This is a genomic window from Streptomyces sp. GLSS-08 (genome assembly GCF_056387915.1).
The window spans coordinates 300,806-358,476 of record NZ_JBWJAQ010000005.1 but is presented as its reverse complement, the minus strand read 5'-3'; the positions used below and the strand labels follow the sequence as shown (position 1 = coordinate 358,476).

General features: G+C 71.0%; 40 protein-coding genes and 2 pseudogenes (2 of these 42 running past the window's edge). 18 read left to right on the top strand and 24 right to left on the bottom strand.

What is annotated here, in order from left to right:
- On the top strand, positions 1–331 hold the 3' end of the coding sequence (locus AC0ZLC_RS11850) for a DUF1996 domain-containing protein (protein ID WP_476751871.1). 1,247 nt of this gene lie to the left of the window's left edge; the window shows 331 of its 1,578 coding nt (coding positions 1,248–1,578); its start codon lies beyond the left edge, outside the window; its stop codon occupies positions 329–331.
- A 113-nt stretch (positions 332–444) separates the two neighbouring features.
- Here the strand turns inward: AC0ZLC_RS11850 and AC0ZLC_RS11845 are convergent, their stop codons facing one another.
- Complete coding sequence (locus tag AC0ZLC_RS11845) at positions 445–912, bottom strand: hypothetical protein (protein ID WP_476751870.1); 468 nt, start codon at positions 910–912, stop codon at positions 445–447.
- A 112-nt stretch (positions 913–1,024) separates the two neighbouring features.
- On the opposite strand from AC0ZLC_RS11845, the gene AC0ZLC_RS11840 reads away from it, so the two are divergent.
- The 4 genes from AC0ZLC_RS11840 (at position 1,025) to AC0ZLC_RS11825 (ending at position 7,624) form a co-directional block, all read left to right on the top strand.
- Positions 1,025–4,141: an alpha-N-acetylglucosaminidase gene (locus tag AC0ZLC_RS11840; RefSeq protein WP_476751869.1), complete on the top strand. Its 3,117-nt coding sequence runs from the start codon at positions 1,025–1,027 to the stop codon at positions 4,139–4,141.
- 23 nt (positions 4,142–4,164) lie between these two features.
- Positions 4,165–4,683, top strand: coding sequence for a tetratricopeptide repeat protein (locus AC0ZLC_RS11835; protein ID WP_476751932.1), 519 nt, complete (start codon positions 4,165–4,167; stop codon positions 4,681–4,683).
- A 62-nt stretch (positions 4,684–4,745) separates the two neighbouring features.
- Positions 4,746–6,662 (top strand): hypothetical protein, encoded by a 1,917-nt coding sequence (locus tag AC0ZLC_RS11830; protein WP_476751868.1) that lies wholly within the window; start codon positions 4,746–4,748, stop codon positions 6,660–6,662.
- 260 nt (positions 6,663–6,922) lie between these two features.
- A complete protein-coding gene (locus AC0ZLC_RS11825) occupies positions 6,923–7,624 on the top strand; it encodes a TetR/AcrR family transcriptional regulator (RefSeq protein WP_476751867.1) in 702 nt (233 codons plus the stop codon).
- Between the two features lie 10 nt (positions 7,625–7,634).
- Here AC0ZLC_RS11825 and AC0ZLC_RS11820 read toward each other — a convergent pair whose 3' ends face one another.
- The 7 genes from AC0ZLC_RS11820 to AC0ZLC_RS11790 form a co-directional block, all read right to left on the bottom strand.
- Positions 7,635–7,991, bottom strand: a complete 357-nt coding sequence (locus AC0ZLC_RS11820; protein ID WP_476751866.1) for a 5-carboxymethyl-2-hydroxymuconate Delta-isomerase — start codon at positions 7,989–7,991, stop codon at positions 7,635–7,637.
- 146 nt (positions 7,992–8,137) lie between these two features.
- Positions 8,138–13,573, bottom strand: a complete 5,436-nt coding sequence (pulA, locus tag AC0ZLC_RS11815) for a pullulanase-type alpha-1,6-glucosidase (protein ID WP_476751931.1) — start codon at positions 13,571–13,573, stop codon at positions 8,138–8,140.
- A gap of 236 nt (positions 13,574–13,809) precedes the next feature.
- Positions 13,810–15,192 carry an alpha-amylase gene (locus AC0ZLC_RS11810; protein ID WP_476751865.1) on the bottom strand — a complete coding sequence of 461 codons (1,383 nt, stop codon included), beginning with the start codon at positions 15,190–15,192 and terminating at the stop codon, positions 13,810–13,812.
- 205 nt (positions 15,193–15,397) lie between these two features.
- Complete coding sequence (locus AC0ZLC_RS11805; RefSeq protein ID WP_476751864.1) at positions 15,398–17,128, bottom strand: glycoside hydrolase family 13 protein; 1,731 nt, start codon at positions 17,126–17,128, stop codon at positions 15,398–15,400.
- 170 nt (positions 17,129–17,298) lie between these two features.
- Positions 17,299–18,207, bottom strand: a complete 909-nt coding sequence (locus tag AC0ZLC_RS11800; RefSeq protein ID WP_476751863.1) for a sugar ABC transporter permease — start codon at positions 18,205–18,207, stop codon at positions 17,299–17,301.
- A 13-nt stretch (positions 18,208–18,220) separates the two neighbouring features.
- Positions 18,221–19,225 carry a carbohydrate ABC transporter permease gene (locus AC0ZLC_RS11795; RefSeq protein WP_476751862.1) on the bottom strand — a complete coding sequence of 335 codons (1,005 nt, stop codon included), beginning with the start codon at positions 19,223–19,225 and terminating at the stop codon, positions 18,221–18,223.
- Positions 19,226–19,356: 131 nt separating this feature from the next.
- Positions 19,357–20,628 (bottom strand): extracellular solute-binding protein, encoded by a 1,272-nt coding sequence (locus AC0ZLC_RS11790; protein ID WP_476751861.1) that lies wholly within the window; start codon positions 20,626–20,628, stop codon positions 19,357–19,359.
- A gap of 465 nt (positions 20,629–21,093) precedes the next feature.
- On the opposite strand from AC0ZLC_RS11790, the gene AC0ZLC_RS11785 reads away from it, so the two are divergent.
- Positions 21,094–22,128: a LacI family DNA-binding transcriptional regulator gene (locus AC0ZLC_RS11785; protein WP_476751860.1), complete on the top strand. Its 1,035-nt coding sequence runs from the start codon at positions 21,094–21,096 to the stop codon at positions 22,126–22,128.
- Positions 22,129–22,235: 107 nt separating this feature from the next.
- The gene (locus AC0ZLC_RS11780) at positions 22,236–23,102 is read left to right on the top strand and encodes a phosphatase PAP2 family protein (RefSeq protein ID WP_476751859.1); all 867 of its coding nucleotides are present in this window, start codon (positions 22,236–22,238) and stop codon (positions 23,100–23,102) included.
- 140 nt (positions 23,103–23,242) lie between these two features.
- On the opposite strand, the gene AC0ZLC_RS11775 is transcribed toward AC0ZLC_RS11780, so the two are convergent.
- Positions 23,243–26,239 carry a bifunctional [glutamine synthetase] adenylyltransferase/[glutamine synthetase]-adenylyl-L-tyrosine phosphorylase gene (locus AC0ZLC_RS11775; RefSeq protein ID WP_476751858.1) on the bottom strand — a complete coding sequence of 999 codons (2,997 nt, stop codon included), beginning with the start codon at positions 26,237–26,239 and terminating at the stop codon, positions 23,243–23,245.
- A gap of 205 nt (positions 26,240–26,444) precedes the next feature.
- Between AC0ZLC_RS11775 and AC0ZLC_RS11770 the strand changes: the two genes are divergently transcribed.
- From AC0ZLC_RS11770 to AC0ZLC_RS11755, 4 genes are all read left to right on the top strand, one after another.
- Positions 26,445–26,885 (top strand): VOC family protein, encoded by a 441-nt coding sequence (locus tag AC0ZLC_RS11770; RefSeq protein ID WP_476751857.1) that lies wholly within the window; start codon positions 26,445–26,447, stop codon positions 26,883–26,885.
- A gap of 111 nt (positions 26,886–26,996) precedes the next feature.
- On the top strand, positions 26,997–27,884 hold the full coding sequence (locus tag AC0ZLC_RS11765) for an alkaline phosphatase family protein (RefSeq protein ID WP_476751856.1): 888 nt from the start codon (positions 26,997–26,999) through the stop codon (positions 27,882–27,884).
- 1 nt (position 27,885) lies between these two features.
- Positions 27,886–29,286, top strand: a complete 1,401-nt coding sequence (locus AC0ZLC_RS11760; RefSeq protein ID WP_476751855.1) for an MFS transporter — start codon at positions 27,886–27,888, stop codon at positions 29,284–29,286.
- Positions 29,283–30,305 carry a TolB family protein gene (locus AC0ZLC_RS11755; protein ID WP_476751854.1) on the top strand — a complete coding sequence of 341 codons (1,023 nt, stop codon included), beginning with the start codon at positions 29,283–29,285 and terminating at the stop codon, positions 30,303–30,305. Before AC0ZLC_RS11760 ends, AC0ZLC_RS11755 begins: the two co-directional genes overlap by 4 nt.
- A gap of 14 nt (positions 30,306–30,319) precedes the next feature.
- Here AC0ZLC_RS11755 and AC0ZLC_RS11750 read toward each other — a convergent pair whose 3' ends face one another.
- The 6 genes and pseudogenes from AC0ZLC_RS11750 to glnA form a co-directional block, all read right to left on the bottom strand.
- Positions 30,320–31,210 carry an aminoglycoside phosphotransferase family protein gene (locus AC0ZLC_RS11750; RefSeq protein ID WP_476751853.1) on the bottom strand — a complete coding sequence of 297 codons (891 nt, stop codon included), beginning with the start codon at positions 31,208–31,210 and terminating at the stop codon, positions 30,320–30,322.
- 122 nt (positions 31,211–31,332) lie between these two features.
- A pseudogene (locus tag AC0ZLC_RS11745) lies at positions 31,333–31,419 on the bottom strand (glutamine synthetase); the annotation flags it as partial.
- Between the two features lie 230 nt (positions 31,420–31,649).
- Entirely contained in the window at positions 31,650–34,730 is a 3,081-nt protein-coding gene (locus AC0ZLC_RS11740) for an HD domain-containing protein (RefSeq protein ID WP_476751852.1), read from the bottom strand.
- Positions 34,731–34,896: 166 nt separating this feature from the next.
- Positions 34,897–35,448 carry a hypothetical protein gene (locus tag AC0ZLC_RS11735; protein ID WP_476751851.1) on the bottom strand — a complete coding sequence of 184 codons (552 nt, stop codon included), beginning with the start codon at positions 35,446–35,448 and terminating at the stop codon, positions 34,897–34,899.
- Positions 35,449–36,349: 901 nt separating this feature from the next.
- A pseudogene (locus tag AC0ZLC_RS11730) lies at positions 36,350–36,442 on the bottom strand (tyrosine-type recombinase/integrase); the annotation flags it as partial.
- A gap of 134 nt (positions 36,443–36,576) precedes the next feature.
- Positions 36,577–37,938 (bottom strand): type I glutamate--ammonia ligase, encoded by a 1,362-nt coding sequence (glnA, locus tag AC0ZLC_RS11725; protein ID WP_358851623.1) that lies wholly within the window; start codon positions 37,936–37,938, stop codon positions 36,577–36,579.
- Positions 37,939–38,292: 354 nt separating this feature from the next.
- On the opposite strand from glnA, the gene AC0ZLC_RS11720 reads away from it, so the two are divergent.
- From AC0ZLC_RS11720 to AC0ZLC_RS11710, 3 genes are all read left to right on the top strand, one after another.
- Entirely contained in the window at positions 38,293–38,955 is a 663-nt protein-coding gene (locus tag AC0ZLC_RS11720) for a DUF3105 domain-containing protein (protein ID WP_476751850.1), read from the top strand.
- On the top strand, positions 38,952–39,584 hold the full coding sequence (locus AC0ZLC_RS11715; RefSeq protein ID WP_476751849.1) for a DUF305 domain-containing protein: 633 nt from the start codon (positions 38,952–38,954) through the stop codon (positions 39,582–39,584). Before AC0ZLC_RS11720 ends, AC0ZLC_RS11715 begins: the two co-directional genes overlap by 4 nt.
- A gap of 342 nt (positions 39,585–39,926) precedes the next feature.
- A complete protein-coding gene (locus AC0ZLC_RS11710; RefSeq protein WP_476751848.1) occupies positions 39,927–41,867 on the top strand; it encodes a S53 family peptidase in 1,941 nt (646 codons plus the stop codon).
- An 82-nt stretch (positions 41,868–41,949) separates the two neighbouring features.
- Here AC0ZLC_RS11710 and AC0ZLC_RS11705 read toward each other — a convergent pair whose 3' ends face one another.
- From AC0ZLC_RS11705 to AC0ZLC_RS11680, 6 genes are all read right to left on the bottom strand, one after another.
- Positions 41,950–42,813 (bottom strand): alpha/beta fold hydrolase, encoded by an 864-nt coding sequence (locus AC0ZLC_RS11705; protein ID WP_476751847.1) that lies wholly within the window; start codon positions 42,811–42,813, stop codon positions 41,950–41,952.
- Complete coding sequence (locus AC0ZLC_RS11700) at positions 42,810–43,625, bottom strand: DUF998 domain-containing protein (RefSeq protein WP_476751846.1); 816 nt, start codon at positions 43,623–43,625, stop codon at positions 42,810–42,812. The genes AC0ZLC_RS11705 and AC0ZLC_RS11700 overlap by 4 nt, the downstream gene beginning before the upstream one ends.
- Before the next feature lie 685 nt (positions 43,626–44,310).
- A complete protein-coding gene (locus AC0ZLC_RS11695) occupies positions 44,311–45,540 on the bottom strand; it encodes an MFS transporter (RefSeq protein WP_476751845.1) in 1,230 nt (409 codons plus the stop codon).
- 148 nt (positions 45,541–45,688) lie between these two features.
- Complete coding sequence (locus AC0ZLC_RS11690; RefSeq protein ID WP_476751844.1) at positions 45,689–46,726, bottom strand: endonuclease/exonuclease/phosphatase family protein; 1,038 nt, start codon at positions 46,724–46,726, stop codon at positions 45,689–45,691.
- Positions 46,727–46,947: 221 nt separating this feature from the next.
- Positions 46,948–47,571, bottom strand: coding sequence for a TetR/AcrR family transcriptional regulator (locus tag AC0ZLC_RS11685; RefSeq protein WP_476751843.1), 624 nt, complete (start codon positions 47,569–47,571; stop codon positions 46,948–46,950).
- Between the two features lie 54 nt (positions 47,572–47,625).
- Positions 47,626–49,215 carry an MFS transporter gene (locus AC0ZLC_RS11680; RefSeq protein ID WP_476751842.1) on the bottom strand — a complete coding sequence of 530 codons (1,590 nt, stop codon included), beginning with the start codon at positions 49,213–49,215 and terminating at the stop codon, positions 47,626–47,628.
- 213 nt (positions 49,216–49,428) lie between these two features.
- On the opposite strand from AC0ZLC_RS11680, the gene panB reads away from it, so the two are divergent.
- From panB to AC0ZLC_RS11665, 3 genes are all read left to right on the top strand, one after another.
- Positions 49,429–50,310, top strand: coding sequence for a 3-methyl-2-oxobutanoate hydroxymethyltransferase (gene panB / locus AC0ZLC_RS11675; protein WP_476751841.1), 882 nt, complete (start codon positions 49,429–49,431; stop codon positions 50,308–50,310).
- A gap of 138 nt (positions 50,311–50,448) precedes the next feature.
- On the top strand, positions 50,449–51,477 hold the full coding sequence (locus AC0ZLC_RS11670; RefSeq protein WP_476751840.1) for an ATP-binding cassette domain-containing protein: 1,029 nt from the start codon (positions 50,449–50,451) through the stop codon (positions 51,475–51,477).
- Positions 51,474–52,352 carry an ABC transporter permease gene (locus tag AC0ZLC_RS11665; protein WP_476751839.1) on the top strand — a complete coding sequence of 293 codons (879 nt, stop codon included), beginning with the start codon at positions 51,474–51,476 and terminating at the stop codon, positions 52,350–52,352. The genes AC0ZLC_RS11670 and AC0ZLC_RS11665 overlap by 4 nt, the downstream gene beginning before the upstream one ends.
- A 30-nt stretch (positions 52,353–52,382) precedes the next feature.
- Here the strand turns inward: AC0ZLC_RS11665 and AC0ZLC_RS11660 are convergent, their stop codons facing one another.
- Complete coding sequence (locus tag AC0ZLC_RS11660) at positions 52,383–55,736, bottom strand: AfsR/SARP family transcriptional regulator (protein WP_476751838.1); 3,354 nt, start codon at positions 55,734–55,736, stop codon at positions 52,383–52,385.
- Positions 55,737–56,035: 299 nt separating this feature from the next.
- Here AC0ZLC_RS11660 and AC0ZLC_RS11655 point away from each other — a divergent pair, with 299 nt between their 5' ends.
- Positions 56,036–56,830 carry a site-2 protease family protein gene (locus AC0ZLC_RS11655; protein ID WP_476751837.1) on the top strand — a complete coding sequence of 265 codons (795 nt, stop codon included), beginning with the start codon at positions 56,036–56,038 and terminating at the stop codon, positions 56,828–56,830.
- Here AC0ZLC_RS11655 and AC0ZLC_RS11650 read toward each other — a convergent pair.
- Both AC0ZLC_RS11650 and npdG read right to left on the bottom strand, forming a co-directional pair.
- Positions 56,827–57,009, bottom strand: a complete 183-nt coding sequence (locus tag AC0ZLC_RS11650) for a hypothetical protein (RefSeq protein ID WP_476751836.1) — start codon at positions 57,007–57,009, stop codon at positions 56,827–56,829. The genes AC0ZLC_RS11655 and AC0ZLC_RS11650 overlap by 4 nt on opposite strands.
- Before the next feature lie 68 nt (positions 57,010–57,077).
- Positions 57,078–57,671, bottom strand: the 3' portion of a protein-coding gene (gene npdG / locus AC0ZLC_RS11645) for an NADPH-dependent F420 reductase (RefSeq protein WP_476751835.1). 123 nt of this gene lie beyond the right edge of the window; 594 of the gene's 717 nt are visible here — the last part of the coding sequence; its start codon lies off the right edge, out of view — the gene reads right to left on this strand; the stop codon is at positions 57,078–57,080.

Sequence of the window (57,671 nt, the reverse complement as noted above, 5' to 3'; positions counted from 1 at the left end):
CAGCGTGGTGCGCTCGTTCGCCTTCCAGAGCTGCTGGGACGGCCAGAACGCCGACAGCGCGAACCACCGTACGCACGTGGCCTTCGCCGACGCCCAGGGCAACTGCGCAAACGGCTTCAAGGCGATCCCGCAGCTGACGATGCGCCTCGTGTACGACGTGCCGCCGCCGACCATCGCGAACGGTCAGGTCAAGAACGCCTACGCGGTGGACGGTTTCCCGGAGCAGCTGCACAAGCCGAGCACCGACCACGACGACTTCATCAACGTCTTCGACGAGAACCTGATGAACAAGATGGTCAACTGCATCAACACCGGCAAGAAGTGCAAGTGACCGGCTGAGCCGACTCACCGAGGAGGCCGGCGGCGGGATCTCCCGCCGCCGGCCTCCGGCGTTTCCCCGCAGCGCCCCTGGAGTGTCCCCGGGGCACCCGCGAATCCGTGTGGTCAGCCGCTGTGGTGACCGGAGTGCGCGGTCCCGGTCTCCGCGCCGCCACCGCTCCCCGAGTGGTGCGAGGTCCCCTCCTCCATGGTTCCGCCGAGCCGGCCGCGCAGCGCCGTGACCGTCTTCGGTTCGCCGACGGCGACCCACTTGCTGCCGACGAGGTACGAACCGCCGTAGTCCTTCGCCTCGTTGAGCCACTCACGCTGACCGCGGTCGGTGGCGAAGGTGGCGAGGATGAACTTGCCGTCGGTGTTCTTGCAGACGGCCTGGCGGATCTCGTCGGCGTCCGTCTGGATGTCCGGCTCGCACTTCGCCTCGGAGGCCAGGTCCTCCAGGCTGCCGGTGGCCGTGGCCGGGACCTTGTCGTCCCCCGCTCCGGCGTCGCCCGACCCGCCGCAGCCGGTGAGCAGCAGCAGCGCCGCGGCGGCCCCCGTCGCGGCGGCCGCAAGCCCTTCGCGCGTCAACCTCATTCGTTCCTCCGGTCCCTCACGGCGACATGAACTCGCCAGCTCCGTTCGCACCGTTGAGCACGGACGCCCGTCCGGTTAGCGTGCCGCACCTGTCGAGACAGGGGGCGCGCAGATGAACAGTCCGTCGCGACGCACGGTGCTGGGCACGGCCGGTGCCATCGGCCTCGGGACCGCCCTCGGGGTGACGGTCCCGGCCCACGCCGCAGGGAGCCCCGGCGAGGGCCCCGCCTTCGATACGGCTCCAGCACGCTCCGCGCTCAATCGGCTGCTGCCCGGACACGCCGAGCAGTACCACCTCCGTCCGGTCGCGTCCGCGGACGGGCGGGACCGTTTCCGGGTGACGGGCTCCACGGGACGCATCGAGGTGACGGGGACGAGTCCGGCCGTGCTGCTCACCGGCGTCCACTTCCATCTGAAGTACGTGTGCGGTGCCCACCTGGCCTGGAACGGCTCCCAGCTCCGCCTGCCGCGCCGGCTGCCCGCGCCCGCGCGCCCGCTGGGCCGGGACACCGCGCTCCCCCACCGGTTCGCGCTCAACGACACCAATGACGGCTACACGGCCCCGTACGCGGACTGGTCGTACTGGGAGCACCAGATCGACCTCCTCGCCGCGCACGGCTGCAACGAGGTGATGGTCGTCGCCGGCATGGAAGCCGTCTACCACCGCGTCCTGCGGGACTTCGGGTACACCGACGCCGAGGCCCGCGGCTGGCTGCCCGCCCCCTCCCACCAGCCGTGGTGGCTGCTGCAGAACCTCGCCGGGTACGGCGGTCCGCTCTCCCCCGCGCTGATCGTCCGGCGCGCGGAACTGGGCCGCCGCATCGCCGGCCGGCTGCGGGAGCTGGGCATGGCCCCGGTGCTGCCCGGTTACTACGGGCACGTCCCCCAGGGCTTCGTGGCGCGCAACGGCGGGGACGCGCACGTCGTGCCGCAGGGCGTCTGGCACGGCTTCCCGCGCCCGGACTGGCTGGATCCGCGCACCGGCGCCTTCGCGGAGGTCGCCGCCTCGTTCTACCGCCATCAGCAGGACGTGTTCGGCGGGGCCGCCCACTTCAAGATGGACCTGCTGCACGAGGGCGGCACCGCCGGGGACGTGCCGGTGCCGGACGCGGCCCGCGGGGTGGAGCGGGCCCTGCGGCGGGCCCACCCGGGCGCGACCTGGGTGATCCTCGGCTGGGAGGCCAACCCGCTGCCCGCGCTCCTCGACGCCGTCGACAGGGAGAGGATGCTGATCGTCGACGGTGTCTCGGACCGCTTCAGCGGCGTCACCGACCGCGAGCGGGACTGGGGCGGCACCCCGTACGCGTTCGGTTCGATCCCCAACTTCGGCGGCCGTACGACGATCGGCGCCCGGACGCATCTGTGGAACGAGAAGTTCTTCGCCTGGCGGGACAAGGCGGGCAGCGCGCTGGCGGGCACGGCGTTCCTGCCGGAAGCAGCCGACCGGGACCCGGCCGCGTTCGAGCTCTTCTCCGAACTGGCCTGGAGCCCCGGCCGGATCGACCGGGCCGCCTGGTTCTCGTCGTACGCCGACTTCCGGTACGGGCGGCGGGACCCCCGTGCCCGCGGCGCCTGGCGGGCCCTGCACGACACCGCCTACCAGCAGCGGGCCGTGGAGCGCAGCGACCCCCACGACTCGCTGTTCTGCGCCCGTCCCGACCTGGCGGCCGTCCGTGCCGCCGCGTACGCGCCGCGCGCCCTCACCTACGACCCCGGCCGCTTCGACGCCGCGCTGGCCGGGCTGCTCGCGGTGGCCGGGGACCTGCGCGGCAGCGCCGCGTACCGGTACGACGTGGTGGACGTGGCCCGGCAGGCGCTCGCGCACCGCAGCCGCCAGTACCTGCCGCAGCTGCGGGCCGCCCACCAGAGGCGGGACCTGCCCGCCTTCCGGGCGCTGGCCGCGCTGTGGCTGCGGCTGATGCGGCTGTCGGACGACGTCACCGGGACGCACCCGGCGTTCCTCCTCGGGCCCTGGGTCGAGGACGCGCGCCGGCTCGCCACGGACGACCGGGAGCGCGCCGAGTTCGAGCGGACCGCCAAAACGCTGATCACCGTGTGGGGCGGCCGGGCCACCTCCGACGCCGGGGACCTGCACGAGTACGGCAACCGGGAGTGGAACGGCCTGCTGGCCGACTTCTACCTGCCGCGCTGGCAGAAGTGGTTCGACGCGCTGGAGGCCGCCCTCGTCACCGGGACGCCGCCCGCCGCCGTCGACTGGTTCGCGTTCGAGGAGCCGTGGACCCGGGAGCGCACGGACTATCCGCTGCGGCCCTCCGGCGACCCGTACCGGACGGCCTCGCGCGTCAGGGACGTCCTGGCCCGCGCGCCCTACCAGGGCTCCCTCGCGGTCACCGCCGACCCGCCCGCCTTCCCGCCCGGCGGGCACGCGCGCGTGGAGGCCGTCTTCACCAACGTCAACGGCCTGCGCGCCACCGGCCGCGTCGACTTCGCGCTCACCGGTATTGCGGCGGATCCCGACGGTCCGACGTCCCTCGCCTCGGTGCCCGCCGCCGGGACCGCCGCCGTCCGCTGGCGGGCGAACGCCCCCGGCACTCCGTTGGACGGCCCGCTGCGCCCCCTGCCCTACACGATCCAGGTCCGTTACGGCCCGCGGGGCGAGGACCGGGTGCGAGCCGACTTCGACGGCACCCTCTTCGAGGCGGGGCCGCTCGCCGACGGCTGGACGACGTACACGAACAACGCGGCCGTCTTCGGACAGCTCGGCGACCGGTTCGCGATCGACGGCGCGGGTGCGGACCTGTGGAAGGGCACCGCGGAGTTCGGCACCCTCTACCGGGCGGGAGCCCTGACGGACGGAGCCGTCGTGACGCTCCGCGTCGACGCCCAGGCCGTCACAGGTCCCTGGGCCCGGGCGGGCATCGTCGCCCGCGACAGCCTGGCGACCCCCGGGTCCAGGGGCTTCCTCGACCTGGCGGTCACCCCGGCCAACGGGGTCGTGCTGTCGTACGACTCGAACGGCGACGGCACCCTCGACACGTACCGGCGCCTCACCGGGATCGCGGCGCCGGTGCTGCTGCGGCTGACGCGGGCCGGGGCCTCGTACACCGGCACGTGCTCGACTGACGACGGGGCGACCTGGCGGGCGGTGGCGAGCGTGCCGGTGCCGGGCGGGGCCGACGCCCAGGACGTGGGGATGTTCACGAGCGCGGCGAACGGGGGCGGGGGTGCGCGCGGGACCGCGGAGTTCAGCGGCTGGAGGATCGCGTGACTCCGTGGTCCGCACCGGCACGCCTGTGCGAGGGTGGGTCTGTGAACGACGACTGGGAAAAGCGCGTGGCGGCCGCCTGGGCCACCTTCGACGACTACGACGAGGCACGGGCGGCGGACTTCCGTGCGGTCATCGACGAACTCGTCGCCGAGCTGCCGGACGACAGCCCCGTCCGCCCCTTCGAGCAGGCCTGCGCCTGGGACTCGACGGGCCACTCGGACCGGGCGGTGCCGCTCTACCGGGAGGCGCTGGCGGGCGGACTCGACAGCTACCGCGCCCGGCGCACCAGGATCCAACTCGCCAGCTCGCTGCGGAACATCGGGCAGGCGGAGGACGGCGTCCATCTGCTCACCCCGGAACTGGTCGCCCCCTCCGACGAGCTGGACGACGCCGTACGCGCCTGCCTCGCGCTCTGCCTGGCCGACCTCGGCCGGGAACGCGAGGGCCTGGCCCTGGTGCTGGGCGCCCTGGCTCCCCACCTGCCGCGCTACCAGCGGTCGATGGCGAACTACGCCCGGCTGCTGGTGGAGCCCGACGCGTGAAGCCCCGGTCCGCTTCCCGCGGGCCGAGGTGACCAACCGACGATCCGCTCGTTCTGCTGAACGTGCAGTCACAGGATGTAGCCCTAGCCCCGCGCCCCGCACCCGGAACGGCCGTCGACGTCGAGCAGGCCGAGGCCGCGCTCGTCGAGCACTATCCGCGGCTCGTCCGGCTCGCCTATCTGGTGCTGCCGCCCAGCCTCGGCCGTAAGCGCCGGGTGCTGACGGCGCACGCCCTGACCCAGCGGGCGCTGCCACGCGGACGGACCGCCGCGTGCGTGATCCCCGCCCAGGCGAACGGCGACGACGGCGACCCGGGCTATGCCGTCGTGCGCCTCCAGGTGGTGCGCGGCGCGCTGGACGCCGCCCTGCCCCTGAAGCGGCCGGCCTGGCCCAAGCGGTCCCAGCTGCCCCCGCTGCTGCCGCAGGTGTGGGGCCTGAGGCTCTTCCCGCGTTCCGGCGGCGCCGACGAACTAGCCCTGGACCAGCGGCTGTCCGGCCTCACCGGACCGGCCCGCGCGGCCTTCGTCCTGCGCGCCCTCGAGCAGCTGTCCGACGCCGGCGTACGCGAGGTGCTCGACGCGGCGGGCGTCGGCAAGCCGGGTGCGGCGCTCGCGGAGGCCCACGCCCTGACCGGCCAGGACGAGCTGCTGCTCTCCCCCGCGTTCGACCCCTGCTCGCTGCACGCCCGCCCCACGGACCTGATGCGGCGCAGGCAGCACACGAAGGCCGCGCTCGCCGCCGCGGCGGCCGTCGCGGTGTGCGGGGCCCTGCTCGGGCTGCCCGGCGGCGGCTGGGGCCCGGACGGGGCCGCCGCACCCACGTACGCGCAGAACCCGGCCGCGGAGGCCGCGCTGGACCCGGCGCGGGTGGTGAAGGTGCCCGCGACGGCATGGCGGTCGTCGGCGCGCACCGACTTCTCCGTGTGGCCCGCGCGCGGAGACCTGACCGGGGACAGGGCCCTGCTGCGCCGGGCCCTCGCCGTGTGGGCCCGCCCGGGCGAGACCGTGCAGGTCTCGGCGACCCCGGGCACGCCGTCCGGCGCTGCCCCCGGCCCGCCCCAGCTCCTGTACGCGGGTGACGTCGACTCCGCGCGCGTGGTGCTCCTGTACGACGGTCTGCGCATCGTCCGGTACGCCGAGCCGAAGGGTTCTACGAACGGCGCCGCCCTCGACTTCGCGCGGGTGGACGGCGCGAGCGACGCCGAGTCGGGCGCGGTGGTCCTCGACCGCGCCGACGGCAACGTCCGCTATCTGACGGCGCCCTGGGTACGCAGGGCGGCCGAGCTGGATCTGCTGAAGCCCGCGGCCGCCCCCGTCGACCTGGGTCTTTCGCGGGACGGGGTGACGGGGCCGCTGGCGAGCCCGGCCCAGCAGGGCGGCACCTGCCGGTCCTGGCGGGCGCTGCGGCTGACGGGCGGCACCGTCGGCGCGGGCCCGCGCCTGCTGAGCGACCTCGGCGAACTGACCCCGGCCCACCTCACCGAGGGCCGGCCCGGCGCGCCCCGTGAGGCCACGCCGCAGAGCTGGTCGCCCTACGCCTGCTCCCTCGCCTCGGCGCGCTCGCAGGGCGTGCGGTCGGTGAACGCCTGGCAGTTCGCGCGGCAGTCGCTGCCCGACGCGAGCGGGGCCGGCGCGTGGGTGTGCACCCGGGCGGAGACCTGGCGGGGTGCCGACGCGCGCGTGCTGGCGCAGTTCCACACGCCGGGCGGGCGCTTCGGGGCGGTGGCGGCGAAGTCCGAGAACGCTCCCGCGTGCGGGTCGCGTGACCCGCACGTGCTGGCGGGCGTGCTGTGGAAGTCGGCCGCGGGGTCCTGGTACCTGCTCGCCGCCGGCAGCAGGGACACGGTCTCGGTCAGTGCGACGGGCGGAGTCCGCGGGACGGCACAGGGCAACCTGCTGACCCTGCGGACGGAGCAGGGGGCACGGGCGGAGCTGACGGGGACGCTGACGAACGGCGCATCGGTCACCGGACTGCGCTGAGCCGCGGGGACGGCCGGCGGCCTCCCGGCGGAGGGCTGCGGGTCCCCGCTGCCGGGCAGAGGGCTCTCGCCGGGCCCACAGGCAGCGCGTCTGCGAAGGGGAGGCCTGTCACCGGGACGCCCTGCCGGCGGACGCGGAGCGTGACGACCCGACGCTGGTCCGTGTCCCGCGGGCGAAGGCGAGCGCAGCGTGCCCGTCAGGTGAACACCCCTGGCCGGACCGGCCCGTTCCGGTACGGCTCCGATCGGTAAGGTGTTCGTATGACAACCGGGGTTCGCCGCAGGATGGGTGTCGAGGAGCGACGGGAACAGTTGATCGGCGTCGCCCTCGACCTGTTCAGCCGGCGTTCGCCCGACGAGGTCTCCATCGACGAGATAGCCTCCGCCGCGGGCATCTCGCGACCGCTGGTCTACCACTACTTCCCCGGCAAACTCAGCCTGTACGAAGCGGCGTTGCAGCGGGCCTCCGACGATCTCGCTGGGCGTTTCGTGGAGCCGCGGGAGGGGCCGCTCGGGGCGCGGCTGCTGCGGGTCATGCACCGCTTCTTCGACTTCGTGGACGACCACGGGCCCGGCTTCTCGGCGTTGATGCGCGGGGGCCCCGCCGTCGGCTCGTCGACCACCAACGCGCTGGTCGACTCGGTGCGCCAGGCCGCGTACGTCCAGATCCTCGCCCACCTCGGGGTGGAGAACCCGCCCGCCCGGCTGGAGCTGGTGATCCGCTCGTGGATCTCGCTGGCCGAGTCGACGGCGCTGATCTGGCTGGACGGGCGGCGGATTCCGCGCGGCGAGCTGGAGACGCAGCTCGTGCACGACTTCGGCGCGCTGGCCGCGGTGAGCGCCGCCTACGACGCCGAGATGGCCGCGCTGCTGCGGCGGGCCTTCGAGAACGAGCAGGCAGAGGGGCCCTTCACGGACCTCGCGGTCCGGCTGATCTCGCTGGCAACGCCCCCGGCGCCGTAGCCGCGGACCGTCACGCCTCGAACTTGCGGTACGACGGGTCGAGGTCGCGCACCTCGGCGGACACATGCAGGGCGAGGCCCCCGGCGGGCTTCACATACGTCTTGAGCAGCTCCACGACGGCCTCGGTCAGCTCGGCCTTGGTCTCCTCGCTCCGCCCGGCCAGGAGCCCGAGGGTGACGTGGACGACGGCGTGCCCGCCGGTGTCGGCGCCCACCACGGTGTCCTCGGCCGGACGGAACTGCGTCTTGCAGGCGCCGATCTTCGCGGCTGCCGTGTCGACGACCTGCGCGTGCAGCGCCTGCGCGAACCCGCTGCGGTCGAAGGCGTCGGCGAGCGTCGCGGAGTAGTCGACGGTGATCTGCGGCATGGGCACTCCTGTTCCAGGGGACGTTCCCGTCACCCTAGCCGCAGCGCGTGCGGTGCGAGGCCGTCCCTGGACGGGGGCCCGCGCGCAGCCGTGCGCCGGGGGCCGGTGGGGGCGGGCGCGCAGGCCCGCCCCCACCGCCCGCACCGCTAGCGCGAGGTGCGGGCGAACACCGCGACGGTGCGGGCCGGGACGGTGAACGTGCCGGATCCGGCCGTGTAGGCGGCGCGCTTCACGGTGGAGTCCGCGCCCGCCGCCTGCACCGGATGCAGCGCGTACGCGGTTCCGGCCAGGGCGTGGACCGTCTGTTCCCGCTTCTCGGGCGTCGCGTTGAAGACGACGACGAGGTCACCGAGCTCCATCGTGATCACGCCGGGTGTCTCGTCCTTGCCGGACAGCGGGAAGGAGAGCTCCGACTGGACCCGGCCGGGGGTGCCGAGCCGGAACGCGTCCTCGGTGGTACGGATCCTCAGCAGGTCCCGGTACGCGGCCGAGGTGCCCTCGATCTGCTCGCAGCCCACCTCGACCGATGTCAGCAGCGGTTTGGCGTAGGGCCACTTGGACTTGTTGTCGGCGGCCGGGGGCAGCCCGCGCCCGAAGCCGTTGCCGTCCTCGCAGTTCCAGTGGACGGCGTTGAACCAGTCGCCGCTGTCGTAGGAGTTGCGGTCCAGCGACTTGGAGCGCAGCAGGTCCGAGCCGGCCTGGGAGAGCGAAGGCCCCTGGGAGAGGGCCGCCGTCGCCATGGCGAGGACCTGCATGCGGGCCCGGCTGTCCGCCGAGGTGCCCTGGGGCAGCTTGTACGTCAGCGCGTCGAACAGCGATTCGTTGTCGTGCGCGTCGGTGTAGGCGAGGGCGTCGCCCGGCGCGTCGGCGTATCCGGCGGGCGCGCCGTTGTAGTCGACCTCGGAGCCCTTGACGTCCCTGCCGCCGGAGTCGGTGAAGCGGTATGCGGCGAGGTTGCCGCTCAGACCGACCTTGATGAGGTCCTGGTAGTGCAGCAGGCGTGCCTTCTGCTCGGCCGGGGTGCCGTTGGCGGCCGAGGAGTTGGGGTCGGTGTACAGGCCGGAGGCGAAGCCCTGGACGCCGGGGTCCTCGTCGAAGGGACCGCCGCCGCGCACGGCGTCCCGGGCCCGGTCGGAGAAGGTCGCGATGCCCGTGCCCGCCATGTTCTTCTGGGTGGCCTGCACGAAGCGGGCGTCGTCGGCGACCTCGCCGAAGTTCCAGCCCTCGCCGTACAGGACGATTTTTCTGCCGTCGACGCCGTCCTTCCGGAGGGTGAGCGCGTCGAGGGCCTTCCTGACCGCGAGGATGTTGGCCTTCGGGTGGTGCCCCATGAGGTCGAAGCGGAAGCCGTCGACCTTGTACTCCCGGGCCCAGGTGACGATGGAGTCGACCACCAGCTTGCCCATCATGGCGTTCTCGGTCGCCGTACCCGCGCAGCAGGTGGAGGTGGCCACCGAGCCGTCGGCCAGGAGCCGCTGGTAGTAGCCCGGCACGACCCGGTCGAGCACGGAGGTGCCGGCCTGGCCGCTCGCCGCGGTGTGGTTGTAGACGACGTCCATGACGACCCGCAAGCCGTCCTCGTTCAGCGACTTGACCATGTCACGGAACTCGACCGTGCGCCGGGTGCCGTCGGGGTCGCTCGCGTAGGAGCCTTCGGGGACCGTGTAGTGGTACGGGTCGTAGCCCCAGTTGTAGGCGTCCTCGGCGGCGGTCCTCGCCACGCACTCCTGCTGCTTCTCGGAGTCGGCCGCGTACGAGGCGAGGTCGCAGCCGGTGCTCGTGCGGCCGGTCTTCTTCTCGGGGACGGTGGCGATGTCGAAGGCGGGCAGCAGGTGCACGTACGACGTGCCGGCCGCGGCCAGTTCCCTGAGGTGCTTCGAGCCGTCGCCGTCCCTGTCGGTGAAGGCGCGGTAGGTGCCCCGGTCGGCGGCCTTCACCGTGCCGTCCTCGACGGAGAAGTCCCGGATGTGCAGCTCCTGGATCTGGGCGTCCTTGAGCGGCACCGCCTTCGGCTTCGTCAGGGACGACCAGCCGGCGGGTGCGAGGGACCGGTCGGCGAGGTCGACGACGAGGCTGCGTGCGGAGCCGGCGGTCAGGGCGACGGAGTACGGGTCGGTGACCTTGTTGGTGACCACCTTGCGGACGGTCGGCGCCCACACCTTGACGACGTACCGGTAGGGCTTGTTCTTCCAGGACTTCTTCCCGGTGACGGACCAGACGCCGGTGGCGGCGTCCCGCTTCATCGCGACGGTTGCGCCGCCTAGTTCGAGGCGCACCGACTGCGCGGTGGGCGCCCAGACGGCGAGCGTCGGCCGGCCCCGGTGGAAGGTGGGTCCGAGGTACGCCTTCGTCGCGTCGTACAGGTCGTCCAGTACGCCGGCGAGCTGCACGCCCGTCGCCGCGAGTACCGCGCCGTTCGCGGCGCGCTGGGAAGCGACGACCTGGCCGCGCAGGGCCGCGCGCACGCGGTCGCGGTCGCGCGGGTCGACGGACCAGGCCGTGTATCCCTCGAGGTGCGGGAACCGGGCCTTCTGCGCGTCGGTGAGGTGGGTCTTCGACAGCCGCAGCCAGCGCTCGTCGTCGCTGGTCAGCGTCCCGTTCGCGACGGCGATCGAGCCGTGGCGGGAGGCGAGGAGCTGGGTCGAGGCAGCCCCGTCGGCGCCGTTCCAGGCGACCGTGTCGCGGTCGATCCACACCGCCTTGGAGGTGGTCGGGTCGAGTGCGGCGGCACTGCCCGCGGGCTGCGGGAGCAGGTATTTCTCCTGGCCGCCCAGCATCCACACCTCGTGGCCGTCCGCCGTGAGGTCGAGGGACTGGTCGGTGGGGAGGTCCTTCGTGTCGCCCTTGTGCAGGATGTAGCTGAGGCTGGTGGCGTCCTCGGCGAGCGGCACCTCGAAGACGGCGCCGTACGCGTCCTTCCTCGCCGGTTCCAGGGGCTTGGACCAGTCCGTGCCGTTCGCGGCGCCGGTCCACACGTGCAGGCCCCAGCCGTCGTAGTCGCCGTCGGCGCGGTGGTAGTGCAGGACCGCCTTGGACCTGTCCGGCGCCGGGCCGTCGGGCCGCTCCGTGCGGAGGGCCTCCTTGCCCTGTTCGACCCAGACCTCGCCGGTCTTCGTGACGTCGATGGTGCGGTCGGCGGAGACGTCCTTGTTGCCGTCCTTGTCGATGACGAGGAAGCCCACGGTGGAGGCTCCCGGCTTCAGCTTGACGTAGGCGAAGGCACCGTAGGCGTCCCGGCCGACGAAGTCGTGGCCCGCGGGCCAGCTCGTGGACTCGCCGTCCGCGAGGTCGCCCCAGGCGTACAGCCGCCAGTCGGTGTAGTCGCCGTCGGGGCGCTTGTAGTGGACGACCGCGTAGTCCCGTGAGGAGGCGGTGGGCACCTCGGCGGCGGGCGGGGTCCCGGTGGTGCTCGTAACCGTCGCGCTCGCGGTGCGTCCGGCGGAGTCGACGACGACCGCCTTGTAGCGCAGGGCGGTGCCGGCGGGCACGTCCTCGCCGATGGTCTGGGTGACCTTGTACGGGGCGTGGTCGGCGGAGCCGAGGGTGCGCCACTTTCCGTTGCCGACCTGGGCGGCGAAGACGACCCGGTTCATCCGGCCGCCCTCGACGTCGGCGGAGACTTCGACGGTGCCGGTCGCGCCCGCGGCGGGGGACTTGAGGGTCAGGGCAGGCTTGGTCGCGGGGGCGGCGAGCCTGCCCGCCGCCTTCAGGACGACGGCGGAGCCGGCCGGGACGGCGACCGTCACCTTCCGGTCGGCGTCACTGGTCACGTCGGAGGAGGTCCCGTATATCCCGCGGAACCGCATGTCCGCCGAGCCCGTCGCGAAGGTCGCCTCGCGCTTCTCGCCGGCGTTGTTCACGGCGACGACGTACTCGACGCCGGTCCTTGCGTCCGTGCGGGAGAAGGCGTACACCCCGGGCCCGTCGGCCGCGTACCGCTCCGTCTGGACGCCGTCGGCGAGCGCCGGGTTGTCCTTGCGGAGCTCGGCGAGTGCGGCGATCCGCCGGTAGAGCGCGGCGCTCGTGTCGTAGGCGTCGCTCGCGTGCGTGCGGTCGGTGCCCAGTTCGTCGTCGTCGAGGTAGTCGGCGGCCTTTGCGGCGAACATCGGCTGGCGGGCGTCCTTGTCGCCGCCCGCGCCGGTGAAGCCCTGCTCGTCGCCGTAGTAGACGACGGGGTTCCCGCGGCCGAGGAACATCAGCTCGTTGGCGAGGCGGTCCTTCTTCAGCAGTTCGGCGTCGCTCGCCCTCGGGTTGTCCTGCTTGAGGAAGGAGCCGATGCGGCCCATGTCGTGGTTGCCGAGGAAGGTGACCTGCTCGTACGCGTTGGCCTTGTCCGTCGTGTACTTGTAGTCGTCACCGAAGACGGCGGCCAGCTTCCTGGCGCTGCCGCCCTGGGAGGCGTACGAGCGGGCCGCGTCCTGGAAGGGGAAGTCCAGCGTGGAGTCCAGGCGCCCCTTCGTCACGTACGGCGCGGTGACGGACGTGTCGGCGGAGTACACCTCGCCGAACATGAAGAAGTCGTCCCGGCCGCGCTTCTTCGCGTAGGCGTCGAGCGCCGTCGCCCACTGCGTCCAGAACTGCATGTTCACGTGCTTCACGGTGTCGATCCGGAAGCCGTCGATGCCGTAGTCGCCGACCCACTTCTCGTAGATCCGCTCCATGCCCCGCACGACCTCGGGACGCTCGGTCCACAGGTCGTCGAGGCCGGAGAAGTCGCCGTGCGTGGAGCTCTCGCCGGCGAAGGTGGAGTCGCCGCGGTTGTGGTACATCGTCGGGTCGTTGAGCCAGGCGGGGACCTTGGCGTTCCTCTTCGCGGCCGGCACGACCGGGGTCCGCGGGAAGGAGTCCTCGTCGACCTGCGGGAACGTTTTGGTGCCGTCCGCGTGGTCCGCGTCGTCGAACGGCTCGCCGTCCTCGGTCAGGTACGGGAAGGCGCCCTTGGCGAGGTAGCCGTAGGACTTCTCCCGGTAGTCGACGACGTCCGCCGTGTGGTTGGTGATGACGTCGAAGAAGACCTTCATACCCTTGGCGTGGGCCCTGGAGATCAGCGTCTTCAGGTCCTCGTTGGTGCCGAAGTGCGGGTCGACCCGGGTGAAGTCGGTGATCCAGTAACCGTGGTAGCCGGCGGAGGCGTCGGCTCCCGCACCCTGCACGGGCTGGTTCTTGAAGATCGGCGCCATCCAGATGGCGGTGGTGCCGAGGCCCTTGATGTAGTCGAGCTTCCTGGTCAGGCCCTTGAGGTCGCCGCCCTGGTAGAACCCCTTGTCGGTGGGGTCGTAGCCGGTCGACAGGCGCGAACCGGTCAGGCCGCCGCGGTCGTTGGAGGTGTCCCCGTTGGCGAAGCGGTCCGGCAGGACGAAGTAGAACTGCTCGCGGGTGGCGTCGTGCCGGGACGGCTCGGCGGCCAGTCGCGCGTCGGACGGCGGCGGGGGCGGGGGCGGGGTCGCGGCGTGGGCCGCGACGGGCTGCACGAGGGCGGCCGCGAGGGCGCCCACGACGACGGCGGCGAGCCGTCCGCGGTGCGGGGTCAGTCCGGAGTGCGCGGCGCGGCGCGCCCCGGGCGCCCGCCATCTCGGTATCAGGGCCACAGGCGTGAACTCCTAGCGAATACGGCTCGATTGGGTCCGACCCCACCACCGCGGCCCGGCTTCTGTGCCGGGCGCCGGCGTGACCGTACCGCTCACGCAAGCTTTACAGCAAGAGTCTTGAAAGCAGCGGCAAGAAGTTTCACGGAGGGCCCTGCCCGGAGGGTGGTCCAGCACACGGCCCGGCCTGCCGTGGGGGCGGCGGGCCGGGCCGTGGCGCGTGGTGCGGGGAGTCAGCAGCTGGACTTGCCGACGTGGATCGCCAGTGCCGTGTTGGCCGCGAGGGTGGCCGTGAACTGGCCGGAACCGTTCACCGTGACCGTCGTGTTGTTCTGCACGTTGCAGTACGTCCCGGCGGCGAGGGAGGTCTGATAGGTGCGGCTCAGCGAGCCGGACTCGTGGTTGACGGCCACGAAGCCCTTGCTGCCCCGGCCGAAGGCGATGGCGTCGCCGCCGTTGTCCCACCAGTTGGTGACGGCCTGGCCGCGGGTGGCGTTGCGGAAGGCCACCATGGACTTGATCTCGGGCCAGGCGTGCTGGCACTTCCAGCCGTTCTGCCAGCAGGCGGTGACCGTACCGCCGTTGGGCGGTCCCGCGTCCGCGTCGGAGAACTCGTAGCCGGAGTTGATGTCGGGCGCGCCGTACGGCCAGGCGAGCATGAAGACGTTGGCCAGGGTGTAGGTGGCGCCGTCCTTGTAGCTGAGCGTGGAGCCGTTGCGCTCGGTGTCGTGGTTGTCGACGAAGACGCCGGAGACGCCGCTGCTCAGGTAGCCCCAGCCCTCGCCGTAGTTCTTCAGGTAGGCGAGGTTCTCGTTGTTGAAGACCCGCTTGAGGTCGTACGCGTAGCGGAACTCCTGGACGTCGCCGTTGCCGGTGTACTCGCCGGGCTGGACCGCCTCGCCCGAGCCGTAGATGACCTCCTGCTTCCAGTAGGCGGAAGGCTTGGTCAGCCGGGACTTGATGTTCGCGAGGTCGGCGGCGGGTATGTGCTTGGCGCCGTCGATGCGGAAGCCGTCGACGCCGTAGCCGAGCAGGGTGTTGAGGTAGCCGGCGATGGTGGCGCGGACGTACTCCTCGCCGGTGTCCAGGTCGGCGAGCCCGACGAGCTCGCAGTTCTGCACGTTGGCACGGTCGGCGTAGTTGCCGACGGTGGCCGTGCAGTCGTTCATGTCGTTGGCCGAGTACAGGCCGGGGTAGTTGTACTTCGTGTACGACGAGCCGCCGGTGCCGGTGCCCGAGCCGGCGGACATGTGGTTGACGACGCTGTCGGCGACGACCTTCACACCCGCCGCGTGGCAGGTGCTGACCATGTTCCGGAAGGCGGTGGCGTCACCGAGGCGGCCGGCGATCCGGTAGCTCACGGGCTGGTACGAGGTCCACCACTGCGCGCCCTGGATGTGCTCGGCGGGCGGGGACACCTGGACGTATCCGTACCCGGCCGGGCCGAGGGTGCTGGTGCACTCCTTGGCGACCGAGTCGAATTTCCACTCGAAGAGGACGGCGGTGACGTCCTTGGTGCCGGGTGGGGACGCCTGGGCCACTCCTGTGGGAAGGGTGACCGAGGCCGCCATGCCCGCCGCGAGGACGGATATGGCGGCCAGAGTTCTCCTGGCCATGTGATCTCCTGCACTTCGTCGTGCGGGTGGGGGAGGTGCGGGGACCGAAGGTTGCGGACTGAACAACGCCGGTGTGATCGGGACCGTAGCGCTTGCCGACAAGTTTCAGCAAGATGTCGCAAGAAATTCCAACTCGCGTCGCGGTACGGCCCCTTGGCCCGCTCTCACCCCTGCCCGCCGAGGCGCAGGAGGCTCACCCGTTCGGTCAGACGCCCCACCAGACGGTGGTGTCCGCGGGCAGCTTCGCCTCGTCGCCCACGACGGTCACCGCACCGTTGGACACCAGCACCCGCCCGTACGCCGGGACCGTCACGGATGCGCCGCCGGTGTTCGCCGCGCAGACGAAGTCGCCCCGGCGGAAGGCCAGTACGCCCTCCGGCGCCGGCAGCCACTCGACGGCGTCGCCCGCCCCGAGGTCGGCGCGCTCACGCCGCACGGCCAGCGCGGTGCGGTACAGCTCCAGGGTGGAACCCGCAACGCCCGTCTGCGCCTCGATGCTCAGCTCGCCCCAGCCGGCCGGCTGGGGAAGCCAGCTGCCGCCGTCGCCGAAGCCGTACGAGGAGCCCTCGCGGGTCCACGGGATCGGCACCCGGCAGCCGTCGCGGAATCCGTCCTGCCCGGCGCCCCGGAAGTACGCGGGGTCCTGGCGCACCTCGTCCGGCAGGTCCACGACGTCCGGCAGGCCGAGCTCCTCGCCCTGGTAGAGGTACGCGGAGCCCGGCAGCGCCAGCATCAGCAGGGTCGCCGCCCGCGCCCGCCGCAGTCCGAGCTCACGGTCGCCCGCGGTGCGGATCTGCGTGCCGAGGCCGGCCTCGTTGGCGAAGCGCGTGGCGTGCCGGGTCACGTCGTGGTTGGAGAGCACCCAGGTGGCGGGGGCGCCGACCGGGCGCATCGAGTCCAGGGTGCGGTCGATGACGGAGCGCAGCTCGGCCGCGTCCCAGTAGGTGCCCAGGTACTGGAAGTTGAAGGCCTGGTGCAGCTCGTCGGGGCGCACGTAGTTGGCGGTGCGCTCGATGGTCGGGGTCCACGCCTCGGCGACGAAGATCCGCCCGCCCGTCACCCGCGCCCGCCCTTCCGAGGAAGGCCCTTCGGGCCCCGTCTCGTCTCCCGCGTACTCGTCGAGGATCGTGCGCCACTGCCGGTAGACGTCGTGCACGCCGTCCTGGTCGAAGAACGGCATGACATCGTTGCCCAGCAGCTTCAGCTGCTCGTGGGATCCCAGGTCCGGCAGGCCCGCGGCCTTCACCAGCCCGTGGGCGACGTCGATGCGGAAGCCGTCGACGCCCATGTCGAGCCAGAAGCGCAGGATCGAGCGGAACTCGTCGCCGACCGCGGGGTGCTCCCAGTTGAAGTCGGGCTGCTCGGGCGCGAAGAGGTGCAGGTACCACTCGCCGGGGGTGCCGTCGGGCTCGGTGACCCGGGTCCAGGCCGGGCCGCCGAAGATGGACTCCCAGTCGTTGGGCGGCAGTTCGCCGTCCGGGCCCTTGCCGGGCCGGAAGTGGTAGCGCTCCCGCAGCGGCGAGCCGGGGCCCTCCCGCAGCGCGCGCTTGAACCACTCGTGCTGGTCGGAGGAGTGGTTGGGCACCAGGTCGACGATGATCCGCAGGCTCAGCCCGTGGGCGTCGCGGATCAGCGCGTCGGCGTCCAGGAGGTTGCCGAACATGGGGTCGACGGCGCGGTAGTCCGCGACGTCGTAACCGGCGTCGGCCTGCGGCGAGGCGTAGAAGGGGCTCAGCCACACGGCGTCGACACCGAGGTCGCGCAGGTACGGAAGTCGGGAACGTACGCCCTCCAGGTCGCCCATGCCGTCGCCGTTGCTGTCGGCGAAGCTGCGCGGATAGACCTGGTAGATCACCGCGTCGCGCCACCAGTCGCGGTGCGCGGCGACGGTGGCGAGAGCGGAGGTCGGGGCCTGGTCGGCGGAGTGCTGGCTCATGGCGTCCTTGATGCGATGGGGGTCCCCCCGGCCGGACGGGGCCGGGAGCGGGGGGAGCAGTTCGGGTCATGGAAGCGGGTGATGAGGCGGCCGCGACGCCGGCGGGGTCGGATGGGCGTCGCGGCCGCCACCCGCGCGCGGTGCGCGCGGGAGTCCTGGTGTGGCGGGCGTCAGCCCTTGGTGCCGCCCGCCGTCAGGCCGCTCACCAGGTTCTTCTGCACAAGGTAGAAGAAGGCGGAGACGGGTATGGCGACCAGCACCGCCGTGGCGGCCATGAGGTTGCGCTGCGCGTCGTGCTCGCTGACGAAGCTCTGCAGGCCGACGGCGAAGGTGTACTTCGTGTCGGACAGCATGAACGTCGAGGCGAAGGCGACCTCGCCGAACGCGGTGATGAAGCTGTAGAACGCGGCCACGGCCAGGCCCGGCTTGGCGAGCGGCAGGATCAGCCGCAGGAACGTGCCGAAGGGGTTCAGCCCGTCGACGCGTCCCGCCTCGTCGATCTCGAAGGGGATGGTGTCGAAGTATCCCTTGAGCAGCCAGGCGCAGTACGGCACCGCGGTCGAGCAGTAGACCAGGATGAGGCCCAGGTAGCTGTCGATGAGCTGGAGGTCCGACAGGATCTGGTACATCGGCACGATCAGGACGGCGATCGGGAACATCTGGGTGACCAGGAGCACCCACATGAACTTCCGGTAGCCGGGGAAGCGCATGCGGGAGACCGCGTAGCCGGTGGTGGCGGCGACCATGACGCCGATGGCCGAGGTGCCGAGCGAGACGATGAGCGAGGTCTTCATCCACGCGAAGAAGTTCGTGTGCTGAAGCACGAACGCGTAGTTGTCGAACGTCATCTTGTCCCAGATGCGCCCGGGGTGGAGGTAGTCGTCCTTGTCCGGGCCGAGGGACAGGTAGACCAGCCAGGCGATCGGGAAGAGCGCGATCAGGCTCGCGGCGATCAGGATGCCGTGGGACACGACGGAGCCGGCGCGGGTGTTCTCGCCCCGCCGGGGACCCTTGCGCGGAGCGGGGCCCGGGGAGACCTGGTCCGCCGGGGCGGACGTCGGAAGTGTCGTGGTGCTCATGGGGGCTCCCGCCTCAGATCGCGAGCTGCTGGTCATTGCGGTTCAGCCAGCGGCGGTAGAAGGAGGTGAAGACGATCAGGATGGTCAGCAGCAGGATGCCGTAGGCCGCCGACTGCGCGAAGTCACGCGGCTGCTGGCCGAAGCCCAGGTAGTAGGCCCAGGTGACGAGGATCTGCGCGTCCGGGGCGGTGTTGCCGAACAGCAGGAAGATGACGGCGAACTGGTTGAACGTCCAGATGACGCCGAGGAGCACGACGGTGGAGCTGACGGACCGCAGACCCGGCAGGGTGACGTGCCGGAACCGCTGCCAGGCGTTCGCGCCGTCCATCTCGGAGGCCTCGTACAGGGTGGAGTCGATGGACTGCAGGCCGCCCAGCAGCGAGACCATCATGAACGGCACGCCGCACCAGGTGTTGACCATGATCGCGGCGAACCGCTGCCAGAAGGTGTCCTCCAGCCACAGCGGTGTCGGCAGGTGCACCGACTCCAGCACGGAGTTGATGACGCCGCCGTCGGCGAGCATGAATCGCCAGCCGAAGACGGTGACGAAGGTCGGCACGGCCCACGGCAGGACCAGCAGCAGGCGGTAGAAGGTGCGGCCGCGCAGCTTCTGGTTGAGCAGCAGCGCCAGGCCGAGGCCGATGACGTAGTGCAGCGTGACGCACAGCGCCGTCCACACGATCGTCCAGATGAAGTGCGACCAGAACCGGTCGTACGACGTCGGGCCCCACAGGATGTCGGCGTAGTTGTCGAGGCCGATGAACTCGTAGGTGGCGTCGATGTGGTTGACGCCGATCGTGCGGGCCGAGTTGAGGCTGTTGGCGTCCGTCAGCGTCAGGTAGAGGCCCCGCGCCAGCGGATAGAGCACCAGCACGCCGAGCACGAGGACCACCGGGGTGATCATCGCGTACGCGTACCAGTACTTCTGGTACGAGTGCCGGATGCGCTCGATGCGGCCGGGCCGGCGCCCGCGGTCACCACGCCGCTCGCCGGTCGCTCTGTCGATGGCGACTGTCATGTTTCGACACCTTCTGCAAGTTCAGGAGTTGGTCGCACGCCCGGCGCCGGCGACGGCTCGGCCGGGGCGCACAGGCCGGGTGGCCGTCGGATCCTTCCCCCGGTGCAGGCGGATCCGACGGCCACGCGGGGTCACTTCTTGAAGTCGGGGACCAGCTTGGCGATCGCGGTCTCCGCGTTGCTCAGGCCCTTGTCCAGCGACTCCTTGCCGCCGGCGATCTTCGGCAGTTCGGTGTCGAGCGGACCCCACAGCGAGCTGTACTCGGGCAGCGCCGGGCGCGGCTGGGCGGCGGCGAGCACCGTCTGGTAGCCGGCGATGCCCGGGTCGGCCTTGACGTCGGCGGTGTAGGCGTCGTCGCGGGTCGGCAGCGTCGAGTTCTTCAGGGCGATCGTCTCCTGGGACTTCGCCGAGGTCATGAACTTCACGAACTTCAGCGAGGCGTCCTGGTGGGCCTTGTCCGAGCCCGCGTAGACGGAGAGGTTGTGGCCGCCGGTCGGGGCGCCCGGCTTGCCGGTGGAGCCGGCCGGGACGGTGGCGATACCGAGGTTCGCCTTGTCCTTGAAGGCCGAGCCCTTGTAGAAGTTCGTGATCTCCCAGGGACCCTGGACGATCGCGGCGACCTTGCCGTTGACGAACGCGTCCTGGATGTGGGCGTAGGCGTCGGCGGTGGTGTCGGCCTTGTGCAGGCCCTTGCCGCTGAACAGGCCCTGCCAGGTCTCGAAGCCCTTCTTGGCCTCGGGCGAGGCGACGGTGATCTTCTTGGCGTCGGCGTCGACCGTGTCGGTGCCCTCGCCGTAGAGGAAGGACTGGGCGTAGTAGGCCTGGGTGGAGCCCCAGTAGCCGTCGACGCCCGTCTTCTTCTTGACCGTGGCGGCGGCGGTCTTCAGGTCGGCCCACGTCTTGGGCGCTTCCTTGATGCCGGCCTTCTCGAAGAGCGCCTTGTTGTAGACGAGCGCGAGGGTGTCGGTGACCAGCGGCACGCCGTAGGTCTTGCCGTCGTACTTGGCCTGCTCGATCAGGCTGGACTTGAACTTGTCCTGCTCGGCGAGAGCCTCGGTGCCGTCGAGCGGCAGGAAGTAGCTCTTCTTCGCGAAGGCGGGGGTCCAGCCGACCTCGGAGCGCAGCAGGTCGGGGGCGCCCTTGGAGCCGGCGGCGGTGTCGAACTTGTTCTGCGCCTGGTCGAACGGCACGTTGACGTACTTGACCTTGACGTCGGGGTTGGCCTTCTCGAACTCCTGGACGAGGGCCTTGTACGTCGGCGCCTCATTGGTGGCGTTCGAGGTGTCCCACCACGTGATGGTGGTGGGGCCGTCCGACTTGTCGCCGCTGTCGTCGCCGCCGCACGCCGTCGCCGAAAGGGCGATGGACGCCACCAGAGCGGTGGCCGCTATGCCACGCCGCATGAGATCTCCTTGAGGGTGAAAGCCCGAGTGGTTGGGGAAGCGGTCCCGCCCGCACCCCTTGCCGACTTGCCGACTGCGCCGTTGCGTCCGCCGGGCGACGTGAACGTAACAGCGTTGCAAGCGCCGCGAAAGAGCTTGCAGCAAAAAAGTGCAAGGACCGCCGAGAGTTACGCCGCCGTGACCTCTCCCAGGCACCCGGAGGCCCCGTACCGGGCCGATCAGCGGACTCCGGGCCGTCTGTGCAAGACTCTGCAAGCTCTTGCCAGGGCTGCCGTGTACGAGGATCATCGGCCCGTCAGCGCCTTGCAGGAGCCACCCCTTCCCGCGGCGCACGCGCGGGACGCCGAGCCGACCAGAACACGAGGGAGCCCGATGACGCAGCAGCCCGGAGCGAGCCGTTCAACCGGCCGCGCACGGCGCCTGGTTGGTGGGCAACGGGAGACCCGGCCGGTACAGTCCAATCCCGTGACCACACGGCTTGCCGACATCGCAGCCCAGGCGGGGGTCAGTGAGGCGACCGTCAGCCGCGTCCTGAACGGGAAGCCGGGCGTCGCCGCCACCACCCGCCAGTCCGTCCTGGCCGCCCTCGACGTCCTCGGCTACGAGCGTCCGGTCCGGCTGCGGCAGCGCAGCGAGGGACTGGTGGGGCTGATAACCCCGGAGCTGGAGAACCCCATATTCCCGGCGCTCGCCCAGGTGATCGGCCAGGCGCTGACACGCCAGGGCTACACCCCGGTGCTGGCCACCCAGACCCCCGGCGGTTCCACCGAGGACGAGCTGACGGAGATGCTCGTCGACCGGGGCGTCGCCGGCATCATCTTCGTCTCGGGACTGCACGCGGACACCTCCGCGGACATGCAGCGCTACGAGCAGCTGCGCGCCCGGGGCGTGCCGTTCGTCCTCGTGGACGGTTTCTCGCCGAAGGTGCAGGCCCCCTTCATCTCGCCCGACGACCGGGCGGCGATGAGCCTCGCGGTCACCCACCTCGTCTCGCTCGGTCACACGAACATCGGTCTCGCGCTCGGCCCGAAGCGGTTCGTGCCGGTGCAGCGCAAGATCGAGGGCTTCGTGCGCACGATGCAGGAGCAGCTGGGCCTGCGCCCCGACGACATCGAGGAGCGGCTCGTCCAGCACTCCCTCTACACCCTGGAGGGCGGCCAGGCGGCTGCCGCGGCGCTCATCGAGCGGGACTGCACGGCGGTGGTGTGCGCCAGCGACATGATGGCGCTGGGCGCGATACGGGCGGCGCGGCAGCTCGGCCTGGACGTGCCGAAGGGCATCTCGGTCGTCGGCTTCGACGACTCGCCCCTCATCGCCTTCACGGACCCGCCGCTCACCACGGTCCGCAAACCGGTGCCGGCCATGGGTCAGGCGGCGGTGCGCACGCTGCTGGAGGAGATCGGCGGGACGCCCGCGCCGCACAGCGAGTTCGTGTTCATGCCGGAGCTGGTGGTGCGGGGTTCGACCGCTTCCGCCCCCGGGGACCGCAATCGTCCCTGAGGGGGAGAACGCCCGGCCCGGGTGCTCCGCTCGGAGCAGGAAATGCGGCCTGAACCCGACCAGGGGATGATCGGTGGGGGAAGGCTTTTCTGGCAGACTCTGTCCTTATGGGTGAGATCACCGTGACGACACTGGAAGGCCGGAAGCAGGCCCCTCCCGAGTCCGTCGCGGACAGCTCGAACGACCGCGCCGGCCGGGCCCTGCTGCGCCGGCTGCGTACCCCACGCCGCCCCCGATTCTGGTTCGAGATCCTGCTGATCGGCGTGAGCTACTGGACGTACTCGCTGATCCGCAACGCGGTTCCGGAGCAGAGGACGCAGGCGCTGCGCAACACCGACTGGATCTGGCGGGCCGAGCACCATCTCGGGATCGCCGTCGAGGAGTCGGTCAACCACGCCGTGAACTCGGTGACATGGCTGATCGTCGGGATGAACTACTACTACGCGACGCTGCACTTCGTGGTCACGCTGGGTGTTCTCGTGTGGCTCTACCGCAGCCACCCCGGCCGGTACGCGGCGACGCGCACGGCGCTCTTCGCGACGACCGCCGTCGCCCTGGTCGGCTACTACTTCTACCCGCTCGCCCCGCCCCGGCTGATGGGCGGCGCCTTCGTCGACACCGTCCTGGTCCATCAGACCTGGGGCTCCATGGCGTCGGGTGACCTGAAGAACATGTCGAACCAGTACGCGGCGATGCCCTCGATGCACATCGGCTGGTCCCTGTGGTGCGGTCTCACGATCTTCGCCCTGGCCTCGGCTCCATGGGCCCGCGTCCTCGGCCTGCTCTACCCGGCGGCCACCCTGGTGGTCATCGTCGCCACGGCCAACCACTTCTGGCTGGACGCGGTGGGCGGCATGATCTGCCTGGCCTTCGGCTTCGTGGTCGCGGGAGCCTGGTACGGCGCCCTGCCGTACACCCTGCCGCGCCGGGTACCGGAGCCGGGCGGGCCGCTGCGGCGGCCACTGAAGGCCTGACCGGCCGCCGCGGGGCGACCGCCGACCGCCGACGGCCTGACCGGGACCGGATGCTCCCGAGCCGACGGGCCTCGGCTCCTGCGATGCCCCTCGGCTCCTGCGGGGGCCCGTCTCGCGTCCGGCGGTCCGTGTCCCCGGCGTCACCCTCCGTAGAACAGTTCGTCCACCACGGCCCGCGCCCGTCGCGTCGTGCGCCGGTAGCCCTCCAGCAGGTCTCCGACGTGCCCGCTCTCGTACCCCAGGTACCGGCCCACGGCGGCCAGTTCCCGCCCGTCCGACGGGAAGGTGTCCCCGGCCCGTCCCCGCACGAGCATCACCGCGTTGCGGACCCGGGTCGCCAGCACCCACGCCTCGTCCAGGATCTCCGCCTCCTCCTGTGGCAGGAGGCCCGCGGCGCACGCGGCGGCGAGCGCGGCCCGCGTCCGGGTCGTACGCAGCGCCGGCTCGGTGTGCCCGTGCCGCAGCTGCAGGAGCTGGACCGTCCACTCCACGTCGGACAGCCCGCCGCGACCGAGCTTGGTGTGCAGGGTCGGGTCGGCGCCGCGCGGCATCCGCTCCGACTCCATGCGGGCCTTGAGCCGGCGGATCTCCCGTACGGCGTCGTCGCCGAGGCCGTCCGCCGGGTACCGCAGCGGGTCTATCAGGTCGATGAAGCGGCGCCCGAGGTCCTCGTCGCCGGCGACGGGCTCGGCGCGCAGCAGGGCCTGCGACTCCCAGCCGAGGGACCAGCGGCGGTAGTAGGCCGCGTAGGAGTTGAGGGTCCGTACCAGCGGTCCCGACTTGCCCTCGGGCCGCAGGTCCGCGTCGATGAGCAGCGGCGGATCCGAGCTCGGCAGCTGGAGCAGCCGCCGCATCTCGGAGACGACGGCGTTCGCGGCGCGCGAGGCCTCCTGCTCGTCGACGCCCTCCCGGGGCTCGTGCACGAACAGTACGTCCGCGTCGGACCCGTAGTTCAGCTCGTGGCCGCCGAACCGGCCCATCCCGATCACGGCGAAGCGGGTGGGCAGCGTCTGCCCCCACCCGTCCCGCACGACCGCGCGCAGCGTCCCGGAGAGGGTGGCCGCGGTGAGGTCCGAGATCGCGGCGCCGACCCGGTCCACGAGCGCCCCCTGGTCGGCCACGGCCGGGGTCTCCTCGGTGCCGTAGGAGGCGACGATGTCGGCGGCCGCCGTGCGGAACAGTTCGCGGCGGCGCACCCCGCGCGCGGCCGTGACCGCCTGTTCGCCGCCGGGTGCCCGGCCGACCGCGGCGAGGATCTCCTGCTCCAGATGGGCGCGGGACCTGGCCCCGAGTCCGCCCGCGGCGCCGTCGCCGAGCAGCGCGACGGCTTCCGGGGCGCGCATCAGCAGGTCGGGCGCGAGCCGTCCCGCGGACAGCACCCGCGCCAGGTTCTCGGCGGCGGCCCCCTCGTCCCGGAGCAGCCGCAGATACCAGGGCGTCTTGCCCAACGCGTCCGACACCTTGCGGAAGTTGAGCAGCCCCGCGTCCGGGTCCGCGGAGTCCGCGAACCAGCCGAGCAGCACCGGCAGCAGGGTCCGCTGGATGGCGGCCTTGCGGGTGACGCCGGAGGCCAGCGCCTCCAGGTGGCGCAGGGCGGCGGCGGGATCGGCGTACCCGAGCGCGACGAGCCGTTCGCGCGCCGCGCCCGGACTCAACCGGGTCTCGCCCGGAGCGAGTTGGGCGACGGCGTCGAGCAGTGGCCGGTAGAACAGCTTCTCGTGGAGCCGTCGTACGACGGAGGCGTGCCGCTTCCACTCGCGGTTCAGCTCGGTGACCGGGTCGGTGCGCAGTCCGAGCGAGCGTCCGATGCGCCGCAGGTCGGCCTCGCCCTCGGGCACGAGGTGGGTGCGCCGCAGCCGGTAGAGCTGGATGCGGTGTTCCATGGTCCGCAGGAAGCGGTAGGCGGCGTCGAGCTGCACCGCGTCGGCGCGGCCCACGTAGCCGCCCGCGGCCAGCGCCTTCAGGGCGTCCAGCGTGGTCCCGCTGCGCAGTGACGTGTCGGCCCGTCCGTGCACCAACTGCAGGAGCTGCACGGCGAATTCGACGTCCCGCAGACCGCCGGGCCCGAGCTTCAGCTCGCGGTCGACCTCGGCGACGGGGATGTTCTCCACGACGCGGCGGCGCATCTTCTGCACGTCCGGGACGAAGTTCTCCCGTTCGGCGGCGTGCCAGACGAGGGGGGCGAGGGTGGCCACGTACTCCTCGCCGAGCGCGAGGTCCCCGGCCACCGGCCGTGCCTTCAGCAGGGCCTGGAACTCCCAGGTCTTGGCCCAGCGCTGGTAGTAGGCGAGGTGGCTGCTCAGGGTCCGTACCAGCGGGCCGTTGCGGCCCTCCGGGCGCAGGTTGGCGTCGACGGGCCAGATGGTGCCCTCGACCGTGGTCTCGGAGCAGATCCGCATCATGTGCGAGGCGAGGCGGGTGGCCGCCTGGATCGCCTTGCCCTCGTCCGCGCCCTCCGCCGGCTCCCCGACGAAGATCACGTCGACGTCGGACACGTAGTTCAGCTCGTGGCCGCCGCACTTGCCCATAGCGACGACCGCGAGCCGGCACAGCGCGCCGTCGTCGGGCGCCGCGGCCCGGGCGATCGCGAGCGCGGCGCGCAGCGTCGCCGTCGCGAGGTCGGCGAGCTCGGCGGCGGTCTGGGCGATGTCGGTGGTGCCGCAGACGTCCCGCGCGGCGATGGACAGCAGGCAGCGCCGGTAGGCGACGCGCAGCGCGACGGGGTCGTCCGCGTCCGCGAGGCCCCGCTCGAACTCCTCCACTCCCGGGTGGAGGTCCCGCGGCTCGTACATCACGAGGGCCTGCCAGTCCCGCGGGTGACGGGCGAGGTGGTCGGCGAGCGCGGCCGAGGCGCCGAGCACCCCGAGCAGCCGGTCCCGCAGCGGCTTGGACGCGATGAGCGTGTCCAGCAGCTCCCGCTGGGCGGTGTGGCCGTCCTGCGCCTCGACGAGCCGGACCAGCCCGAGCAGCGCGAGATCGGGGTCGGCGGTCGCGCCCAGCGCGTCGAGCAGCACGGGATCGGCCCGGACGGGCGCCAGCTCGGCGCCGTCCAGGAGCCGCTCGGCGGCGGACGGGTCGGTGAAACCGTGCCGCAGCAGCCGAGTGAACGTACTGCTTCTGCGCCCCGGCGCCGTCATGCTCGGCCCTCCTGTCGGATCAAGGTCGTACGGCCTTGAGCCTAACCGCAGAGGCCGGTGGCGGCTCCGGGGCGGGCACCCGCGAACCGTGCGGGTCCCTTCGGCGCATGCGGTGGCGCGGCGGGCCGTCCTGGGCTTCGGTAAGGGGGAACCGTCCGGCCGGACGCGAGGGCGCCCGGTCGGCGTACGACGAAGGGATGCGTTTGTGGACATGACCCTCGAAGTGATCCTGCTGCCGGTCACCGACGTGGACCGGGCCAAGGAGTTCTACCGCGACAAGGTCGGCTTCCACGTCGATCTGGACGGCGAGGTGATGGAGGGGGTGCGGATCGTCCAGCTGACGCCGCCGGGCTCGGGGTGTTCCATCGCGCTCGTCGACGGACTGCCGATCCCGACCGGGACGCCGCGGCCGGGGACGTACCACGGCATGCAGCTGTGCGTGGAGGATGCGAAGGCCGCGTACGAGGAGCTGCGGGGGCGCGGTCTGGACGTCAGCGAGCCGCAGTCGTTCGCACCGCAGGACGGTGCCACGTTCATGTACTTCACCGACCCGGACGGGAACGGCTGGGCCATCCAGGAGTACCGGCAGCGGGCCACGAAGCCGCTGCACGCGCTGCTCACCGAGCTGGCGGGCCGGCAGGAGTAGTTCACCCGCTCTTCACCCCTCGGGTTGGGGGACGTGGGCCACGGGAATATTGGCGTGTGCATGCTCTGTCCGCACCGCTCCCGTCCTCGTCCCCCACACCGGAGGTCTGAAGTGTCCGGCAGAACCGTGTACCACCGCAGCCGTGCCCTCGTGGCGTCCGCCCTGGCCCTCGCCGCCGCGGCGGCCGGGCTCTGGACCGGGTTCGGCGGCTCGTCCCCCGCGCAGGCCGCGGCCGGGGTCCCGACCCCGGACCACGTGGTCGTCGTGGTCTTCGAGAACCACGCCTACAGCCAGGTGATCAACTCCTCCAGCGCGCCGTACATCAACTCGCTCAGGACCGGCGGCGCCAACCTCTCCCAGTCGTACGCGGAGACCCACCCGAGCCAGCCCAACTACTTCGCCCTCTTCTCAGGCTCCACGCAGGGCATCACGGACGACAGCTGCTACACGCCCGCCTTCTCCTCCGCGCCGAACCTCGCCTCCGAGCTGATCGCGGCGGGCAAGAGCTGGGCGAGCTACAACGAGACGCTGCCCAGCCAGGGTTCGACGACGTGCAGCAGCGGCAGGTACGCGCGCAAGCACAACCCCTGGTTCGGCTTCCGCAACGTGCCGACGTCCACGGCGAAGACGTTCGCCCAGTTCCCGGCGGACTACGCGACGCTCCCCCAGGTCTCCTTCGTCGTCCCCGACCTGTGCAGCGACATGCACGACTGCTCGGTGTCCACCGGCGACACCTGGCTGAAGAACAAGCTGGGCGCGTACGCGACCTGGGCGAAGACCCACAACAGCCTCCTCGTCGTCACCTTCGACGAGGACAACCGGCTCAGCGGCAACCGGATCCCGACGGTGCTGTACGGGCAGCAGGTGACAGCCGGCGCGACCTCGTCGACCACCTACAACCACTACGACCTGCTCCGCACCCTGGAGGACATGCACGGCCTCCCGCACGCGGGCAACGCGGCCTCCGCGAAGGACATCACCGGGATCTGGACGTCCTGACGTGTACGTAGCGGACAGCCGGGCCGGCACCCCGGCCACGGCGTCCGCGGCCACCGCCGCCCGGCCCCGTGCCGGGCGGCGGCGCGCCGCGGTCGCCCCCACGGTGCTCGCCCTCGGCACGGTCAGCCTGATCACGGACGTCTCGTCGGAGATGGTGACGGCGGTGCTGCCGCTGTACCTGGTGGCGGGCCTCGGCCTGTCGCCGCTGGGCTTCGGGCTGCTGGACGGGATCTACAACGGGTTCTCGGCGCTGGTCCGGCTGGCCGGCGGGCATCTCGCCGACCGAGGGGGCGGCCGCCACAAGTGGGTGGCCGGCTTCGGCTACGGCCTGTCGGCGGCCTGCAAACCACTGCTCCTGCTGGCCCACACGCTGACCCCGATCGGCCTGATCCTGGCGGTCGACCGCACGGGCAAGGGCCTGCGCACGGCGCCGCGCGACGCTCTGATCTCCCTGTCGAGCCCGCCGGGGACGCGAGGGCGCGCCTTCGGCGTCCACCGGGCCATGGACACGGCGGGCGCCCTGCTGGGCCCCCTGGTCGCCTTCCTGATCCTGCGGGCGACGGTCGACGGCTACGACGCGGTGTTCACCGTCAGCTTCTGTGTCGCCGTGACGGGCGTCCTGGTGCTGGTCCTGTTCGTACCGGGGGGTTCACCCGGGGCGGGGGCTCCCGGCGTGGGGTCTCCCCGGGCGGGTTCCGCCCCGGCCGACGGCTGCGGCCACGACGACGGCGGCGGCGGCGGCGGGGAAACCGGGACACCCGCCTCCGGAACCTCGGGGGTCGCCGGGGCCGCCGCGCCCCGGCCCACGCTGCGGGCCGCGCTGGGGCTCCTCCGGGAGCGCGGCCTGCGCCGCATCACCCTCTGCGCCCTGCTGCTCGGCCTCGCCACGGTCAGCGACTCCTTCGTCTACCTGCTGCTCCAGCGGCGCCTCGGCGTGGCGGACCGCTGGTTCGCCCTGCTGCCGCTCGGCACCGCGGCCGCGTTCCTGCTGCTGGCCGTCCCGATCGGACGGCTCGCCGACCGGGCCGGCCGGTGGCGGGTGTTCCTGGCGGGCCACGGCGCCCTGCTCCTCGCGTACGGCCTGCTGCTCTCCTCCTGGCACGGGGCCGCGCTGCCGTACGCCGTGCTCCTCCTGCACGGCGGCTTCTACGCGGCCACCGACGGCGTGCTGATGGCCGCCGCGTCGGACAGCGTCCCGGAGTCCCTGCGCTCCTCCGGGCTCGCCCTCGTGCAGACCGGGCAGGCGCTGGCCCGGTTCGTCTGCTCGCTCGGCTTCGGCGCGGCCTGGACGGCGTGGGGCGACCGTACGGCGCTCACCGCGTCGGCGGTGGCGCTGGCCGTCTGCGCCCTGTGCTCGCTCCGTCTGCGCCCCACGGCGACCCTCCCGAAAGGCCCCGCATGACCCCGCGCAGCCGCGTCCTCGTCCTGGCCCTCTCCCTCGTCCTGCTGGCGGGCGTCGCCACAGCCTCAGTACTGCACGCCTCGGCCCGCGCCGACCGCCGGGACCGGGCGCGGCCCGGGGGCCCGCGGATCACCGCGGGCCCGGTCGCGCTGGGCGGCGCGGGCCCCCGCATGGTGTTCCGGAACATGGCGTGGGGCCCGCACCGCGACGAGCTGACGGCGGTGCCGGCGTCGGACCCGGCGGGCCCGCGGACGGCGTCGAAGGTGACGTGCCTGCGCTTTCACGCGGCCGCGGGCACGGGGGTCTGCCTCCAGGCGGTCCGCGGCGCCGTCCAGGACACGTACCGGGCGGTGATCCTGGACGCGGCGCTGCACGAGAAGGCCCGCTACGACGTGCCCGGCATCCCGTCCCGGGCGCGGGTCTCGCCCAGTGGGCGCTTCGCCGCCTGGACGGCGTTCGTGGGCGGCGACTCGTACGCGGGGACGGACTTCTCGACCCGCGCGGCGATCGTCGACACGCGCACGGGCCGGTTCACGCCGTCGCTGGAGACGTTCCGGATCGTCAGGGACGGCCGCCCGTACCGGGCCGCGGACGTCAACTTCTGGGGCGTCACCTTCGCCGCCGACGACCGGCACTTCTACGCGACGCTGGCGTCGAAGGGGCGGACCCACCTGGTCCGCGGGGACCTGCGCACCCGTACGGTCACCACGCTGCGCACGAACGTGGAGTGCCCGTCCCTCTCCCCCGACGGCATGCGCGTCGCGTTCAAGAAGCGGGTGGCGGGCCGCCCCGCGGACGCCCCCTGGCGCCTGTACGTCCTCGATCTGCGCACGATGCGCGAGACCCCGCTCGCCGAGTCCCGCAGCGTCGACGACCAGGCCGTCTGGCAGGACGGTCACACCCTGGTCTACGCACTCCCCGGCGACTACGGGGCCGACCTCTACACGGTCCCGTCCGACGGCACGGGGCCGCCGCGCCGCATCAGCGCCGCGGCCGTGTCACCGGCGTTCCTGCCCTGACCGCACGGCGCTCCTCAGCCGGCGTCCGCGAGCACCGCCCGGATCACGTGCCGGGCGTTGCCCGCCATCGCCTGGTTCGTGGTGCGGTGGTGCGGCAGGGCGATCAGGGCCTGCGAGAGCGTCCGCGCCCGGCCGCTCGTCCAGGACGCGTCGTCCACGCCGAGCAACTCGCGGAAGACCTTCCGGCCCCCGGCGGGCAGCAGGTTCCACGCCGGGAACAGGTCGCAGGCCGGATCGCCCACCCCCATGCACCCGAAGTCGATCACCGCGGTCAGCCTGCCCCCGGCCACCAGCAGGTTGCCCGGCATCAGATCGGCGTGCAGCCACACCTGCGGCCGGTCCCGGTCCGGGATCCGCAGCGCGTCCTCCCAGACGGCGGTGACGGCGTCGCAGTCGACGCCCTCCTCGGGGATCCCGCGCAGCGCCGTGATCGCCGCCCGCGTCTCCTCGTCGAGCGAGGCGAGCGGTCCGCCGCGGTGGGCCGGGGGCGCCCCCGGCAGAGTGACGGCCCGCATCGCCGCGACGAAGGCGGCCAGGTCCCGGGCCAGCGCCTCGGGTTCGGCCGGCGCCCCCGCCTCGGGGTTCTCCCCCGCCAGCCACCGGTGCACCGTCCAGGGCCACGGAAAGCCCTCGGCCGGCTCACCGGCCCCCAGCACCTCGGGGATGGCCGTGGGCAGGCGGGACGCCAGACGAGGCAGCCACTCCTGCTCCCTGGCCACGTCCCCGGCTCCGCCCGGAACGAGCGGCAGCCGTACCACCATGTCCTCGCCGAGCCGGTACATGGCGTTGACCGTCCCCCCGGACGGAACCCGCTCCACCGCCAGCCCGGCCCACCCCGGAAACCGCCCGCCGACCAGCCGCCGCACGAGTCCCTCGTCGACGCCGCACTCCCGCCCTGTGCCCATGACGCGCCATCCGACCGCAGGCCACGGACGGGCGTCAAACACTTTCCGGGACGCACACAGGGCCGACGGTCCGTGACCGTCGGCCCTGTGTGCGTCCGCGGAGGTGGGCCTGCGGCCCGCGCCTACAGCACCGGCAGGTTCTTCCGCAGCTCGAACGCGGTGACCTCGGAGCGGTACTACTCCCCCTCCGACTTCTTGTTGCTCAGGAATTGATGAGTTCCAGTAACAGCGGGGGCAATCTGCCCGTCACCACCTCCGACCTGCGACAAGCAGGTCCTCACCGGTCATCGATGGTCATTGCATGTCTCCCCTAGACGGCCAACGACGGCCCAGCGAGCGCGCTTCCAAGCCTCCAGACGCACACTCTCCCCAAGAACACTTGCTGACGGCTGCACTTGCCAGCGCGACCGTCCACGACGTGTCCGGAAACAGTGGGGACTTAGTACGCCCCAAAGCTACCCCACCGCTTCCACTTTCGAGTGTCGAAGAATTCTGCCGGCTGTTCAATGTTTCGCACGATCCGAGAGAATTCGGCCCAATCGACTAGATCGACGATATCTGCCCTCTGGAGATGTTCCAGCATCTCTGCGCTTGAATACTGCTTGATTCCCCGATACCGGAAATCACGGCTTGTGCTAAATAGCGCCTGCGTGATGAGCCAGCACAGCAGCAGGACTTTCTCGTCCTGCACGTCGACGCATCCCTCATCCGCGAGGGCAGTGAACATCGACTCCCAAGGGTGGCCTGGGAGAAGGTATTGCGAATCACCGATCATGAAGCCGAGATGGTCATCGGCGAACCCGCTCGCATCGATACCGTGGAGCGGCACTCTGATAAGGCGCGGGCTCCTTCCGGCAAAATCATTCATCTCCATTTTACCTAGAATGCTGTTACCATCTGGGACCGTAGACGGTGTCCAGCGGGGAGTTCCCCCCCTAACGGACCATTTTGCAACGAATGACCGATTTCCCACATCACCCTTGATTTCGGCAATCTCCCACTTCTCCAAAAAGTAGCGGTCGATTTCCTCTACTCTACCCAAATGCGAGCACAGCGCCAATTCAGGTTCACTCGGCGCAACTTGCTTGAGCAGTGCGGATACCGAACTGCGCGAGACCCCTGGAAGCTCTCGCAACAAGTACTCGATATGCTCCGTAATCGCACTCTCAGTCGTTTCGATGAAATCAAAACGATCCAAGTAACCTACGGGCACGCTCTTCCTCTTACCCCCTTCCTCGATCAGAAAGAAGGGAATTTCTCCCACGGCGTCCATCAAGGCTGGCGCCGCTACAGCGCCCTCTGTTCCCAGGAGAGGGCCAGCGATATAGACTGCTTCCTCCGTAGCCCAAGTAATCGAGTAGCCACGCTGATTTTGCAGGGCGGCAACCTCTTCCACCACATGGGCGCAGTAGGCTTCGTAGCAATGCTGAACAAACGCATTGAACTCTGGAGACGGATCCAGAGCGGATCGGGCTACGTTCGTGCGCGGAGCAGATGGACCATAGGAATTAGCAAGAGCATAAACTGGATTCTGCCCTCGGAATCCTGGAGTCCCGTGTTCGACCCGGACGCCACTAACACAACTGCCAGATGCATTATTGGGTGGAATGTGTCGGCCACGACTTGTGAACTCTTCAAGTGGCATGAAGGTCCATTCGCGAAAATGATCGTTCCATTGCAGCGCGTAAGCGATAGACATCCCCTCTCGCTCGCGCTCAACTACACGAAGTTTGCCATCGTCTAGCTTTTTGGCATATCTGGCGTTTGACACCCTGATGCCGTGCTCAAGCGCCGCACCTACGGATTCGAAACCAATTCCCTCTGCATGCGCATCATCCTCCTTGACGGTTACCTTGCACCCGGGAAGAACAATCCAGTCCTTGGTCTTGCGCGCGACGTTCTCCAGTTCGGAGCTGGGCCTGAGCTTCATCCGCACGATAGTGCCATGAGGCAGAATCCGATCGGGAACTTCTTGCCCCTTTTCCAGGATTCTGACGAGATACTGCCCATGCACTGACCGAAGGGACAATTGGCGAGCCTCAGCCTCCTCAGGGTGGCAGGTAATAATTTCGACCTGGTCGGCCACCATGAAAGTGGACAGGACCCCAATACCGAATCTGCTAATCGGATTGAAGTCTGGATTCTTCTTGCGAAACTCCGGATCCTGATAGAAGCTCGAACCCGCCCTAAGCAGGTTATTTTCGATAACTCCCTGCGTCATACCAGTACCGTTGTCGCACACTTCTAAGATTCGCTCAGAACTATCCCAAAGGACGCTGACGGAACCGTCTACTGAGGCTCTATGTCCATGTTGAAGTCGAACAGCATCGATGGCGTTCTGGAGCAGCTCGCGGAGCACGACGTTGGAGTCGTTGTAAAGCGTGTGACCAGTGAGCAGATCAAGAACCTTCTCTTGATCAATGGTGAACTGGAATGGCTCGGTGAGAAATCCCTTAGCTTCAACCCGGGAAGTATCGATGTTCCTCCAGGGAAAATAGTACTTGACACCCTGCTTGGAATTAGAGCGTTGAATCCACTCGTAGCTCTTCCGCAGTTGGTCAGCCGCGTATTTGAGGTAAAACGTCAGACCAAAGAAGCCGTTCTCGTCTGTGAATGTTGCATGTACAGCGATTGTGTCTTTGGGTGCGCTGTCCGAGAGGTTTCCCTCTGCGTCAGTTCCCAACATCGGCACAACAGCACGCACTGCTGCTTGCTTTGCCCACTCGTTCTGACTAATGGGATCTGCTGGATTTAGGACCCGGAAAGCAACGGAAGGTGTGCGATCCCTGGTGACATGCAACAAATCAACCGTCCGAAGCATGACTGCTGCGAACTGCACGTTTGCCCGTTCACTCTTGGTGGCCCCATAGTACTGTTCCACGGGATACTTCTTGGTGTCGAATAGATCATCAAGGTGGTGACTTTCGCAGACCTTGGCGAGATCCTCACGGAACACGGGATCGAGTTGTCCGAGAATTCTTTGAATTTCGGTGAAAATCGCTTCTGACGCACCCAAATTCGGAGACGGATCTCCTTCGATCCACTTCCTTACTCGCGTAGCGTGATGGTACCTCACAAACTCTTGATAGAGAAACTTCTCCCTTTCTTCTGATGATAGGTTGCGCAACTGGGCGGAGTAATCTCTGCCATCAGCGTCTTCTGTCGTCAGGTGATCGTCACGGAACCGCTCGAAATTCGAGTCCGCTCTCTTTTGATACTCGCCCTTGGTAACTAGCATGCCAAGATCGTGAAAGTAGACGGACAAAACAATGAGGAGCCAGTCCGCCGGCGTCATGCTAGCTCGCGTCTCGCGCGTAACTAGCCAATCCAACTTCGTCAACATGGCGTCGATATGTGAGATGTCGTGTTTGGTGTACTCGTCAAAAAAGCCAAACTGCCCGATACGACCAAGGAGCTCCTCCAGGTCTCGGCGAGTTTGCACGAGATTGATACCGCCAAAAGCTGCCAAATGCCCCGCATCGTTTGCCGAAATTTCAGCTTGCGAAGGAAGTAGCGACATGGAGCCCCCCGGGTAGCGAACGAGGAGGAGACCATAGCGCGCCATGCAGTAGCGCGTCAGCAGAACAACAAAAGACCCGCAGGGACCAGATCCCTTGCGAACGTGCGCTCGAAAAGCGAGCGCTCGCTCAACTCCCCGTGTTACCCCCGGATGGCACCATTGTTAGCTACTTCATCGTCGGCATAAGGAGAATCCCGGCTAGCACCCACATGAAGACCACTGAAGCGATGATGAATACCAGCACGTACGTCTCATACCAGCGGAAAAGGTTCCCGGATTTTGGACGTTTTCGGAATCCCTGCCCTACAATTTCATCAGTTATGTCGCACTCCTCATTTCGGTAATCTAGCCAAGCCAGTGCTCCAACTATGATCAGCACGCTAGTAAAGGCCGCGACCACGGTGACGAGGGTGAGCAGCCCGATTACTCCACCACGTGCAGTTTCCGGAGAGATCCCCCATTTCTCGTATCCGACAAACAGAGCGAGGATGGCGCCCACTAGCGCCGTAGCCAGAGTTTGATAGATGGCGAGGAACCGATGCGCATTCTCGTTAACCGCATGAATCTGTTGCAGAATGTAGCGGTAACGTTCAAGCGCAAATTCCTTGCGTACAGACGTCACTTCAGACTGCGTCTCGTCCGGAATTGTCATCGCCCCCGCCTTTACCTTTTCCCGCACCAAGGGAACCTCTGACGTGGTCCGCCAGTCGTCCTTCATCTGTCTTTCCGCAATTCGCCCTCCCTAACCGTCCGCACGCACTCTCACGTCAACGATCATCACATCCCTCGATGTCTGAGCTGGTCGAAGGGCTCTAGCCTTGGTTCTCGACGCTTGGGTTACGTCCAGATCCGGCGCCACGCCATTCCTTACCTCGAGTCTCGTCCTCTTGGCACATTCAACGCCGGAGCACATCCACGACTGGCTCGCCGACCTGCAGCGGGCAATTCCCGCGTCCAGCTACCAGCGGGTCATCGTTGCGAGCGTCTTCCGGAGTCTTCGCCGCGGCCGTGGAGGAGACCACTTGCACCGGAACCCGTGCAAGTCCAGCACGGTCCGCGCCCCCGGCCCGAGCAACGGCCGTGTAGTCCCGTGGACTGCCGAGCGCACGTTCGCCGTGCGCGCCGCCCTCCCGGCGCAGCACCGTGCCATCGTCGACCTGGGGGCCGGCTGCGTCCTGCGACAGGGCGAGATTTTCGGGCTTTCGGCCGATGAGATCAGGTTTGACACTGGCTGAAGGTGTCCGGCGGGAAACTCGTGTTCGCTCCTCCGAAGCGCGAGAAGGAACGAGATGTGCCGCTCGCCGATTCGTAGGTACTCGGCGCCTTGATGTTCTCGCCCGCGTCCAGGAGCACAGACGCTTGGAAGTGCCAAGGACATGCATGCCGTGCTCGCGGGCGGACTGGTGACGTTCGCCCGGCAGGGGCTTAGGAATGACGCCGGCCGCCACGAGCGCAGGCTTCCAGAAGTGCGTGTTGAAGGCCGTTCGGCGCAGGGCGCCCCGGCCGTCGGGACGTACGAATAAAATTCTTCGTAACCGGCGGCCGTCAGGACGCTGCCACGGCAACGTCACCGCTACGGGAGGGTGAGCAGCCATTTTGCCCCTTGAGAGAGCGCGCGACACGGAGTCCACCGCCTTCCGGCTACGCCCCTCGCTGCTCGGCAGCAGGTGCGTGTACACCCGGAGCGTGAAGCCGGGGTCGGTGTGGCCCAGGTTGGTCCAACGCACCGGTTCAGCGTCCGACGGCCCACAGACGGCCCAGCCGTAGCCGGACAGGCGAGAGGGCCCACGGTCGACGACCGTGGGCCCTCTCGCAGAAGACAGCAGAAACCTGCTCTGACCTGGCCTTACAGCACCGGCAGGTTCTTCCGCAGTTCGAACGCCGTGACCTCGGAGCGGTACTCCTCCCACTCGCTCTTCTTGTTGCGCAGGAAGAAGTCGAAGACGTGCTCGCCGAGGGTCTCGGCGACGAGTTCGCTGCGCTCCATGAGCGTCAGGGCCTCGCCCAGGTTCTGCGGGAGGGGCTCGATGCCCAGGGCGCGGCGCTCCGCGTCGCGCAGGGCCCAGACGTCGTCGTCGGCGCCCGGCGGCAGCTCGTAGCCCTCCTCGATGCCCTTGAGGCCGGCGGCCAGGAGCAGCGCGTACGCCAGGTACGGGTTCGTGCCGGAGTCGAGGGAGCGGACCTCGACGCGGGCCGAGCCGGTCTTGCCGGGCTTGTACATCGGGACGCGGACCAGCGCGGAGCGGTTGTTGTGGCCCCAGCAGATGTACGAGGGGGCCTCGCCGCCGGCGCCCGCCGTGCGCTCCGAGCCGCCCCAGATGCGCTTGTACGAGTTCACCCACTGGTTGGTGACCGCCGAGATCTCCGCCGCGTGCCTCAGCAGGCCCGCGATGAAGGAGCGGCCGACCTTGGAGAGCTGGTACTCCGAGCCGGACTCGTAGAACGCGTTCCGGTCGCCCTCGAAGAGGGAGAGGTGGGTGTGCATGCCGGAGCCGGGGTGCTCGGAGAAGGGCTTCGGCATGAAGGTCGCCTGCACGCCCTGCTCCAGTGCCACCTGCTTCATGACCAGGCGGAACGTCATGATGTTGTCCGCCGTGGACAGCGCGTCGGCGTACCGCAGGTCGATCTCCTGCTGGCCCGGCGCACCCTCGTGGTGGGAGAACTCGACGGAGATGCCCATCGACTCCAGCATGGTGATCGCCTGGCGGCGGAAGTCCATGCCCACGTTCTGCGGGGTGTGGTCGAAGTAGCCGGAGTTGTCGGCCGGGGTGGGCCGCGAGCCGTCCAGCGGGCGGTCCTTCAGCAGGAAGAACTCGATCTCGGGGTGGGTGTAGAAGGTGAACCCGAGGTCGGAGGTCTTGGCGAGGGCACGCTTGAGGACGTAGCGCGGGTCCGCGAAGGACGGCGAGCCGTCCGGCATCAGGATGTCGCAGAACATCCGCGCCGTGCCGGGGGCCTCCGCACGCCACGGCAGCACCTGGAACGTCGACGGATCCGGCTTGGCGATCATGTCCGACTCGTAGACCCGGGCGAAGCCCTCGATCGCGGAACCGTCGAACCCGATGCCCTCGTCGAAGGCCTGCTCCAGCTCGGCCGGGGCCACGGCCACCGACTTCAGGAAGCCGAGCACGTCCGTGAACCAGAGGCGTACGAACCGGATGTCACGCTCCTCCAGTGTCCGGAGCACGAACTCCTGCTGCTTGTCCATCTTCCGCTTCCACCCATCCTTGCTGGTCAGGCCGCCTGCTCCCACGCCTCGGGGACGATCGGGGCACATGAGCATCCCACCACAACACCATTTCGTGCGCGTTGCGGACCTTGATCGGCAGGCCGACCATGGTCTGAACGTCTCGCTTACGGACGGTGCACTGCGCTGCTGCCCATACTGCCTGCTCATCCGGGTCCGGCGATACCGAGGAACAGGCCCGGCCCGCATCCGGCGGCGGGCGGAACGCAGCAGCTCCGGACATTCCCGGGACCTCCACTCCGTACCCCGCCCGCATTCCCACTACGATCAGCAAACCCGACCGTCCCACATCCGCCAGCCCCCGAAGGACTCGCCATGGGCTCCGCCAAGAACAGCACCAATGCCTCGCGCAAGGCGCGTATAGAGGAGATGCGCCGCGCCGAGCGTTCCCGCGAGCGCCGCAGCCGGATCCTCACCATCGGTGCGAGCGTGGTCATCGTCGCGGGTCTCGTCGCCGGCGGGACGTACCTCGTCACGTCGCAGTCGGACAAGGACGGCTCCAGCGACTCGAAGGGGACGTCGGGTCACTTCGTCACCGGCAAGGACGGGGTGAAGACCTGGAAGGGCACCCTCGGCCGCACCCACGTCACGAAGACGGTGAAGTACCCGATGGAGCCCCCGGTCGGCGGTGACCACAACCAGGTGTGGATGAACTGCAACGGCGACGTCTACACCAAGGCGATCGGCAACATGAACGCCGTGCACTCGCTGGAGCACGGCGCGGTCTGGGTGACGTACAACGCCAAGGCACCGGAAGCCGACGTGAAGGCGCTCGCGGCGAAGGTCAAGAAGACCCCGTACACGCTGATGAGCCCCGTCGAGGACCAGAAGGACCCGATCATGCTCAGCGCCTGGGGCAAGCAGCGCACGGTCACGGGCGCGGGCGACCCGAACGTCGAGAAGTTCTTCGCGGAGTACGTGCAGGGCAAGCAGACGCCCGAGCCGGGGGCCGCCTGCACCAACGGACTGGCGAAGTGAGCCGCACGAGGCGGACCGGCTGGATCGCGGGGGCCGCGGCAGCCGTGCTCGTCACCGCCGGGGCGATCACGTACGCGGTCGCGGACGGCGGCGACTCGGGCACGAGCACGCCCGCCGCGGACTCCGCCGACGCGGGCTTCGCGCGGGACATGGCCGTGCACCACCAGCAGGCCGTCGAGATGTCGTACATCGTGCGCGACCGCACCGAGGACGAGGAGGTGCGGCGCCTCGCGTACGACATCGCGCAGACCCAGGCCAACCAGCGCGGCATGCTGCTGGGCTGGCTCGACCTGTGGGAGCTGCCGAAGGTCTCCGCCGATCCGCCCATGACGTGGATGGACATGGGCGGCATGGCCTCCGGCAAGGACGGCGCGCTGATGCCGGGGATGGCGACCAACGCCGAGATGGACGGCCTACGCAAGGAGAGCGGCAAGGACGCCGAGATCACCTACCTGCGGCTGATGTACGCCCACCACGCGGGCGGTGTGCACATGGCCCAGGGTTGCGCGCGCAAGTGCGAGGTCGGCGTCGAGCGGCGGCTCGCCAAGGGCATGGTCGCGGGGCAGCGGTCCGAGATGGACCTCATCTCCGGCATGCTGAAGGAGCGCGGCTCCGCCCCGCCAAACTGACGGGACCTGCCGGATCCAACGGACCCGCCAAACGGCCAGGCTCACCGGCCGGGCTCCGGACCCGCCGGACCATCGGCATCGAACCGACCGACGCCGGACTCCGCAGGGACGGGACCGACCGGACTCCCGCGCGGAATGCGGGACATGACGGGCATCGCGCCCAATTCCCTTACGCATACGGTTCCTTGGGGTCTTCTTGGCCCCCGCATTCCCCTGGCATGAACGCTTCGTCGCGAGAGTGACCACAGCGTGATCCACTCCCTGTGCCGCCTTGCCGCACAGGGGTCTACGCGGATCACGAACCGGCCACTACATGCGACGAACCGCATCGCAGGGGGTTTCATGAGATCCAACCGCGCCACAGCGCGCGCCGGAGTGAGCCTGGCAGCGACACTGCCGCTCCTCGCCGGTGCGCTGGCGCTCGGCATACCCGCGGCGCAGGCCGCGGACGGCCCGGCCCGCGACACCCTCGCGGGCACCAAGCCCGCCTGGGCCACGGCCGCGGCGGACAAGGGAGCCGCCGCCGACGGCTCCCGGGTGTCCGCCCGGGTCTACCTGGCCGGCCGGGACGCCTCCGGTCTGGCCGCGTACGCCAGAGCCGTGTCCGACCCCGGGTCGGCCTCGTACGGCAGGTACCTGACCGCCGGTCAGGCGCGGGCGCGCTTCGGGGCGACGAAGGCACAGGTGGCCGGGGTGACCTCCTGGCTGAGGTCGGCGGGCCTCGAAGTCACCGGCACGACACGGCACTACGTCTCCGTGACGGGTGACGTGGCCGCCACCGAGAAGGCGTTCGGCACGCAGCTGCACAACTACGCCAAGGGCGGGAAGACCTACCGCGCGCCGACCCGGACGGCCTCCGCGCCGGCGGCCCTGAACGGCGCCGTGCTGACCGTCACCGGCCTGGACAGTGCCCCGCACAAGGCCACCCACCAGGACCAACTGCCGCCGCCGGACGCCGTGTTCCGCAACGCCGGACCGTTCTCCTCGTACCACGGGTCGAACATCGCGAGCACGCTGCCGTCCGCGTACGGCAAGAAGGTCCCGTACGCCGTCAAGGGGTACACCGGCAAGCAGCTGCGCGCCGCCTACGGGGCCGGCACGCGGACCGGCGAGGGGGTGCGGGTCGCCATCACCGACGCGTACGCCTCGCCGACCATCGCCTTCGACGCGGCCACCTACGCGAAGAAGCACGGTGACGCCAAGTACCGCGGCAGTCAGCTGCGTCAGGTACTGCCGGGGACCTACACGAAGACCGAGGAGTGCGGGGCCTCGGGCTGGTTTGGCGAGGAGACCCTCGACGTCGAGGCCGTGCACGCGGTCGCGCCCGGCGCGGACATCACGTACGTCGGCGCCGCCTCCTGCTACGACGACGATCTGCTCGACTCGCTGAACAGAATCGTCGACGGGCACCTGGCCGACCTCGTCTCCAACTCGTGGGGCGACATCGAGGCCAACGAGACACCGGACATCGCGGCCGCCTACGACCAGGTCTTCCAGTTCGGCGCGGTCGAGGGCATCGGCTTCTACTTCTCCTCCGGCGACAACGGCGACGAGGTCGCCAACACCGGCACGAAGCAGGTCGACACCCCGGCCAACTCGGCCTGGGTGACGGCCGTCGGCGGCACCTCGCTGGCGGTCGGCAAGCACGACACGTACCTCTTCGAGACCGGTTGGGGCACCGAGAAGGCGAGCCTGTCGGCCGACGGCAGCAGCTGGACGGGCTTCCCCGGCACCTTCACCTCGGGCGCGGGCGGCGGCACCAGCCGGACCGTGTCGCAGCCGTTCTACCAGAAGAGCGTCGTGCCGGCCGCGCTCGCCAGGGCGAACGGGACGACCGCCATGCGGACCGTGCCGGACATCGCGGCGATCGCCGACCCCAACACCGGTTTCAGGGTCGGCCAGACGCAGACCTTCCCGGACGGGTCGCAGCGGTACGACGAGTACCGGATCGGCGGCACCTCGCTCGCCGCGCCGGTGATCGCGGCCGTCCAGGCCCTCGCCCAGGAGGCGCGCGGCGGCAAGCCCATCGGCTTCGCCAACCCGTCGATCTACGCGAAGTACGGCTCGAAGGTGTACCACGACGTGACGGACCGCCCGACGGGGTCCCGACTCGCCGTGGCACGTGTGGACTTCGCCAACGGCTACGACGCGTCGGAGGGGCTGCTCACCTCCGTCCGCAGCCTCGGCAAGGACAGCTCCCTCAAGGCCGTGAAGGGGTACGACGACGTCACCGGAGTCGGCTCGCCCGCCGCCGGGTACGTCAACTCGTACCGGTCGCACTGACGCTCCGTCACCGTCGCGGCGCCCGCTCCTCCTGGGGGGGCGGGCGCCGCCGTGTCCGGCGGGATCACGTGGTTCGGGCGGCTCAGGTGGGTCCGGTGGCCAGTACCGCGGCCGCGACGTCCTCCGGGCGGTCGAGCATGAGGAGGTGTCCCGACGGGCCGCGCGTGACGCGGAACGTGGCGTCCAGCCGTGCGGCCAGGGCCCGTTGCCGGGCCACCCACCTTCCGGAGCGGGCCGCGAGGACGGCGGCGGGTGCCGGGGCGGCGGCCAGGACCGTGACCGGGGCGGCCGGGAGCGGCGAGCGCCGCCGCAGGGCCGCCAGTTGCACCGCCTCGTCGCGGTAGGTGGCGTTCTCGGCCAGGACCGCGTGCAGCGAGCGGCTGGTGGAGTACGCGCTCCTGACCAGGTCGTACGGGGCAAGGTCGCCGCCCGCCGCGCGTCCGGCTCGCACCACCGCGCGCCGCAGTGCCGGGCCCAGGGCCCGCGGCAGGCCCGCCGCGCCGAGCAGCGTGCCGCACGCGCGCGTGCACGCGTCGCGCGCCGCCCGCGCCCTGCGGGGGCCCGGTTCCTCCTCCACAGCCGCGTCGAGCAGGACCAGCCCCGCCGTACGGGCGGGGTGGAGCCGGGCGAAGGCCTCCGCGTGGAAGCCGGCGAGGGAGTGTCCGGCGACGGTCACCGGGGCGTCGAACCCGAGCGCGTCCAGGACGTGCGCGATACGCCGCGCCTCTCCGGTCAGCGTGGGCCACGTGCGCGCGGGTCCGCTGAGCCCCAGTCCGGGGCGGTCGAACCGTACGACCGTGCGGTGCGGGGCGAGCAGGGGCACGACCGGATCCCAGTCGAACCAGGCCAGTCCGAGGCCCGCGCTCAGGACGCAGACGGGCCCGTCTCCGTCCACCCGGACGTGGTGGGGTACGCCTTCGACGCGCACGAAGCGCACGGACGTCATCGCCCCGCCCGTCCCGTCTCCGGGACGAGCCGCCGGGCGGGGGGCCCGGCCTCCGGGGCGGGCCGGGTGAGCGAGACCCCGAGGACCCCCAGCCACACCGCGATCAGGCCCAACTGGGCGCGCTGAGCGAGCCCGAGCGACCAGTCGGCGTGGCCCTCCTCCAGCGCGGCGACGGCGGCCAGCGTCCAGGCCGTCGCCACCAGTTCGAGGGCGACGAGGGGCGGGCCGAGGCGGGCGAGGGTTGAGGCGGGCGCGGGTGCGGCTCGGCGGGCCGCCTGGCGGGCCGCGTGGGTGAGGGCCGCCATGGCCGCTAGCGCGCAGCACAGGGCGAGCGCGCTGCTGGTGGTGTGCGCGAGGTGGGCCATCGGTACGAGCCCCGCGTGCTCCCGCTCGGCGCAGCGGCGGTCCACGGTCGCCGCGCAGCTCAGGGGCAGGCGTGAGTCGACTGCGGTGGCCGCGCCGAAGAGCACCAGGGCCGTCCAGCCGGCGGTCGCCCAGCGGCTCGGGCGCGGCAGCCGCAGCAGCGCCCACAGCCCGCCGGCCCACAGGAGCGTCCCGGCGACCAGGTCCGTCGTACGGAACAGTCCGCCTCGGGGCTGGTCCTGCGCGGCCAGCTCACTGACGTAGGTCCGCGCCGGCGCCAGTCCGGTCGGCAGGACGGCCTCCAGCGCCCACGCGGTGTACGTGAGTGTGCCCAGCACGACGAGCAGGGCGACGGCGCGGTGGTCCCTGCGGTCCCTGCACTCAGGGAGGTCCCGGCGATCCCGGCGGTCCTGGCGGTCCTGGCGGGAGGGGGGTGGCGGCGTCGTCATGGGGCACATGATCGACGCGTCGGGTGCGGTGTGCACGTTGGCCGGGGTGCGCGGGCGGTGGTTTCCGGGGCGGGGCCGGGGCGGTGCATCCGCCTGTCGCAGAACGGGCACAGAGCTCCGCCGGGAGGTCCCCCTCGGTTACGTGCCCGGTCTGCGACAGGCATCTGATGTACCGCCCCGTCCCCTCTCCCCGGACGGCGGCTGCGGGTCTCGTTCCGGGACAGGTCCCTTCCCGCCCCACGGGCGGCGGCTTCCCCAAACCGGCCAACGGCGGCTGCGGGTCTCGTTCCGGGACAGGTCCCTTCCCGCCCCACGGGCGGCGGCTTCCCCAAACCGGCCGACGGCGGCTGCCGGTCTCGTTCCGGGACAGGTCCCTTCCCGCCCCACGGGCGGCGGCTTCCCCAAACCGGCCGACGGCGGCTGCCGGTCTCGGTTCCGAGAGCTGTCCCGCCCCACGGGCGGCAGCTTCCCCGGACCGGCCAACGGCGGCTGCCGGTCTCGTTCCGGGAGAGGTCCCGCCCCACGGGCAACGGCTTCCCCGGACCGGCCGACGGCGGCTACCGGTCTCGTTCCGGGACAGGTCCCTTCCCGCCCCACGGGCGGCGGCTTCCCCAAACCGGCCGACGGCGGCTGCCCGTTTCGTTCCGGGAGAGGTCCCGCCCCACGGGCAACGGCTTCCCCGGGGTCAGCGGTGGGCCGATTGCCGGTGCTGGGGGACGTGCGCCGCGACCAGCCGGCCCGTACCCGGAGCGTCCGCCGGAACCAGGGCGCGTCGCCGGTCGACGGCGTGCGCCACCCCCGCGACCCCCAGACCCAGCACCGCGAGCACCGCCCCCGCCACCGCGGGCGACGTCGCTCCGAAGCCCGCCGCCAGGGCGAGCCCCCCGATCCAGGCGCCGCCGGCGTTGGCCAGGTTGAAGGCCGCCTGGTTGGCGGAGGACGCCAGGGAGGGGGCCGCGGAGGCCTTCTCCATGACCATCAGCTGAAGCGGCGAACCCGTGACGAAGGCGGCCATGCCGAGGAGGGTGACCCCGACGGCCGCGCTCCACTGGGCGGTCATGAGGACCGGGAACAGCGCGAGGACGGCGGCCAGGGACACGAGACCGCCGAAGAGGGTCCCCCGGAGGGAGTGGTCGGCGAGGCGTCCGCCCAGCAGGTTGCCCGCCGTCGCGCCGACACCGAAGAGGGCGAGCAGGAGGGTGACGCTGCCGTCGGCGTACCCGGCGGCGTCCGTCAGCATCGGCGTGATGTAGCTGTACGCGGAGAACAGGGCGCCGAAGCCGGCGACCGTGGTGCCCAGCGCGAGCCAGACGGGCAGCGAACCCAGCGCGGCCAGCTCGCCGCGCAGGCCGCCGGCCGGGGCGTGGGCGTGGTCGCGGGGGATGAGCAGGGCGAGCGCGGCTATCGCGGCCACGCCGATCACGCTCACGCCCAGGAACGTGGCACGCCAGCCGAGGTGCTGTCCCATGAGCGTGGCGACGGGCACACCGGCGATGTTGGCCACGGTCAGGCCGAGGAACATCAGCGAGACGGAGCGCGCCTTGCGCTCGGGTGCGACCAGGCCCGTGGCGACGACCGCGCCGACCCCGAAGAAGGCGCCGTGCGGCAGGCCGCTGAGGAAGCGGGCCGCCAGCAGCCAGTGGTGGTCGGGGGCGAACGCGGACAGCGCGTTGCCGATCACGAACAGGCCCATCAGCGCGATCAGGACCTTGCGGCGGGACATCCGGGAGGTCACGGCGGCCAGCAGCGGGGCGCCGATGACGACGCCCAGCGCGTACGAGGAGACCAGGTGACCGGCGGTGGGGATCGAGACGTGCAGGTCGTCGGCGACGTCGGGCAGCAGGCCCATCATCACGAACTCGGTGGTACCGATGCCGAAGGCGCCCACGGCGAGGGCGAGCAGGGCCAGGGGCATGAAAGGGCCTTTCAGAAGAGCGGAGGAGCGCGCTGACGCCGGTGGGGGACGCGTCGGCGCGCAAGGTCGTGCCCGTGCACACCGCTGTGCACGGGCAGCTTAAGTTCAATCGTGGAACAAACTCTTCCAGGCCCAGTATTCCCAGAGGTTACGAAGCGGTTGCGTCCACCTTGACGCGCGCGGCGACCGGAAGGTGGTCGCTGCCGGTCTCGGGCAGCGTCCAGGCGGTCACCGGCTCGATGCCCCTGACCATGATCTGGTCGATGCGGGCCATCGGGAACGACGCGGGCCAGCTGAAGCCGAAGCCGCTGCCCACCGCGCCCTGGGCGGAGCGCATCTGCGCGGTGACCGCGTTGAGCGCGCGGTCGTTCATCGTGCCGTTGAGGTCGCCGAGGAGCACGACCCGCCGCACCGGCTCGTCGGCGATCGCCTCGCCCAGCGCGTCCGCGCTCTTGTCGCGCTGGTGGGCGGTGAATCCGGCCGCCAGTTTCACCCGGACCGAGGGCAGGTGGGCGACGTACACCGCGACCTGCCCGGCCGGCGCCGTCACCGTCGCCCGCATCGCGCGCGTCCAGCCCAGCTTGATGTCCACCGGCCCGGCGTCGCTCAGCGGGTACCTGCTCCACAGCCCGACCGTGCCCTGCACCGAGTGGTAGCGGTACGTCGGCGCGAGCGCCTTCTCGTACACCGGGACCGCCGAGGCCGTCAGCTCCTCCAGGGCCACGACGTCGGCGCCGGAGGCGGCCACGTCGCGCGCGGTGCCGGACGGGTCCGCGTTGTCGGCGTTGACGTTGTGCGTGACGACGGTCAGGTCGCCGCCGCTCCCGGTCCGGTCCGAGAGCAGCCCGCCGAACAGGTTCAGCCAGACGACCGCCGGCAGCAGTACGGCGATCAGCGCGGTCGCCGACTTCCTGACCACCGCGAGGACCAGCAGGACCGGCACGAAGACGCCCAGCCAGGGCAGGAAGGTCTCGGTGAGGCTGCCCAGGTTGCCGATGCTGTTGGGGATCTGCGCGTGCAGCAGCACGACCAGGGCCAGGATCAGCGCGAGCCCGGCGAGGACCAGGCCGCGCCGCCAGATGCCCCGGTCGCCGCGCCAGCCGTCAGCCAGGCGCCGAAGCGGGGATCCTGGGCGGTCGGGTCCCGAGCCGCCGCTGCCCGTCTCCGTCACATACGCCTGCGCCATACCGTCGCCTCACAACTTGCCGTGCACACCGTCTGTCCCGCGCCTACGACCCTAGGGGATGATCGGTGCTCTTCCTGCCGTCGCGCGACGGCCGTACGGCCACGAGGACGAACAACTCGCCGTCCGGAGTTCCGGACCACGGCCTTCCGCCCGGCCACTGTGACGAAACGCGCACATACGGGCAAGTTGTTGCCCGGTGAACTACCGCCTGGGCCACGGGACTACGGCGCCGGCGGCCGCAGTCCCGCGAGCACCGCGTCGACGATCCGCGCGGCGAGGTCGTCGGGCAGGTCGGCGTCGGGCCGCATGAGGGAGCGGACCAGCATGGGCCCGACGACGATGTCGTTCACGAGTTCCACGTCGAGGTCGTCGCGGAGTTCGCCGTTCAGCTGCCCGCGGCGCAGGACCTCGAAGGTGAGCCGGCGACGCGGTTCGATGACCGTGGCGTGGTACGCCGCCCAGATCCGGGGGCTGCTCTTCATCTGGGCGTACACGTTGTGCAGGATCGCCGACGAGCGGTTCAGCAGGCCGCGTTGGCGCAGTCCCTCCACCAGGGCGACGAGGTCGTCGCGCATCGAGGTGCCGGGAAGCACCGGCTCCTGGGGCTCGGCGGCGCGCAGGACGTCGACGAAGAGTTCCTCCTTGCCGCGCCAGCGCCGGTAGATGGTCGCCTTGCCGACTCCCGCGGTACGGGCGACCCGTTCGATGGAGACCTCCCCCAACGGCACGCCCTCCTCGAGGAGTTTCATCACACCCTCGAGGATCGCGCGCTCCACGGCCTCGCTGCGGGGGCGCCCCCGGGACGCGGGTCCCTCCTGCCCTGCTCGGCTGTGCGCGAGGCTCACGTCGACTCCGTTTCTCCGAACCGCTGGGGGTGATTCTCCCCGACGCGGGACGCCCTAATGCTCGGCCGTCACCAACTCCGGCTCGCCCTCGCCCTCCCGCTGTGCCGGGGTGCGGCCCGGCAGGAACACGGCGACCACGACGGCGCCGATGAGCGCCACGCCCGCACCGCACAGGGCCGTGACGTGCATGGCGTGCAGGAAGGCGTCGTTGGCGGGAGCGATGAGCGCCTCGCCACGGGGACCGAGTTTCGCGGCGACGCCGAGCGTGGCCTCGATGGACTCGCCCGCGGTGTGCCGCAGACCGGCCGGGAGCCGGGTGAGGTCGTCCTCGATGCCGTTGCGGTACGCCGTCGAGAGCACGGAGCCGAGCACCGCGATCCCGAGGGCGCCGCCGACCTGGCGGAAGGTGTTGCTGAGCGCCGAGGCGGAGCCCGCCTTCTCGCGCGGCAGCGCCTGCATGATGACGACGCTGGTCGGGGTCATGATGTGCGCCATGCCGGTACCCATGAGGAAGAAGATCACCTCGAGGATCCAGATCGGCGTGTCCGCCTCCAGGGTGGCGAACGCGGCCAGCGTCGCGGCGATGACCAGCAGCCCGGCGGTGCAGGTGGCCCGGTTGCCGAAGCGGTCGACGACCAGCCGGGCGCGGGGCGCGAAGATGAGCTGGGCCGCGGCGAGCGGCAGCATCAGCAGGCCGGTCTGCAGCGGCGAGTAGCCCCGCACGCTCTGGGTGTAGAAGACGGAGAAGAAGGTCACGCCCATCAGCGCGAAGAAGACCAGCGCGATGGCGGAGACGGCGGCCGAGAAGACCTTGTTCCTGAAGTAGGTGACGTCTATGGACGGGTGGTCACTGCGCTTCTCGTACACGACGAAGACAACCAGGACCGCGAGTCCGGCGGCGACGGCGGCGAGCACCTTCGGGTCGGTGAAGTCGGCCGCCTGGCCGCCCTCGATGATGCCGTAGACGAGCAGGACGAGTCCGACGACCGACAGGACCACGCCGACCGGGTCGAGCCGGCCCGGGTTCGGGTCGCGGGAGTCGGGGACGAGCCAGATCATCAGGCCCAGCGCGAGCAGCACGATCGGCACGTTGATCAGGAAGACCGAGCCCCACCAGAAGTGGTCGAGGAGGATGCCGCCGGTGATCGGGCCGATGGCGATGGCGAGGCCGACGCCGCCGGCCCAGATGCCGATGGCCTTGGGCTGCTCGTCGCGCTCGAAGACGTTCATGAGGACGGCGAGGGTGGCGGGCATCACGAAGGCGGCACCGAGGCCCATCACCGCGCGGAACACGATGAGCTGGACCGGCGAACCGGACTCCGCGGCGAGAGCCGACCCCATGCCGAAGACGGCGAGACCGGCGAGCAGCACCTTCTTGCGGCCCAGCCGGTCACCGAGCAGGCCCGCGGTGAACAGCAGTCCGGCGAAGACGAGCGTGTAGGCGTTGATGGCCCACTCCAGCTCGCCCTGGGTGGCGCCCAGGCCGGTGGGTGCCGGGGTCGAGATCGTCTTGATCGCGACGTTCAGGATGGAGTTGTCCAGTACGACGATCAGCAGGCTGAGCATGAGCACGCCGAGGATGGCCCAGCGGCGCCGGTGCACCGCCTCGGACACCCGCCGTTCGGTGGGAGCTGGAGTTGTCATGCCGCCAGCCTAGCGACATTCGATACGGGACCGTCTCGTATCGAATGTACTTTGCGGAGAACTTACCAAGACCTTACGTTCCCGGCGGTCTCCGGCAGGAGGGAGACACAGGTCGCGTCACGCGGTCTGGCCTCCGGTGGCACGAGGTGCCACCATGGAGGGGATCCGGGGACGCCGTCAGGGCGCCTCGAGATGACAGAAGGAGCCGTTGCGATGACGCAGCTCTCGGCTGCCCCGAAGCCGGGCCAGGACTCTGGCCCCACGTCCGACAGCAAAGCGCTGTACGGCGGCAAGGGCACTCGCCGCATCACCGTGCGTGACATCACCGCCGCCAAGGAGCGCGGCGAGAAGTGGCCCATGCTCACCGCGTACGACGCGATGACCGCGTCCGTCTTCGACGAGGCCGGCATCCCGGTCATGCTCGTCGGCGACTCGGCGGGCAACTGCCACCTTGGGTACGAGACGACCGTGCCCGTCACCCTCGACGAGATGACCATGCTCGCCGCGGCGGTCGTGCGCGGCACCAGCCGGGCTCTGATCGTCGGCGACCTGCCCTTCGGGTCGTACCAGGAGGGGCCGGTCCAGGCCCTGCGCTCGGCCACCCGTCTCGTCAAGGAGGCCGGGGTCGGCGCCGTGAAGCTGGAGGGCGGCGAGCGTTCGCACCGGCAGATCGAGCTGCTCGTGGAGTCCGGCATCCCGGTCATGGCACACATCGGCCTGACCCCGCAGTCCGTGAACTCCATGGGGTACCGCGTGCAGGGGCGGGGCGAGGAGGCGGCCCAGCAGTTGCTGCGGGACGCCAAGGCGGTCCAGGACGCGGGGGCGTTCGCCGTGGTCCTGGAGCTGGTGCCGGCGGAGCTGGCCGCCGAGGTCACGCGGGTGCTGCACATTCCCACGGTCGGGATCGGCGCGGGCGCCGAGACCGACGCGCAGGTCCTCGTCTGGACCGACATGCTCGGTCTCACCGGGGGCAAAATGCCTCGCTTCGTGAAGCAGTACGCCGATCTGCGTACGGTCATGGGGAACGCGGCGAAGGCGTTCGCCGACGACGTGGTCGGCGGGACGTTCCCGCTGGAGGAGCACTCCGTCCACTAGCCACTGAGCCACTGCGGCACGAGCAGCCCCGCCGATCTTCCCCCGTCGGCGGGGCTGTGCCGTTTCCGGAGGCCCGCTGTCGGTGATCCGTCGGTGATCTGTCGGTGGTTTGTCGGTGGGGGGTGGGAGCTTGGCCCCATGACGCGAATCGACAACAACCCCAGCGACGGCGCCCGGAGCGCCGTCACCGTACGGGGGCTGGTCAAGCACTACGGCGAGACCAGGGCGCTCGACGGTGTGGACCTGGACGTGCGTGAAGGCACCGTCCTCGGTGTGCTCGGTCCCAACGGCGCCGGCAAGACCACCCTCGTCCGCTGCCTGTCCACCCTGGTCACCCCGGACGCCGGGCAGGCCACGGTCGCCGGGTACGACGTGCTGAAGCAGCCCCGGCAGCTGCGCCGGGTGATAGGACTCACCGGCCAGTACGCCTCGGTCGACGAGAAGCTCCCCGGCTGGGAGAACCTGTACATGATCGGGCGGCTGCTCGACCTGCCCCGCAAGGAGGCCCGCCGCCGGGCCGACGAGCTGCTGGAGCGCTTCTCGCTGACCGAGGCGGCCAAGCGCCCCGCGGCCACGTACTCCGGTGGGATGCGCCGCCGGCTCGACCTCGCCGCCTCGATGATCGGCAGCCCGGCCGTGCTCTACCTGGACGAGCCGACGACCGGACTCGACCCGCGCACCCGCAACGAGGTGTGGCAGGAGGTCAAGCGCATGGTCGCCGACGGCGTCACCGTGCTGCTCACCACCCAGTACATGGAGGAGGCCGAGCAGCTGGCGTCCGAACTGACCGTCATCGACCGGGGCAAGGTCATCGCCAACGGCCGGATCGACGAGCTGAAGGCGCGGGTCGGCGGCCGGACGCTGCGGATCCGCCCGCTGGACCCGCTGCAACTGCGCCCGCTGGCGGCCATGTTCGACGACATGGGACTCACCGGTCTCGCCCCGACGATCGTGGACGGCGAGACCGGCAGCGCGCTGGTCCCGATCCTCAGCGACGAGCAGCTCACCGCCGTGGTCGGCGCGGTCACCGCGTGCGGCATCACGATCAGCTCCATCAGCACCGAACTGCCCAGTCTGGACGAGGTGTTCCTGTCCCTCACCGGCCACAAGGCCAGTGCCCCGCAGGACGAGACCCCCGCCCGCGCCTACGAGGAGGTCTCCGCATGAGTGCCCGCCCGTCGCCCACCGCCACCCTTCCGGAGGGCGGCTCCGCCGCGCACCTCCCTTCTGTCGTCGAGGCCCCCCTCGCCGCCGAGGGCGACTCCCGTATCTCACCCCGTGCCCACGCGCGCCACATCGGCGCGCTGGTCCGCCGCAACCTGCTGTGGATCCGCCAGGACCCGGAGTCGATGTTCGACGCCGTCCTGATGCCCGTCGTCTTCACCCTGCTGTTCGTGTACGTCTTCGGCGGCTCCATCGGGCAGTCGCTGGGCGGCGGACAGCAGGAGTACGTGCAGTACGTGGTGCCGGGGCTGATGGCCATGATGGGCATGAACATCGCCACGGCCGTCGGCACCGGCTTCAACCAGGACTTCCACACCGGTGTCATGGACCGCTTCCGCACCCTGCCGATCGGCCAGGGCTCCGTGCTCTTCGCCAAGATCGTGGTGGAGCTGATGCGGATGCTCGTGGCGACGACGATCCTGCTGATCGTCGGCGTCCTGGTCGGCTTCGACATCGAGAGCTGGCCGGGGCTGTTCGCGGCCGTCGGACTCGCCACCCTCTTCGGCTCCGCCCTGATGTGGATCTTCCTGGTCCTCGGCGTGACGATGAAGAGCGCGCAGTCCGTACAGGCGATGGGGTTCCTGGTGCTGATGCCGCTGCAGTTCGGCTCGTCGATCTTCTCGCCGACCCAGACCATGCCCGGCTGGCTCCAGGCCTTCACGGACTACAACCCGCTGTCGGCCCTCGCGGACAGCGCGCGCGGTCTGATGGTGGGCGGCCCGGTCGCCCACGACCTGTGGGTGACCCTCGCCTGGACGGCGGCGCTCACGCTGGTGATGGCGCCGGTCGCGATCCACAAGTTCCGGACCAAGAGCTGACGCGCGGCCGGGCACCGGCCCGGATCCGCGTCAGACGAGGGCGGCGGCCTCCTCGAGGGAGAGCCCGCCGCCCTCGGCGTACGCCGCCGCGTACGCCGGCTCGTCGAGCACCGCCCGCACGTCCGCCTCGGCCTGCAGGCGGACCTCGTCCTCCGTGGGGCGGGCGAAGTGGCCCGGCGGCAGCAGGCTGTCGGCGGCGCCGATGAGCCGGGCAGCGTCCCGGGCGTGCCGGCCGTCGTCGAGTCCGGCGAGGGCGATGGCCGCCGTGACCAGATGGGCGGAGGTCATGTGCGGCGCGATCATTTGGGTCAGCGGGTCCGCGGCCCGCTCCAGCGCCCGCCGTGCCTTCTCCCGGGCGCTCGCGTACTGTCCCTCGACCGTGTCCAGCCAGGCCTCCACGCCGAGGACGAACATGTCGAACACGACGAAGGAGACGGCTTCGAAGTCGGTGCGGAGCAGACGCATCTGCTCGCGGGCCTCCGGGACCCGGCCGGTGCGGCCGAGCCACATCGCGAGGAAGAGGCGGGAGGCGGGCATCGCCTCGTTGACCGCGCCGTGCCCGGCGGCCAGCACCTCGCGCAGCAGCCGCTCGCCCCGCTCCGGCTCCCCCGACTCGACGAGGACACTGCCCAGCCGGGCGGTGAGCACCGCCGACTGCGCGTGGGCGCCGAGCCGTTCGGCGTAGGTGATGGCCTCCGTGTAGTCGGCGGCGGCGAGGGCGTACGCCCCCCGTCGCTCGTGGGCCTCGCCGCGTGCCGACAGGGCCTCGGCCGCGCCCCAGGCGTCGCCGAGGCGTACGAAGATCTCCAGCGCCTCGTCGGCGTCCCGGGCCGCGTCGCCCGCCCAGTCGGACCGGTTGGCGAGGATGTTGGCGCGCATCTGGAGGGCGACGGCGAGTTCCCACCCGTAGTCCAGTTCGCGGCAGGTGGCGACCGTCCTGTCGATCACGTCGCGCACCCGGTCCATGTCGCCGGTCAGCAGGACCGCGTAGAACCAGAGGTAGCCGGGGCTGCGGCAGGTCTGCGGCTGGCCGGGCCGGTAGGCCTCGCTGATGGCGCGCAGCTTCGCCTTGGCCTCGGGGGTCTGCCAGGCCTGGAGGTCCATGTCCATGCAGGCGAGGTGGATGAGGTGCACGCCGCGCCGGGCCTCTTCGAGGACGTCGGGACGCATCGGCGGCGGGGCGGCCGTGCAGCTCTCGTAGAGCGGCGCGACCGGGCCCCGGGCCGGCGCGAACGGGTCGGGGCCGAGCGCCATGACCTCGCGGGACCAGGTGCGAGTCTCGACGCGCTGGTCGCGGGTCTGCCAGTACCAGGCGAGGGAGAGGACGAGGCAGAGCGCCTCCTGCTCGTCCCCTTCGGCGACGGCGTGGCGCAGGGCGGTGCGGAGGTTCTCGTACTCGCGCTGGAGCCGTTCGATGGCGGCGAGCTGGCCCGGTCCGCGCAGTTCGGGGTCGGTGGTGCGGGCGAGTTCGCGGTAGTGGGTGAGGTGGGCCCGGGCGGCGGCGGGGCGCCGGCCGGACTCGTCGAGTCGGGCGCCCGCGTACTCGGCGACGGTCTCCAGGAGCCGGTAGCGCATCTCGCCGTCCCCGGAAGGTGCCGCGACGACGAGGGACTTGTCGACGAGGGAGCCGAGTGCCTCCAGCGCGGCCGGGCCGCACACGGCCTCGGCGGCGGTCAGGTCGCAGCCGCCGGCGAAGACGGACAGCCGCCGCAGCACCTCGCGTTCCTCCTCGTCGAGCAGGTCCCAGGACCAGTCGACGACGGCGCGCAGGGTCTGCTGCCGGGGCAGGACCGTGCGGCTGCCCGAGGTCAGCAGGCGGAAACGGTCGTCGAGCCGGTCGGCGATCTGGCGGGGGGTGAGCATCCGCAGCCGGGCGGCGGCGAGTTCGATGGCCAGCGGCAGCCCGTCGAGCCGGCGGCAGATCTCGGCAGCGGCGTCCGGGTCGTCCTGGACACGGAACCCGGGGCGCGCCGCGGCGCCGCGGTCGGCGAGCAGCCGCAGCGCGACGGGCTCGGGCAGCGGCTCCACGGGACGCAGCAACTCCCCCGGCACGCCGAGAGGTTCGCGGCTGGTGGCGAGCACGGTCAGCCCGGGGCAGCGCTCCAGCAACTGTTCGACGAGCCGGGCGGCGGCGTCCACGACGTGCTCGCAGTTGTCCAGGATGAGCAGCATGCGGCGCTTGGCGCAGTGCTCGGCGAGCCGGGACACGGGGTCGTCGTGCCGGTCGGCGACGGCCCGCAGCTCCTCGGCACCGGCGCCGCGCAGCACGGTCTCGCGGGCGCCCAGCGCGGTGAGCACGGCCTCGGGCACGGCCTCCGGGTCGTCGACGGGCGCCAGTTCGGCGAGCCACACCCCGTCGCGCGCCGTGTCCCCGGCTCGCTCGGCGGCCTCCTGCGACAGCCGGGTCTTGCCGGCCCCACCGGGTCCGAGCAGCGTCACGAGCCGGGCCGCCGCGAGATCGCCGCGGATGGCATCGATGTCGCTCTCCCGGCCGACGAAGGAGGTGAGGCGGGCCCGGAGGTTGCCGGGGGGCGTGGTGGCGGGGCCGGTGCGGGGCGGTGCGGGGGGCGCGGGCCGCGGGCCGGCGGCGGGGGCGGCGGCCGCGGCGGCTCCGGGTTCGGGGCGGGAGGGTGCCGGGCCCGGGGCGTCCGCCGGCCCGTGGTGCAGCAACTCCTCGTGCAGGAAGCGCAGTTCGGGCCCGGGGTCGGAGCCCAGGCGGTCGGCGAGGAGCCGGCGTACCGCGTCGTAGGCGGCGAGGGCCTCGGCGGGGCGGCCGGCATCGCGCAGGGCGCGCAGCCGCAGGGCCTGGAGGGGTTCGTCGAGTGGGTGGAGGTCGCACAGGGCGGTCAGCTCGGGCAGCGCCTGCGCGGCGTGGCCGAGGGCGAGGGCGGCGGTGAGGCGGGCGCGGCGCGCGTCGAGGCGCCGGATCTCCCAGCGGGCCGACTCGGCGGTGCGGTCGGGCAGGTCGGCGAGCGCCGGGCCGTGCCACAGGGTGAGGGCGTCGTCGAGGACCACGGCCGCCTTGGCGGGGTCGCCGTCGGCCAGCGCCCGCGCGCCCTCTCCGGTGAGCCGCTCGAAGCGGTGCAGGTCCACGTCGTCGGGAGCGGCGGAGAGGCGGTAGCCGCCGTCCGCCGAGGCGACCGCGTCCGGACCGAGCGCCCGGCGCAGCCGTCCCACCAGCGCCTGGAGCGCGCCCGTGGCGTCGGCGGGCGGGTCGCCGTCCCACACCTCGTCGACGAGGTGGGCGGCGGGCACGGTCCGCCCGGCGCGCAGGGCGAGCACGGTCAGCAGGGCACGCAGACGCGCTCCGCCGACCGGTACGGGGGTGCCGTCGGGGCGGAGTGCCTGCGTGGTGCCGAGAACGCGGTAGCGCACGGGGTTCATTGTCTCCGGTGCCCTGGGGAGGCGGGTGTCGGGTGCGCCGGGGGCGGTCGCAGGGGGCGGTGTCGGGGTGACGGTCGTAGGGGGCGGGTGCCCCGGGCGGCCGTCGTCGAGGGGGTGGTGCCCTGGCGACCGTCGTCGGGGGGCGGTGTCCGAGCGGCCGTCGCTGCGCCGCCGCATCCGCATGCCCCCACCTTCCCCGGAACCCTCGGGGGCTCGCGAGACGTTTTCCGGGGGCGCCCGGTACGGTCGGGCGGGCCGACCGGCCCGACCGTCAGCCCACCACCAGCACTGGGAGTCCCATGACCACCGCCGCGTCCCGCCGCAGCGACCGGAGGATCAGCCCCGTCTTCCTCGGGATCCTGGCCGTCACGGCGGTCACCGGCTGGGCCACCTGGACCGGCTTCGCCGAGCAGCCCGGCGTGGCCGTGTTCCTGTTCGTGACGGCCGCGTGGATCGTCTCGCTCTGTCTGCACGAGTACGCGCACGCCCGCACCGCCCTGCACGGCGGGGACATCTCGGTCGGCGCCAAGGGCTATCTCACCCTCAACCCGCTGAAGTACACGCACGCGCTGCTGAGCATCGTCCTGCCGGTGATCTTCGTGATCATGGGCGGGATCGGTCTGCCGGGCGGCGCGGTCTTCATCGAGCGCAGTCGCATCCGGGGCCGCTGGAAGCACAGCCTGATCTCGGCTGCGGGCCCGCTCACCAACGTCCTGTTCGCCGTGGTGTGCACGGCCCCGTTCTGGCTGCACGCCCTGGACGGGGTGCCCGTCGAGTTCCAGTACGCGCTGGCGTTCCTGGCACTGCTCCAGGTCACGGCCGCGATCCTGAACCTGCTGCCGGTCCCGGGCCTGGACGGCTACGGGGTCATCGAGCCGTGGCTGTCGTACGGCCTGCGCCGCCAGGTGGAGCCGTTCGCGCCGTTCGGGCTGCTCGCCGTGTTCGCGGTGCTGTGGATCCCCTCGGTGAACATCGCGTTCTTCGACGCGGTCGACGCGATCCTGGGCGGGCTGGGCATCGACGACCTCCAGCGGTACTGCGGCCAGGACCTGTACCGGTTCTGGCGCGGCACCGACGAGATCTGCGTCTCCTAACCGGTGACGGAACCGTCCCGCATCCGGCCGCGGCGCGCGTAGTACCAGGTCATGTTGGACGACAGACCGGCCAGCAGCACCCACACGACGCCGAGCCAGCTGCCCTGGACGAAGGAGACCACGGCCGCGGCGACGGAGAGGACGCAGACGACAAGGGCGTACAGAGCGAGGCGGGGCATGGGGGTCGGCTCCTGACAGACGGACGTAGCGGTACGACATCCCAGTGTCCCCCATGCCCGGGCGCCCGCTACACGTCGGTCAGTCGCAGGCCCGCGTGCGCCTTGTAGCGCCGGTTCACCGAGATCAGGTTCGCGACCAGGGACTCGACCTGGTGGGCGCCCCGCAGCCGCCCGGCGAAGATGCCGCGGATCCCGGGGATGCGCCCGGCGAGCGCCTGCACGGTCTCCACGTCCGCCCGCTCCTCGCCGAGGACCATCACGTCGGTGTCGATCTCCTCGATCGCGGGGTCCTGGAGGAGCACCGCGGAGAGGTGGTGGAAGGCCGCGGTGACCCGCGAGTCCGGCAGCAGGGCGGCGGCCTGCTCGGCGGCGCTGCCCTCCTCCGGCTTCAGGGCGTAGGCACCCTTCTTGTCGAAGCCGAGCGGGTTGACGCAGTCGACGACGAGCTTGCCGGCCAGTTCCCCGCGCAGGCTCTCCAGCGTCTCGCCGTGCCCGTCCCACGGCACCGCCACGATCACGATGTCGCTGCGCCGGGCGCACTCGGCGTTGTCGGCGCCCTCGACACCGTGTCCGAGTTCCTCGGCGGCGCCGCGCGCGCGGTCCGCGGCACGGGATCCGATGATCACCTTCTGGCCGGCCCTGGCGAGCCGGAAGGCGAGGCC

Coding starts and splice junctions, on each gene's coding strand:
- AC0ZLC_RS11780 (WP_476751859.1), top strand. CDS start 22,236: ATGGGTGAGATCACCGTGACGACACTGGAAGGCCGGAAGCAGGCCCCT.
- AC0ZLC_RS11790 (WP_476751861.1), bottom strand. CDS start 20,628: ATGCGGCGTGGCATAGCGGCCACCGCTCTGGTGGCGTCCATCGCCCTT.
- AC0ZLC_RS11750 (WP_476751853.1), bottom strand. CDS start 31,210: ATGGGCACAGGGCGGGAGTGCGGCGTCGACGAGGGACTCGTGCGGCGG.
- AC0ZLC_RS11650 (WP_476751836.1), bottom strand. CDS start 57,009: ATGCCCCGCCTCGCTCTGTACGCCCTTGTCGTCTGCGTCCTCTCCGTC.
- AC0ZLC_RS11810 (WP_476751865.1), bottom strand. CDS start 15,192: ATGGCCAGGAGAACTCTGGCCGCCATATCCGTCCTCGCGGCGGGCATG.
- AC0ZLC_RS11720 (WP_476751850.1), top strand. CDS start 38,293: ATGGGCTCCGCCAAGAACAGCACCAATGCCTCGCGCAAGGCGCGTATA.
- AC0ZLC_RS11740 (WP_476751852.1), bottom strand. CDS start 34,730: ATGTCGCTACTTCCTTCGCAAGCTGAAATTTCGGCAAACGATGCGGGG.
- AC0ZLC_RS11660 (WP_476751838.1), bottom strand. CDS start 55,736: ATGAACCCCGTGCGCTACCGCGTTCTCGGCACCACGCAGGCACTCCGC.
- AC0ZLC_RS11825 (WP_476751867.1), top strand. CDS start 6,923: ATGACAACCGGGGTTCGCCGCAGGATGGGTGTCGAGGAGCGACGGGAA.
- AC0ZLC_RS11710 (WP_476751848.1), top strand. CDS start 39,927: ATGAGATCCAACCGCGCCACAGCGCGCGCCGGAGTGAGCCTGGCAGCG.
- AC0ZLC_RS11805 (WP_476751864.1), bottom strand. CDS start 17,128: ATGAGCCAGCACTCCGCCGACCAGGCCCCGACCTCCGCTCTCGCCACC.
- AC0ZLC_RS11670 (WP_476751840.1), top strand. CDS start 50,449: ATGACGCGAATCGACAACAACCCCAGCGACGGCGCCCGGAGCGCCGTC.
- glnA (WP_358851623.1), bottom strand. CDS start 37,938: ATGGACAAGCAGCAGGAGTTCGTGCTCCGGACACTGGAGGAGCGTGAC.
- AC0ZLC_RS11800 (WP_476751863.1), bottom strand. CDS start 18,207: ATGAGCACCACGACACTTCCGACGTCCGCCCCGGCGGACCAGGTCTCC.
- AC0ZLC_RS11690 (WP_476751844.1), bottom strand. CDS start 46,726: ATGGCGCAGGCGTATGTGACGGAGACGGGCAGCGGCGGCTCGGGACCC.
- AC0ZLC_RS11795 (WP_476751862.1), bottom strand. CDS start 19,225: ATGACAGTCGCCATCGACAGAGCGACCGGCGAGCGGCGTGGTGACCGC.
- AC0ZLC_RS11665 (WP_476751839.1), top strand. CDS start 51,474: ATGAGTGCCCGCCCGTCGCCCACCGCCACCCTTCCGGAGGGCGGCTCC.
- AC0ZLC_RS11755 (WP_476751854.1), top strand. CDS start 29,283: ATGACCCCGCGCAGCCGCGTCCTCGTCCTGGCCCTCTCCCTCGTCCTG.
- AC0ZLC_RS11775 (WP_476751858.1), bottom strand. CDS start 26,239: ATGACGGCGCCGGGGCGCAGAAGCAGTACGTTCACTCGGCTGCTGCGG.
- AC0ZLC_RS11680 (WP_476751842.1), bottom strand. CDS start 49,215: ATGACAACTCCAGCTCCCACCGAACGGCGGGTGTCCGAGGCGGTGCAC.
- AC0ZLC_RS11695 (WP_476751845.1), bottom strand. CDS start 45,540: ATGCCCCTGGCCCTGCTCGCCCTCGCCGTGGGCGCCTTCGGCATCGGT.
- AC0ZLC_RS11700 (WP_476751846.1), bottom strand. CDS start 43,625: ATGACGACGCCGCCACCCCCCTCCCGCCAGGACCGCCAGGACCGCCGG.
- AC0ZLC_RS11840 (WP_476751869.1), top strand. CDS start 1,025: ATGAACAGTCCGTCGCGACGCACGGTGCTGGGCACGGCCGGTGCCATC.
- AC0ZLC_RS11705 (WP_476751847.1), bottom strand. CDS start 42,813: ATGACGTCCGTGCGCTTCGTGCGCGTCGAAGGCGTACCCCACCACGTC.
- panB (WP_476751841.1), top strand. CDS start 49,429: ATGACGCAGCTCTCGGCTGCCCCGAAGCCGGGCCAGGACTCTGGCCCC.
- AC0ZLC_RS11845 (WP_476751870.1), bottom strand. CDS start 912: ATGAGGTTGACGCGCGAAGGGCTTGCGGCCGCCGCGACGGGGGCCGCC.
- AC0ZLC_RS11735 (WP_476751851.1), bottom strand. CDS start 35,448: ATGAAGGACGACTGGCGGACCACGTCAGAGGTTCCCTTGGTGCGGGAA.
- AC0ZLC_RS11655 (WP_476751837.1), top strand. CDS start 56,036: ATGACCACCGCCGCGTCCCGCCGCAGCGACCGGAGGATCAGCCCCGTC.
- AC0ZLC_RS11820 (WP_476751866.1), bottom strand. CDS start 7,991: ATGCCGCAGATCACCGTCGACTACTCCGCGACGCTCGCCGACGCCTTC.